The 55,797-nt window shown below is 64.1% G+C and carries 47 protein-coding genes, 2 tRNA genes and 1 pseudogene (1 of these 50 only partly in view); 20 read left to right on the forward strand and 30 right to left on the reverse strand.

The annotated features are described in order from the left end of the window. The 5 genes in view from AC1DYS_RS30700 to AC1DYS_RS30720 are tightly spaced (at most 26 nt apart) and all read right to left on the reverse strand, a layout consistent with a single transcriptional unit that may run on beyond the window. Nucleotides 1–395: the 5' portion of a VOC family protein gene (locus AC1DYS_RS30700; RefSeq protein ID WP_477905655.1), read on the reverse strand. The gene continues 157 nt to the left of window position 1, outside the view; 395 of the gene's 552 nt are visible here — the first part of the coding sequence; it begins with the start codon at nt 393–395; its stop codon lies off the left edge, out of view. Nucleotides 396–398: 3 nt separating this feature from the next. After that, nucleotides 399–1,376, reverse strand: coding sequence for a Bug family tripartite tricarboxylate transporter substrate binding protein (locus AC1DYS_RS30705; protein WP_477905657.1), 978 nt, complete (start codon nt 1,374–1,376; stop codon nt 399–401). 24 nt (nt 1,377–1,400) lie between these two features. After that, the gene (locus AC1DYS_RS30710) at nt 1,401–2,264 is read right to left on the reverse strand and encodes a fumarylacetoacetate hydrolase family protein (protein WP_477905659.1); all 864 of its coding nucleotides are present in this window, start codon (nt 2,262–2,264) and stop codon (nt 1,401–1,403) included. Between the two features lie 26 nt (nt 2,265–2,290). Next, complete coding sequence (locus tag AC1DYS_RS30715; protein ID WP_477905661.1) at nt 2,291–3,478, reverse strand: CaiB/BaiF CoA transferase family protein; 1,188 nt, start codon at nt 3,476–3,478, stop codon at nt 2,291–2,293. An 11-nt stretch (nt 3,479–3,489) separates the two neighbouring features. After that, complete coding sequence (locus AC1DYS_RS30720; RefSeq protein WP_477905663.1) at nt 3,490–4,671, reverse strand: acyl-CoA dehydrogenase; 1,182 nt, start codon at nt 4,669–4,671, stop codon at nt 3,490–3,492. A 154-nt stretch (nt 4,672–4,825) separates the two neighbouring features. On the opposite strand from AC1DYS_RS30720, the gene AC1DYS_RS30725 reads away from it, so the two are divergent. Then, nucleotides 4,826–5,728 carry a LysR substrate-binding domain-containing protein gene (locus tag AC1DYS_RS30725; protein WP_477905733.1) on the forward strand — a complete coding sequence of 301 codons (903 nt, stop codon included), beginning with the start codon at nt 4,826–4,828 and terminating at the stop codon, nt 5,726–5,728. 182 nt (nt 5,729–5,910) lie between these two features. On the opposite strand, the pseudogene AC1DYS_RS30730 reads toward AC1DYS_RS30725, so the two are convergent. The 4 genes and pseudogenes from AC1DYS_RS30730 to hrpA all read right to left on the reverse strand — a co-directional run. Further along, nucleotides 5,911–6,107, reverse strand: a pseudogene (locus tag AC1DYS_RS30730) (Arm DNA-binding domain-containing protein); the annotation flags it as partial. Between the two features lie 95 nt (nt 6,108–6,202). Next, nucleotides 6,203–6,279, reverse strand: a tRNA-Arg gene (locus tag AC1DYS_RS30735). A 23-nt stretch (nt 6,280–6,302) separates the two neighbouring features. After that, a tRNA-Pro gene (locus AC1DYS_RS30740) sits at nt 6,303–6,379 on the reverse strand. Nucleotides 6,380–6,426: 47 nt separating this feature from the next. Then, nucleotides 6,427–10,293, reverse strand: a complete 3,867-nt coding sequence (hrpA, locus tag AC1DYS_RS30745; RefSeq protein WP_477905665.1) for an ATP-dependent RNA helicase HrpA — start codon at nt 10,291–10,293, stop codon at nt 6,427–6,429. 86 nt (nt 10,294–10,379) lie between these two features. Between hrpA and argA the strand changes: the two genes are divergently transcribed. The 16 genes from argA to AC1DYS_RS30825 all read left to right on the forward strand — a co-directional run bounded on the left by argA (nt 10,380) and on the right by AC1DYS_RS30825 (nt 32,719). Further along, on the forward strand, nt 10,380–11,720 hold the full coding sequence (gene argA / locus AC1DYS_RS30750) for an amino-acid N-acetyltransferase (protein WP_477905667.1): 1,341 nt from the start codon (nt 10,380–10,382) through the stop codon (nt 11,718–11,720). A gap of 43 nt (nt 11,721–11,763) precedes the next feature. After that, nucleotides 11,764–12,036 (forward strand): oxidative damage protection protein, encoded by a 273-nt coding sequence (locus tag AC1DYS_RS30755; protein ID WP_477905669.1) that lies wholly within the window; start codon nt 11,764–11,766, stop codon nt 12,034–12,036. A 179-nt stretch (nt 12,037–12,215) separates the two neighbouring features. Continuing rightward, nucleotides 12,216–12,524, forward strand: a complete 309-nt coding sequence (locus AC1DYS_RS30760; protein ID WP_047496194.1) for an H-NS histone family protein — start codon at nt 12,216–12,218, stop codon at nt 12,522–12,524. Between the two features lie 67 nt (nt 12,525–12,591). Beyond that, nucleotides 12,592–14,430, forward strand: a complete 1,839-nt coding sequence (gene dnaG / locus AC1DYS_RS30765; RefSeq protein WP_477905672.1) for a DNA primase — start codon at nt 12,592–12,594, stop codon at nt 14,428–14,430. Between the two features lie 345 nt (nt 14,431–14,775). Beyond that, nucleotides 14,776–16,974, forward strand: coding sequence for an RNA polymerase sigma factor RpoD (gene rpoD / locus AC1DYS_RS30770; RefSeq protein WP_477905673.1), 2,199 nt, complete (start codon nt 14,776–14,778; stop codon nt 16,972–16,974). A 176-nt stretch (nt 16,975–17,150) separates the two neighbouring features. Next, nucleotides 17,151–18,101 carry an FHA domain-containing protein gene (locus AC1DYS_RS30775; RefSeq protein WP_477905674.1) on the forward strand — a complete coding sequence of 317 codons (951 nt, stop codon included), beginning with the start codon at nt 17,151–17,153 and terminating at the stop codon, nt 18,099–18,101. 140 nt (nt 18,102–18,241) lie between these two features. Further along, nucleotides 18,242–21,853 carry a PAS domain S-box protein gene (locus tag AC1DYS_RS30780; protein ID WP_477905675.1) on the forward strand — a complete coding sequence of 1,204 codons (3,612 nt, stop codon included), beginning with the start codon at nt 18,242–18,244 and terminating at the stop codon, nt 21,851–21,853. Between the two features lie 84 nt (nt 21,854–21,937). After that, nucleotides 21,938–22,999 carry a ferrochelatase gene (gene hemH, locus AC1DYS_RS30785; RefSeq protein ID WP_477905677.1) on the forward strand — a complete coding sequence of 354 codons (1,062 nt, stop codon included), beginning with the start codon at nt 21,938–21,940 and terminating at the stop codon, nt 22,997–22,999. Further along, the gene (locus AC1DYS_RS30790) at nt 22,996–23,412 is read left to right on the forward strand and encodes an RNA-binding S4 domain-containing protein (RefSeq protein ID WP_477905679.1); all 417 of its coding nucleotides are present in this window, start codon (nt 22,996–22,998) and stop codon (nt 23,410–23,412) included. The genes hemH and AC1DYS_RS30790 overlap by 4 nt, the downstream gene beginning before the upstream one ends. Nucleotides 23,413–23,482: 70 nt before the next feature. After that, a complete protein-coding gene (gene grpE / locus AC1DYS_RS30795; protein ID WP_477905681.1) occupies nt 23,483–24,016 on the forward strand; it encodes a nucleotide exchange factor GrpE in 534 nt (177 codons plus the stop codon). Between the two features lie 90 nt (nt 24,017–24,106). Next, a complete protein-coding gene (gene dnaK, locus AC1DYS_RS30800) occupies nt 24,107–26,059 on the forward strand; it encodes a molecular chaperone DnaK (protein ID WP_477905683.1) in 1,953 nt (650 codons plus the stop codon). A 94-nt stretch (nt 26,060–26,153) separates the two neighbouring features. Beyond that, nucleotides 26,154–27,308, forward strand: coding sequence for a molecular chaperone DnaJ (dnaJ, locus tag AC1DYS_RS30805; RefSeq protein WP_477905685.1), 1,155 nt, complete (start codon nt 26,154–26,156; stop codon nt 27,306–27,308). Nucleotides 27,309–27,435: 127 nt separating this feature from the next. Continuing rightward, nucleotides 27,436–28,956: a tetratricopeptide repeat protein gene (locus tag AC1DYS_RS30810; protein ID WP_477905687.1), complete on the forward strand. Its 1,521-nt coding sequence runs from the start codon at nt 27,436–27,438 to the stop codon at nt 28,954–28,956. A gap of 58 nt (nt 28,957–29,014) precedes the next feature. Then, nucleotides 29,015–29,695: a response regulator transcription factor gene (locus AC1DYS_RS30815; protein WP_047496221.1), complete on the forward strand. Its 681-nt coding sequence runs from the start codon at nt 29,015–29,017 to the stop codon at nt 29,693–29,695. Next, complete coding sequence (locus AC1DYS_RS30820; RefSeq protein WP_477905689.1) at nt 29,692–31,011, forward strand: sensor histidine kinase; 1,320 nt, start codon at nt 29,692–29,694, stop codon at nt 31,009–31,011. The genes AC1DYS_RS30815 and AC1DYS_RS30820 overlap by 4 nt, the downstream gene beginning before the upstream one ends. Before the next feature lie 28 nt (nt 31,012–31,039). Next, nucleotides 31,040–32,719 carry a phosphoethanolamine transferase gene (locus AC1DYS_RS30825; protein ID WP_477905691.1) on the forward strand — a complete coding sequence of 560 codons (1,680 nt, stop codon included), beginning with the start codon at nt 31,040–31,042 and terminating at the stop codon, nt 32,717–32,719. 6 nt (nt 32,720–32,725) lie between these two features. Here the strand turns inward: AC1DYS_RS30825 and AC1DYS_RS30830 are convergent, their stop codons facing one another. Further along, complete coding sequence (locus tag AC1DYS_RS30830) at nt 32,726–33,835, reverse strand: PA0069 family radical SAM protein (RefSeq protein WP_477905693.1); 1,110 nt, start codon at nt 33,833–33,835, stop codon at nt 32,726–32,728. 119 nt (nt 33,836–33,954) lie between these two features. Here AC1DYS_RS30830 and AC1DYS_RS30835 point away from each other — a divergent pair, with 119 nt between their 5' ends. Next, entirely contained in the window at nt 33,955–35,040 is a 1,086-nt protein-coding gene (locus AC1DYS_RS30835) for a M4 family metallopeptidase (protein WP_477905695.1), read from the forward strand. A gap of 8 nt (nt 35,041–35,048) precedes the next feature. Then, entirely contained in the window at nt 35,049–35,354 is a 306-nt protein-coding gene (locus AC1DYS_RS30840) for a protealysin inhibitor emfourin (protein WP_477905697.1), read from the forward strand. 13 nt (nt 35,355–35,367) lie between these two features. Here AC1DYS_RS30840 and dnaB read toward each other — a convergent pair whose 3' ends face one another. The 8 genes from dnaB to ppsA form a co-directional block, all read right to left on the reverse strand. After that, nucleotides 35,368–36,795, reverse strand: coding sequence for a replicative DNA helicase (gene dnaB, locus AC1DYS_RS30845; RefSeq protein WP_047496235.1), 1,428 nt, complete (start codon nt 36,793–36,795; stop codon nt 35,368–35,370). A 165-nt stretch (nt 36,796–36,960) separates the two neighbouring features. Further along, nucleotides 36,961–37,413 (reverse strand): 50S ribosomal protein L9, encoded by a 453-nt coding sequence (gene rplI / locus AC1DYS_RS30850; RefSeq protein ID WP_477905699.1) that lies wholly within the window; start codon nt 37,411–37,413, stop codon nt 36,961–36,963. Nucleotides 37,414–37,424: 11 nt separating this feature from the next. Next, nucleotides 37,425–37,715 (reverse strand): 30S ribosomal protein S18, encoded by a 291-nt coding sequence (gene rpsR / locus AC1DYS_RS30855; RefSeq protein ID WP_047496240.1) that lies wholly within the window; start codon nt 37,713–37,715, stop codon nt 37,425–37,427. A gap of 63 nt (nt 37,716–37,778) precedes the next feature. After that, entirely contained in the window at nt 37,779–38,060 is a 282-nt protein-coding gene (gene priB, locus AC1DYS_RS30860; protein WP_047496243.1) for a primosomal replication protein N, read from the reverse strand. Between the two features lie 40 nt (nt 38,061–38,100). Then, nucleotides 38,101–38,469, reverse strand: a complete 369-nt coding sequence (gene rpsF, locus AC1DYS_RS30865; RefSeq protein WP_047496246.1) for a 30S ribosomal protein S6 — start codon at nt 38,467–38,469, stop codon at nt 38,101–38,103. Between the two features lie 170 nt (nt 38,470–38,639). After that, nucleotides 38,640–40,712: a sodium:solute symporter family protein gene (locus AC1DYS_RS30870; protein ID WP_477905703.1), complete on the reverse strand. Its 2,073-nt coding sequence runs from the start codon at nt 40,710–40,712 to the stop codon at nt 38,640–38,642. Beyond that, nucleotides 40,709–40,978 carry a DUF4212 domain-containing protein gene (locus AC1DYS_RS30875; protein WP_477905704.1) on the reverse strand — a complete coding sequence of 90 codons (270 nt, stop codon included), beginning with the start codon at nt 40,976–40,978 and terminating at the stop codon, nt 40,709–40,711. The genes AC1DYS_RS30870 and AC1DYS_RS30875 overlap by 4 nt, the downstream gene beginning before the upstream one ends. A 64-nt stretch (nt 40,979–41,042) precedes the next feature. After that, nucleotides 41,043–43,439 (reverse strand): phosphoenolpyruvate synthase, encoded by a 2,397-nt coding sequence (ppsA, locus tag AC1DYS_RS30880; protein ID WP_477905706.1) that lies wholly within the window; start codon nt 43,437–43,439, stop codon nt 41,043–41,045. Nucleotides 43,440–43,641: 202 nt separating this feature from the next. Between ppsA and ppsR the strand changes: the two genes are divergently transcribed. After that, on the forward strand, nt 43,642–44,460 hold the full coding sequence (gene ppsR, locus AC1DYS_RS30885) for a posphoenolpyruvate synthetase regulatory kinase/phosphorylase PpsR (RefSeq protein WP_477905709.1): 819 nt from the start codon (nt 43,642–43,644) through the stop codon (nt 44,458–44,460). A gap of 35 nt (nt 44,461–44,495) precedes the next feature. On the opposite strand, the gene AC1DYS_RS30890 is transcribed toward ppsR, so the two are convergent. The 12 genes from AC1DYS_RS30890 to AC1DYS_RS30945 form a co-directional block, all read right to left on the reverse strand. Next, complete coding sequence (locus AC1DYS_RS30890) at nt 44,496–45,272, reverse strand: TrmH family RNA methyltransferase (protein WP_477905711.1); 777 nt, start codon at nt 45,270–45,272, stop codon at nt 44,496–44,498. A 1-nt stretch (nt 45,273) separates the two neighbouring features. Further along, on the reverse strand, nt 45,274–45,900 hold the full coding sequence (gene rnhB, locus AC1DYS_RS30895; RefSeq protein ID WP_047496264.1) for a ribonuclease HII: 627 nt from the start codon (nt 45,898–45,900) through the stop codon (nt 45,274–45,276). Continuing rightward, entirely contained in the window at nt 45,872–47,020 is a 1,149-nt protein-coding gene (lpxB, locus tag AC1DYS_RS30900) for a lipid-A-disaccharide synthase (RefSeq protein WP_477905714.1), read from the reverse strand. The genes rnhB and lpxB overlap by 29 nt, the downstream gene beginning before the upstream one ends. A gap of 6 nt (nt 47,021–47,026) precedes the next feature. Beyond that, nucleotides 47,027–47,809, reverse strand: coding sequence for an acyl-ACP--UDP-N-acetylglucosamine O-acyltransferase (gene lpxA, locus AC1DYS_RS30905; RefSeq protein ID WP_477905717.1), 783 nt, complete (start codon nt 47,807–47,809; stop codon nt 47,027–47,029). Nucleotides 47,810–47,827: 18 nt separating this feature from the next. Beyond that, the gene (gene fabZ, locus AC1DYS_RS30910) at nt 47,828–48,268 is read right to left on the reverse strand and encodes a 3-hydroxyacyl-ACP dehydratase FabZ (protein ID WP_047496270.1); all 441 of its coding nucleotides are present in this window, start codon (nt 48,266–48,268) and stop codon (nt 47,828–47,830) included. After that, nucleotides 48,268–49,296, reverse strand: a complete 1,029-nt coding sequence (gene lpxD, locus AC1DYS_RS30915) for a UDP-3-O-(3-hydroxymyristoyl)glucosamine N-acyltransferase (protein ID WP_477905719.1) — start codon at nt 49,294–49,296, stop codon at nt 48,268–48,270. The genes fabZ and lpxD overlap by 1 nt, the downstream gene beginning before the upstream one ends. 4 nt (nt 49,297–49,300) lie before the next feature. Then, nucleotides 49,301–49,816: an OmpH/Skp family outer membrane protein gene (locus AC1DYS_RS30920; RefSeq protein WP_477905721.1), complete on the reverse strand. Its 516-nt coding sequence runs from the start codon at nt 49,814–49,816 to the stop codon at nt 49,301–49,303. After that, on the reverse strand, nt 49,816–52,134 hold the full coding sequence (gene bamA, locus AC1DYS_RS30925; protein ID WP_477905723.1) for an outer membrane protein assembly factor BamA: 2,319 nt from the start codon (nt 52,132–52,134) through the stop codon (nt 49,816–49,818). The genes AC1DYS_RS30920 and bamA overlap by 1 nt, the downstream gene beginning before the upstream one ends. Nucleotides 52,135–52,141: 7 nt before the next feature. Continuing rightward, nucleotides 52,142–53,518 carry an RIP metalloprotease RseP gene (rseP, locus tag AC1DYS_RS30930; RefSeq protein WP_477905725.1) on the reverse strand — a complete coding sequence of 459 codons (1,377 nt, stop codon included), beginning with the start codon at nt 53,516–53,518 and terminating at the stop codon, nt 52,142–52,144. Then, complete coding sequence (gene ispC, locus AC1DYS_RS30935; RefSeq protein WP_477905727.1) at nt 53,515–54,702, reverse strand: 1-deoxy-D-xylulose-5-phosphate reductoisomerase; 1,188 nt, start codon at nt 54,700–54,702, stop codon at nt 53,515–53,517. The genes rseP and ispC overlap by 4 nt, the downstream gene beginning before the upstream one ends. Before the next feature lie 22 nt (nt 54,703–54,724). After that, on the reverse strand, nt 54,725–55,564 hold the full coding sequence (locus tag AC1DYS_RS30940; protein WP_477905729.1) for a phosphatidate cytidylyltransferase: 840 nt from the start codon (nt 55,562–55,564) through the stop codon (nt 54,725–54,727). Between the two features lie 2 nt (nt 55,565–55,566). Further along, the coding region (locus AC1DYS_RS30945; RefSeq protein WP_477905731.1) for an undecaprenyl diphosphate synthase family protein at nt 55,567–55,797 on the reverse strand (231 nt) is incomplete at its 5' end.

Below are 55,797 nucleotides of genomic sequence, written 5' to 3' on the forward strand. Positions count from 1 at the left end.
TACGGCGTGTCCAGATAGACCTCGACGCGATTGACCTCGGGGTCGAAGTAATACACCGACCACGCGTTGCCATGGTTCATCGGGCGGACCTCGGTCGCGCCCTTCTGCTGGGCCAACTCACGGTTCAGGCGCAACTCGGCCAGGTCGGGCACCAAGAACGACAGCTGCATCACCGTGCTGACAGGCGATGCCTCGGAGCGCCCTGCGGACAGCACCAGCTGGTGGTGCTGGTCTTCAGTGGCGCTCATGAACACGAGCCGGTTGCCGAAGTTCTTACCGATGCCCTCGTCGGTGATCGTGAGGCGGAACACCGACGTGTAGAAGTCGACCATGCGGTCGAGGTCGAAGACGTAGATGCCGAAGTGGGCCGGCGTGGGGCGGGTGACGGTCGTCATGGGCTACTCCTTCTGAATGCCGGCATCTTTCACGAGACGTGTCCAGCGCTGCACGTCGGACTCGATCGCGAGCCTCAGCTCGTCGGCCGTGCTGGCGCGCGCCTCGCCGCCGGTGGCTTCCTCGAGCTTGGCACGCACCGCGCCGTCGCCAAGCACTGCGCGAATCTGCGCGTTCAGGCGCTCGACCACCGGCTGTGGGGTGCCTGCCGGCGCGAGCAGCGCGGTCCAGGAGCGCACCTCGAACTTCGGCACGCCCTGCTCGGCCACGGTCGCAGCCGCCGGCAGCCCGGGCCAGCGCGTGCTGCCCGAGGTCGCAAGTGCGCGCAGCTTGCCGGCCTTGATGTGCTGGACCACTGCGGTGGGCGCGGCGACGACGAAGTCGACCTCGCCACCCAGCAGTGCGGTGATGGACGCGCTCTCGCCGCGGTAAGGCACGTGCGTCATCGAAAGGCCAGCGCTGTGCGCGAGCAGCGCGCCGGTCATGTGCTGGCCCGTGCCCATGCCGGCGGTGCCGTAGTTGATTGCGCCCGGCTTGGCGCGTGCGGCGGACAGCAGGTCGCCCAGGGTCTGGTATTTGCTGCCCGCACCGGCGACGATCAGGAATGGAAACGACGTGATTGCCGACACGGGCTGGAACGACTTGACCGCGTCGTAGGGCAGCCTGTCTTGCAGCGCGGCACCGATCGCGTGGCCACCGGTGGCCAGCAGCAAGGTGTACCCGTCGGGCGGAGACTTGGCGACGGCATCGCCAGCCAGCGTGCCACCGGCACCGGGCTTCGACTCGACGATGACCGGCTGACCGAGCTTGCCGCTCAGCTCGGTGCCCAGCACGCGCGCAATGGTGTCGGCATTGCCGCCTGGCGCGAAGCCGTGCAGCAGCCGGATCGGCTTGTCGGGATAGGGTTGTGCCTGCGCTGCGGTGAGCGCGAGCCCGCCACACGCCATCAGCATCATGGCGGCTTGTCGAATGATCTTGTTCATTTTTTGTCTCCTCCGTGCGCGGGCTCAGTCGGCCTGCACGATGGTGTTGCGCAGCACGCCGATGCCTTCGATCTCGACTTCGACCACATCGCCTGGCACCATGAAGCGTGGTGGCTTGCGCGTCCAGCCGACGCCGCCCGGCGTGCCGGTGACGATCACGTCGCCCGGCACCAGCGTGAAGATCGTCGATGCGTACTCGATCTGCTGGGCGACCGAGAAGATCATGTCGGCCGTCGTCGTCGACTGCATCGTCTCGCCGTTGAGCCGCGTCTTCAGCGCCAAACCGCGCTCGGGCGAGATCTCGTCGGCAGTCACCATCCAGGGACCGAAGGGGCCGGTGGATTCGAAGTTCTTGCCGGCGGCGATCGCCTTGGCATGGAACTGCCATTCGCGGATGCTGGCGTCGTTGTAGATCGAGTAGCCGGCGATGTACTCGTGCGCGCGATCACGCGCAATGTTGCGGCCCGGCTTGCCGATGATGACCGCCAACTCGCCTTCCCAGTCCAGCGAGTCCGACACGTGCGGGCGCACGATCGGCTGCTCGTGTCCAATCTGCGAGCGCCAGACGCGCAGGAAGATCGGCGGGTGGTCGGACAGCTCGCGCTGCAGGCCGCCGGCGACGACCTCCTTGTGGTGGTCGTGGTAGTTGCGAATCGCGCAGACGATCTTCTCCGGCTGCAGGATCACCGGCAGGTAGCGAATTGCGGTGAGCGGAATGTCGGCCTTGACCCCCGCCACGTCGCGCGCGGCGCGCGCCAGCCCGCCACTGGCGATGTAGGACTGCAGCGTCGGGTACTGCGGGTAGGCGCGGCCGAGGTCGGCAATGCGGTCGTCGATGACGGCGCCCCAGCTCGTGTGGCCGTTGTGTTCGAAGGAGAGGAACTTCATCGTCGTGGCTCCAGTGAGAAGAGAAGTTAGGCGGATTCGTCCGCAAGGCGATCTAACACCTCGCGCGTGTCCGCGCCCAGCGCGGGCGGTGCGTGGCGATATTGCACGGGTGTCTTCGACAGCCGCAGCGGGCTGGCGACCGACGGAACACTGCCCGCCAACGGATGTGGCAGGTCCACGCGCAATTCGCGCGCGCGCACCTGCGGATCGGCAAACACGCCCGCCAGGTCGTTGATGGGACCGCAGGGAACGTTGGCCTGTTCGAGCAGCGCGATCCAGTCGTCGGTGGTTCGCTGCACGGTCAGCTGGCGCAGCAGCGGGACCAGCGTGCGGCGGTACTCGACGCGCGCGGCGTTGCTCGCGAAGCGCGGGTCCTCGGCCCACTCGGGGTGCCCCGCGGCGCGGCACAACGATGCGAACTGGCTGTCGTTGCCCACGGCGAGAATCATGTCGCCGTCGGCGGTCGGAAAGGCCTCGTACGGCACGATGCTCGGATGGGAGTTACCCAGGCGCTGCGGCGAATGGCCGGTGACCAGGTAGTTGAGCGCCTGGTTCGCGAGGCACGACACCTGCACGTCCAGCAGCGCCAGGTCGATGTGCTGTCCCTGCCCTGAGCGCTCGCGCCAGGCCAATGCCGCGAGGATGCCGGCCACGGCATGCAGGCCGGTCAGCACGTCGGTGAGCGCAACGCCGACCTTCAGCGGCCCGCCACCTTCGGCGCCATCCGGGCGGCCAGTCACGCTCATCAGCCCGCCCAGGCCCTGGATCATGAAGTCGTAGCCGGGGCGCTGTGCATACGGGCCGGTCTGGCCGAAGCCGGTGACGGAGCAGTAGATGAGCCGCGGGTTGAGTGCGGCGAGGCTCTCGTAGTCGAGGCCGAACTTGCGCAGCCCACCGACCTTGAAGTTCTCGATCAGCACGTCGCTCTTCTCTGCGAGCAAGCGGATCTGCGCCTGGCCCTCGGGGGTGCCGATGTCCAGAGCCACCGACTTCTTGTTCCGGTTTGCGCACAAGAAGTAGGCCGACTCCACCGGCTTGCCGTCGGCACCGGTGGCATAGGGCGGCCCCCAGCCGCGCGTGTCATCCCCGCGCTCGGGGTGCTCAATCTTGATCACCTCGGCACCGAGGTCGCCGAGCATCTGGCTCGCCCACGGCCCGGCCAGCACGCGAGAGAGATCCAGCACACGCAGATGAGAGAGAGCGCCTTCTTGCACGGGCTTTCCTTTCAGAATGCGGCGATGCCGGTGATCGCGCGACCAAGAATCAGCGCGTGGATGTCGTGCGTGCCCTCGTAGGTGTTGACCACCTCGAGGTTGACCAGGTGGCGCGCGATACCGAACTCGTCGCTGATGCCATTGCCGCCCAGCATGTCGCGTGCGGTGCGTGCGATATCGAGCGCCTTGCCACACGAGTTGCGCTTCATGATCGACGTGATCTCCACCGCGGCGATGCCCTCGTCTTTCATCTGGCCCAGACGCAAGCAACCCTGCAGGCCGAGCGTGATCTCGGTCTGCATGTCGGCCAGCTTCTTCTGCACCAGCTGGTTCGCAGCGAGAGGCCGGCCGAACTGCTTGCGGTCGAGCACGTACTGGCGCGCACGGTGCCAGCAGTCTTCGGCCGCACCGAACGCTCCCCAGGCAATGCCGTAGCGCGCCGAGTCCAGGCAGGTGAACGGGCCCTTCAGACCGCGCACGTCGGGGAAGGCGTTCTCCTCGGGGCAGAAGACCTCATCCATCACGATCTCGCCGGTGATGCTGGCACGCAGGCCGACCTTGCCGTGGATGGCCGGAGCAGACAAACCTCGCCAGCCCTTCTCGAGCACGAAGCCGCGGATGGCGCCTTCGTCGTCCTTGGCCCAGACGACGAACACGTCAGCAATCGGGCTGTTGGTGATCCACATCTTCGCGCCGGTGATCGAGTAGCCGCCGGCGACCTTGCGCGCTTTCGTGAGCATGCCGCCGGGGTCCGAGCCGTGGTTCGGTTCGGTCAGGCCGAAGCAGCCGATCCACTCGCCTTTGGCAAGCCGGGGCAGGTACTTCTGCTTTTGCGATTCGGTGCCGAAGGCGTGGATCGGAACCATGACCAGCGATGACTGCACGCTCATCATCGACCGGTAACCCGAGTCGATGCGCTCGACCTCGCGCGCGACCAGCCCGTAGCAAACGTAGTCGAGGCCACTGCCGCCATACGCCTCAGGGATCGTCGGCCCCAGCATCCCGAGTTCGCCCATCTCGCGAAAGATCGCGGGATCGGTCTTCTCGTGGCGGAACGCTTCGAGCACGCGCGGCGCAAGCCTCTCCTGGCAGTACGCACGGGCCGCTTCGCGCACTGCGCGCTGATCGTCGCTGATCTGCTGCTCCAGCAGCAACGGGTCAGCCCAGTTGAAAGCGTGTGGCCGCGTTTTCACGTCTTGTGTTCCTCAGTCACGCCGCCTTACCCATGCGCAGATTGCACATTCAAGCAGCGACGCCTGTGGCAACTCTAGGGTGGCTCACCTGAGCAATCAAACGATTTGTTGTCAACAGCTTGTGCGTGAAACGCATATCTTGGACACTGCCGCGATGCGCCGCAAGATCCCCCAGACCGCCTCGCTGATTGCCTTCGAGGCGGCGGCAAGGCATGGCAGCTTCACAGAGGCGGCAAGTGAGCTCGTGCTGACGCAAAGCGCCGTGTCACGGCAGGTCGCCGGCCTGGAGAGTTATCTCGGTGTGAAGCTCTTTCGCCGCACCAAGCGCGGCATGCTGCTCACCGAGGCAGGGGCCGACTATCACCGCCAGATCGCGCGCCAGCTCGACGACGTGGAGCGCGCCACGCTGGATCTGGTGGCCCGCCAAGGCCGCGGCGGCACGCTGGAACTGGCGGTCGTGCCCACGCTCGGAACGCGCTGGCTGCTGCCGCGCCTGCCAGACTTCAATCGCAGGCAGCCGGGCGCGACGGTGAACCTTGCCAGTCGCACGCGGCCCTTTGCCTTCGCCGACACCGACCTGCACGCCGCCATCTATGCAGGCGACGGCAACTGGCCCGGCGCGGTCACCACGTTCCTGATGCCGGAAAGCATGGTGCCGGTGTGCAGCCCGGCGCTCATCGCGCCCCGAAAGCGGCTCACGCCGAAAGACTTGGCCCGCTTGCCGCTGCTGCAGCAGAGCACGCGCCCCTACGCCTGGCGCCAATGGTTCGAGTCAGCCGGGTACCTGCCGGGCAACGAGCTGGTGGGCCCGCGCTACGAACTGTTCTTCATGTCGCTGGAGGCCGCGCGCGCGGGGCTGGGCGTGGCGCTCGTGCCCCGCTACGACCTGGGCGACGACCTCGAAGCCGGGCGGCTCGTCATCGCCGTCGACCATGCCTGCGCAACCGACCGCGCCTACTACTTCGCCAGCCCAGAGCCGAAGAGCGACGAAACGCTCGTTGCTGCCTTCCGCGACTGGCTCTTGGAGCAGACGGCGCCGTTGCGAAGCCGCCCATGAAAGGGCCCGTGAGGGGCCTCTTCAAATATCAGCTGGAGGAGTCGGAGTCTTCCACATGTCTGTCAGCGGCTGGCCTTCGTAAGCGGTGATGGCACGCATCGAGGCACTCGCGCCGGAGGGTTCGAGCACCGCCGCTATGTGCTTCAGGATGATGGGCTTGAGTGCGCCATGCAGATCCGGCCCTCGGTGTAGTGCCCCAGCGCCAAGCGCTTTTCCTTGCTACCGAAGCGGTACTTCCAGAACCAGCGGCGCGACCCGTTCGGCGTTACTTCAAGGTACAGCCCGCCACTGTCGGCGAGCCGCACACGCGCCTTTCGGCGGGACACGCCGAATTGCTCCTGTTCCCCCGCCGTTGCCCCCATTGAGGGTGCGATGTCACGAGACCGTTTGAACCGGCGTAGGCCTTGAAACCCGCATGTTTGCTGGCTTTCTGGCACTTCGTTAGATCGTTTGGGAGCTTCTGGAACGGTCAGATGGCCTGCCCGGAGGGACTCGAACCCCCGACCCCCAGCTTAGAAGGCTGGTGCTCTATCCAGTTGAGCTACGGGCAGTGAGGGGAGGCACCAAAGATGGATGGTCGGGGTGGCGGGATTCGAACTCGCGACCTACTGGTCCCAAACCAGTTGCGCTACCAGGCTGCGCTACACCCCGAACAAGCGCGCATTGTACTCAGCAACTGGGCTCTTTTCTCTTGGGCATCACGCATTCAGTTGCTGCCAGCTCTTTTCGAGACGTTTGACACTCACCGGCTGAGGTGTGCGCAGCTCCTGGGCGAAGAGACTTATGCGCAGTTCTTCGATCAACCAGCGGAATTCGTCCAGGCGTGCATCGTGCACGCCACGGCGGTCGGCCACGAGCCGCAGGTAGCGCTGCTCGATCGGCCTCAACTCGCTCATGCGTGCAGCGTCTCTTGCAGGGTCGGCGCGCAGCTTGTCGAGGCGCATCGTGATGCCCTTCAGGTAGCGCGGCAGATGCGCCAGCTGAGCCCAGGGCGTGCCCAGCACGAAGCGCTTGGGGCAGAGGCGGCCGAGCTGCGCCGCGACGTCGTCGGCCACGTCTTTGGGTGCCCGCGCATCCTTCAGCTTGCGAGAGGCGGCCGCGTATTCGGTCAGTACCAGCATTGCACTGCGGGCCACTTCGTTGGCAATGAGCGTCAGGCGCCCTCGCCCTTCTTCGATGCGACGGCGAAAGGCAAGCGCATCGGTGGGCAAGGGGTCGGCGAGAAACGCGCGATCGAGCGCCAGGTCGATGATCTGTTCACGCAATTCGTCGGCGCTGCCGAGCGGCGCGAACAGCATCGACATCTTCTGCAGATCGGGGATGTTTTTCTCGAGGTACTTCAATGCATCTCGAATCTGCAGCGCCACCAGCCGGCGCAGGCCAGCGCGGTGCTTGCTGGCTGCGATGTCGGGCTCGTCGAAAACCTCGATCAGCACATGATTGCCGCGGTCGATCAATGCCGGGAAGCCCACCAGCGTCTGGCTGCCACGGCGCACCTCCATGAGTTCGGGCAGTTCACCGAAGAGCCAGTCGGTGTACTCCACCTCGGCCGGCGCAGCCGCAGGAGCGGTCTGCGGGGAGGATGCTTTCGTGGCCTTCGTCGGCACAACAGCCACAGGCGCCTCGGCAGGCACCGACGGCAAACCCGGTCGCAGCGCAGCCAACGCCTGGAACGCAGACCGCGCCTGCCCGCCCAACTCAGCCTTCAAGCTGGCGAGGTTGCGGCCAGTGCCAAGCTGCCGTCCGTGCTCGTCGACCACGCGGAAGTTCATGAACAGGTGGGGCGGCAATTGCTCCAGCTTGAAGTCGTTGCGTTTCACGTCGAGCTGCGTCTTGTCGCGCACGCTCTTCAGTAGCGCATCGACCAGCGAGCCGGAGCCGAACGCACTGCGCTCATTCACGTCGGCGATGAAGGCATCGGCGTAATCAGGCAGCGGCACCAGACGCGAGCGGGGGCGCTGGTGCAGGCTTTTCGCGAGGGCCAGCACCTTGTCCTTGAGCATGCCCGGCACCAGCCATTCGCAACGTTCGTCGTTCACCTGGTTGAGGGCGAAGAGCGGCACGGTGACTGTCACACCGTCCTTCGGGTCACCCGGCTCGTGCAGGTAGCTCGCCACGCAGTCAACGCCACCGAGACGCAGCGTCTTCGGGAACGCGGCCGTAGTGATGCCGGCGGCCTCGTGGCGCATCAGCTCTTCGCGTGTGAGCTGCAGCAGCTTGGGTTGCCGCTTCACTTCCTCGCGGAACCAGCGCTCCAGCGTGTAGCCGCTGCAGACATCGGCCGGGAGCTGCTGATCGTAGAAGGCGTGGATCAGTTCGTCGTCCACCAGCACGTCTTGTCGGCGCGACTTGTGCTCCAGCTCCTCGACCTGCGCGATGAGCTTTCGGTTCGCGGCGAGGAACGGCAAACGCCGCGCCACGTCGTCCGGCAACTCGCCCTCGACCAGCCCCTCGCGGATGAAGATTTCGCGCGCCGCCACCGGGTCGACGTTGCCGAAATTCACCCGCCGGTTGCTGTAGATCACGATGCCGTAGAGCGTGGCGCGCTCCAGCGCGATGACCTCGGCGGCCTTCTTCTCCCAATGCGGTTCCAGCAGCTGGGTCTTGATCAGGTGGCCGGCAATCGTCGGCAGCCATTGCGGCTCGATGTGGGCGATGCCGCGGCCGAAGAGACGCGTCGTCTCGACCAGCTCGGCCGCCACAATCCAACGCCCGGGCTTCTTGCTCAGGTTGGCACCGGGGTGCTTGTAGAAGCGGATGCCGCGTGCGCCGAGGTACCAGTCTTCATCGTCGCTCTTGAGCCCGATGTTGCCCAGCAGGCCTGCCAGCATCGACAGGTGCAGCTGGTCGTAGGTGGCGGGTGAACCGTTCAGGCGCCAGCCGTGTTCGGCGACGACGGTATGCAGCTGCGAATGGATGTCGCGCCACTCGCGCACCCGCCGCGGCGATATGAAGTTCTCGCGCAGCAGCTGCTCCTGCTTGCGGTGGGAGAGCTTGTGTTCGCCTTGACCACCCTTTGCGTCTTCCAGCCACGTCCACAACTTGAGCGTGCCGATGAACTCCGACTTCTCGTCGTCGAACTTCTTGTGCGCGTTGTCGGCCGCCTGCTGGTGCTCCATCGGGCGATCCCGTGCGTCCTGCACGCTCAAGGCCGAAGCAATCACCAGGACTTCAGCCAGCGCTTGGCGATTGCGTGCCTCGAGGATCATGCGGCCCACGCGCGGGTCCAACGGCAGCTTGGCCAGCTCGCGGCCAATCGGCGTCAGCTCGTTCTGTTCGTCGACGGCGCCCAGTTCGTTGAGCAACTGATAGCCGTCGGCGATGGCCCGGCGCGGCGGGGGTTCGAGAAACGGGAAGTCTTCGACCAGCCCAAGGCCCAGGGACTTCATCCGCAGGATCACGCCCGCCAAGGATGAGCGCAGGATTTCCGGGTCGGTGAATTTCGTGCGCTCCGAGAAGTCTTTCTCGTCGTAGAGGCGGATGCAGATGCCGTTGCTGACCCGCCCGCACCGGCCGGCGCGCTGATTGGCTGCGGCCTGGCTCACCGGCTCGATCTGCAACTGCTCGACCTTGCTGCGGTAGCTGTAGCGCTTGACGCGTGCCGTGCCGGCGTCGACCACGTACTGGATGCCAGGCACGGTGAGCGAGGTCTCCGCCACGTTGGTCGCGAGCACCACACGGCGCGCGCTGTGCGGCTCGAAGACCATGTCCTGCTCTTGCTGGCTCAGGCGGGCAAACAGCGGCACGATCTCCACGCCGGGTGGGTGGTGTCGGCGCAGGTGGTCGGCAGCCTCACGAATCTCGCGCTCGCCAGGCAGGAAGACCAGCACGTCGCCTGCACCTTCGCGCCACAGCTCGTCGACCGCATCGCCGATGGCATCGTTGAGGCCGTATTCGCGGCTTTCCTCGAACGGCCGGTAGCGCTGCTCGACTGGAAACAGGCGGCCCGACACCTGGATCACCGGCGCCGGCCCGTGGCGCGACGCAAAGTGCTGCGCGAAGCGGTCGGCGTCGATGGTGGCCGAGGTCACGATGACCTTCAGGTCGGGCCGACGCGGCAGGATCTGCCGCAGGTAACCCAGCAGAAAGTCGATGTTCAGGCTGCGCTCGTGGGCCTCGTCGATGATGATCGTGTCGTAGGCCTTCAGCAGCGGATCGTTCTGCGTCTCGGCCAGCAGGATGCCGTCGGTCATCAGCTTGACGCTGGCGCCGGCCGAGAGCCGGTCCTGGAACCGCACCTTGAAGCCGACGTGCTCGCCCAGCGGCGTGTTCAGCTCCTGCGCGATGCGCTTGGCCACGCTGGACGCCGCAATGCGGCGTGGCTGGGTGTGGCCGATCAATCCGCGTCCGCCCGCACCCCTGCCGCGGCCAAGCGAGAGCGCAATCTTCGGCAGCTGCGTGGTCTTGCCCGAGCCGGTTTCTCCGCAGACGATCACCACCTGGTGCTCCTGGATCGCGCGCGAAATTTCGTCGCGCCGGCCCGAGACGGGCAGCGATTCCGGAAAGGTGATCGGCGGGATCGGGTTGGCCACCGGGGGCGCACTGCGGCGCGGGGGAGATGTCATCAAGCCTGTCCTGGGCCTTGTCACAGGCCTTCGTGCAAAAATCGTTGATTATTTCAAAGCGCTGAACCACAGCCCCACGCGCCGCCATGAGCCTTGTTTTCCCGCATACCTTCGTCCCGTGGTTTCGGTCCGTGGCGCCGTACATCCACGCACACCGAGGCAAGACCTTCGTGGTGGCGATCGCCGGTGAACTCGTGGCTGCCGGCAAACTGGCCACCTTCGCCCAGGACCTGGCGATCTTGCATGCGATGGGGATCAAGCTCGTGCTGGTACACGGGTTCCGTCCGCAGGTCGAAGAGCAACTGAAGCTCAAGAACCATGGGTCGCGCTTCAGCCATGGCATGCGCATCACCGACACCGTGGCGCTCGACTGCGCGCAAGAAGCGGCCGGCCAGATGCGATATGAGATCGAAGCCGCGTTTTCACAAGGCCTACCTAACACGCCAATGGCGCACGCGCAGATTCGCGTGGTGTCAGGCAACTTCATCACCGCGCGGCCGGTTGGCATTCTGGATGGTGTGGACTTCCAGCACACCGGCCTGGTGCGGAAGATCGACGCGACAGGCATCCGCCGCGCCGTCGATTTTGGCGCTTTGGTGATGCTCTCCCCGTTCGGCTTCTCACCCACCGGCGAGGCCTTCAACCTCAGCATGGAAGACGTGGCCGCGAGCGCCGCCGACGCCTTGCAGGCCGACAAGCTGATCTACGTCACCGAGGTCAAAGGCATCCCGCTCAACCCCGCCGACCCGGAGAGCGAGATCGACACCGAGCTGGCGCTGGCCGATGCCAAGAAGCTGCTCGCCAACCTGCCCAATCCGGTGCAACCCACCGACACGGCGTTCTACCTGCAGCATGCCGTCAAGGCTTGCGAAGCCGGTGTGGAGCGGGTGCACATCGTGCCGTTCTCGGTGGACGGCTCAGTGTTGATGGAATCGTTCACGCACGATGGCGTGGGCACGATGATCGTCGACGAAAAGCTCGAAAGCTTGCGCGAAGCGACAGCGGACGACATCGGCGGGATCTTGCAGCTGATCGAGCCCTTCGAGAGCAACGGCACGCTGGTCAAGCGCGACCGTACCGAGATCGAGCGCGACGTCGACCACTACACCGTGATCGAACACGACGGCGTGATCTTCGGTTGCGCGGCGCTATACCCCTACCCCGAGGCACGCACAGCCGAGATGTCGGCGCTGACCGTGTCGCCCAATGTGCAAGGCCAAGGCGACGGCGAGCGGATTCTGAAGCGGGTCGAGCAGCGCGCGAAGGCGAGCGGGCTCGACAGCATCTTCGTGCTGACCACGCAAACCATGCACTGGTTTCTGAAGCGTGGTTTCGCCCAAGTCGACCCCGACTGGCTGCCCGAAGCGCGCAAACGCAAATACAACTGGGACCGGCGTTCCCAGGTGCTGGTGAAAAAACTCGCCTGACGCACCGAAGTCTCACGCCATTTTCATTTCCAAGGAGTACCCCATGGCACGCACCGTTCAATGTGTTCATCTAAAGAAAGAAGGCGAAGGCCTGGATTTCGCCCCATACCCCGGCGAACTGGGCAAGCGCATCTACAACGAAGTCAGCAAGGAAGCCTGGCAACTGTGGATGAAGCACCAAACCATGCTGGTCAATGAAAACCGCCTGAATCTCGCCGACCAGCGAGCGCGTCAATATCTGGCCCGTCAAATGGAGCGATTCTTCTTCGGCGAAGGTGCCGAGCAGCCAGCGGGATATGTGCCACCGTCAGCGTGAATATTTGGGGATTTGCCTGAGCGGGCGTGTGCAGTAACTTGAGCAGTCAGGAGTCCGGCAATTACCGTATGGCGACTGAGTTCGCTTCATTTAGGCGGCGGCATATTAGAAATGCCGTGATATAGAATATGTCGCACTTGCAGCGGCAAGCTTCATATTCATAGCCTAAGGAGAGACACATGTCATCGCTTCAAGACTTGCTGGCAAAACGAGCTGCACTCGAGCAGGAAATCGAAGCCACCCAGAAGCGCGAACGGCAAGATGCCATTAGCAAGGTCAAATCGCTGATGTCCGAATATGGGCTGACGGTCGCCGACCTTTCCAGCAAAACCACCGTAGGCAAGGCTGGGGCCGCCAAAGGCAGCAAGGTTGCCCCGAAATACCGCAATGCCGCGACGGGCGAAACTTGGAGCGGCCGTGGCCTGCAACCCAAATGGCTGAAAGCCGCTCTCGCTTCCGGCAAGAAGATCGACGATTTCGCAATCTGATCGCTGCCGACCGTTGAACGCCGCCTCAGGGCGGCGTTTTGCATGGTGCCTTCGTTAGACTCGTTAAGTGATCCCGCCCGCCTTCGTCCAAGACCTGCTTTCCCGCGCCGACATCGTCGAGATCGTCGGCCGCCATGTGCAACTGAAGAAGGCCGGCATCAATCACAAGGGGCTGTGCCCCTTTCATGGCGAAAAGTCGCCCAGCTTCACCGTCAGCGCCACCCGGCAGACCTACCACTGCTTCGGCTGCGGTGTGCATGGCAACGCCATCGGCTTCCTGATGGAGCATTCGGGAATGGGCTTTCTCGACGCCGTGCACGATCTCGCCCAGCAGGTCGGCATGACCGTCCCGGAAGACGACCGGTCTCCGCAGGAACGAGAGCGTGCCGCCGAGCTCAAGGAGCGGCAAGCCACGCTGAGCGACGTGCTCGCGAAGGCTGCCGATCACTACCGCAAGCAGCTCAAGAGCAATCCCCGCGCCGTTGACTACCTGAAGGGCCGCGGCCTTACCGGCGAGATTGCCGCAGCCTTTGGCCTGGGCTATTCCCCCGACGGCTGGCGCGGGCTGGCGAGCGTCTTTCCACAGTACGACGACCCGCTGCTTGAGGAGAGCGGGCTGGTCATCGCGACAGGCGACAACGAGGCCGACCGCAAGCGCTACGACCGCTTCCGCGATCGCATCATGTTCCCCATCCGCTCGGTACAGGGTGACGTGATCGGGTTTGGCGGCCGCGTGCTCGACAAAGGCGAGCCGAAGTACCTGAACTCGCCCGAAACCCCGGTGTTCATCAAGGGTCGCGAGCTCTACGGTCTGCACGAAGCCCGCACGGCGATGCGCCAGCGCGGCTACGGGCTGGTGGTCGAGGGGTATATGGACGTGGTGGCGTTAGCTCAATCGGGCTTTCCGAACGCCGTGGCCACGCTGGGAACGGCTTGTACCGCCGAGCACGTTCAGAAGCTGTTCCGCTTCACCGATTCGGTGGTGTTCAGCTTCGATGGCGACGCCGCCGGGCGGCGGGCTGCAGGGCGGGCGTTGGAAGCCTCGCTGCCGCACGCGACGGACACGCGCACCATCCGGTTCCTGTTCCTGCCAACGGAACATGACCCCGACTCCTACGTGCGAGAACTTGGCACCGAAGCGTTCGAACGGGCTGTCTCGCAGGCGGTACCTCTATCGCGCCAGCTGGTTGAAGCTGCCCGCGACGGCATGGACCTGGACAGCGCGGAAGGCCGTGCCAAGCTGCTTGCCAATGCCAAGCCTCTCTGGGGAGCGCTGCCCGAGGGCGCTTTCAAACTGCAGTTGCTGAGCGAATTGGCTCAGTTGGGGGGCTTGAGTACACCCGACCTGGCCCGGCTTTGGCAAACCAACGCCGCACCGAAGCGCAGCGCAGAAGCCGAATCAGCGCCCCCTCGCACAAAGCCAGATTTCGTCCGCACCCCGCGACCCAACCGCATGAGCAACCGCGCCGCGCCGGCCAGCCCGGCCGACACCGCCCTGCGCATGCTCCTGCTGCACAGCGACTGGTGGCAGCAGCTTGATGCCGATGACCATGAACTGCTGGCCGCCCTGCCCTCCGTGCATGGCCCGCTTTGCGCGTGGCTGGAGCGCTACCTGAACGAGCACGGCGCATCTCCGTGGGCAGTGCTGGAGCAGGCCCTGCAGGAAACCGAATGGGCTGAGGCTTCGTTGCGGCTGGTGCCGCAGAGCGTGCTGGCCGACGAAATGCAATTTGCCGATCTGCGCCGCGTCGTCGACGGCATGTGGGTCAAGTCGTTGCAGGCTCAACAGGAGCTGCTCATCCAGCAGGCCGCCACAGATCCGCAGGCTCTGACCAGATGGCGCGAACTGGAGACTCGCCGCAAACGCTTGCTGCTGACACAAACTCAGCAACCTTCTTTGACGTAGTGCCCGGCTTCGACGATAATTGAGGGTTTGTTACGCGGCAAGAGTGACAGCAGCACCTCCGGGCCCCGGCCACCCTCTGACCCAGGGTCCCCACACAAGGCCACCCATATCCCGCAAGGGCTGCACTAATTCGATGGTCACGACAGCTTGTCCGCCGATGTGTCAGAGCAATGGCCAAACCTGTGCCGGCAAGCTGCCGCATTGGTTGGCTTCGCTTTTTGCCGGTTTCATGATGCACCTTGAACAATCGTTCCGCGTCTGTAAATACAGAGGCGGGTCGCTGTTTTCCGTGCGCTCGAACCCTCAGCACAGAGCCGTGACGCCCACCACCATTCGAGGATTTGCATGACCGCGAAGAAGAGCGCCCCCGCCAAGGCAGCACCAGCCGCTGCGCCAGCCAAGACCCACAAGGCCGAGGTCGAAGACAAGAAGAAGCCCGCCAAGGCTGCCGCAGTGAAGCCTGTCGTCGAGGCCAAGGGCAAGCCCGGCCGCAAGCCGAAGGCCGGCGCCGCGGCCAAGAAGGAAGAAGTGCCTGAAGAGGACTTCTCCGACATCGAGGCTGACCTGCAAGGCGAAGAGCCCGAGGCCGAAGCCGAGGGCGGCGAAGAGAAGGTTGCAAAGGTCAAGCCCCTGCGCATGAAGGTGTCGCGCGCGAAAGAGCGCGCGCTGATGCGTGAGTTCGGCCTTGACGAGACCGCGCTCACCGAAGAAGAGGTCGCCAAGCGCCGCCAGGAGCTGAAGACGCTCATCAAGATGGGCAAGACGCGCGGCTTCCTGACGCACCAGGAAATCAACGACCACTTGCCCGAAAAGCTGGTCGACGCGGAAATCCTCGAAGCCATCGTGTCAATGCTCAACGACATGGGCATCGCCGTGTACGAGCAGGCGCCCGACGCCGCCACGCTGCTGATCGCCGGCGGTGGCACCACGACGGCGACCGAAGAAGAAGCCGAAGAAGCCGCGGAAGCTGCGCTGTCGACGGTCGACTCCGAATTCGGCCGCACGACTGACCCGGTGCGCATGTACATGCGCGAAATGGGCACGGTCGAACTGCTCACCCGCGAAGGCGAAATCGAGATCGCCAAGCGCATCGAAGGCGGCTTGCAGGCCATGATGCTGGCCATCAGCGCCTCGCCGACAACCATCGCCGAGATCCTGGTCTACGCCGACCGCATCGCCGCGGGCGAGATGCAGATTTCCGAAGCCGTCGATGGTTTTGTCTCCGAAGACGAAGCCGACGACTACGTGGCCGAAGAAGACGTCGACTTCTTCGACGAGGAAGACGATGACGACGGCCAAGGCGGCAGCAAGGCGTTGACCAAGAAGCTCGAAGAGCTGAAGGCCGCCGCGCTCACCAAGTTCGAGAACCTGCGCACCAACTTCGACAAGATGCGCAAGTCGTTTGAGAAGGATGGCTACCAGTCCGTCTCGTACAACAAGTCGCAGCAGGCCATCAGCGCCGAGCTGATGACAATCCGCTTCACCGTCAAGACGATCGAGAAGCTGTGCGGCATCCTGCGTTCGCAGGTGGACGATGTGCGCCGCTACGAGCGCGAGCTGCGCAAGATCCTCGTCGACAAGTGCGGCATGCCGCAGGAGTACTTCATCAAGCACTTCCCGCCCAACCTGCTCAACCTGAAGTGGGCTGAGAAGGAAGCGGCTTCGGGCAAGCCGTACAGCGCCGTGCTGGCTCGCAATCTGCCGGCAATTCAAGAGCTGCAGAAGAAGCTGACCGACCAGCAGGCCCGCGCTGTCGTGCCGCTTGAAGACCTGAAGCAGATCAACAAGCGCATGAACGAAGGCGAGAAGTCTTCGCGCGACGCCAAGAAGGAAATGATCGAGGCCAACCTGCGCCTCGTGATCTCCATCGCCAAGAAGTACACCAACCGCGGCCTGCAGTTCCTCGACCTGATCCAGGAAGGCAACATCGGCCTGATGAAGGCGGTGGACAAGTTCGAATACCGCCGCGGCTACAAGTTCTCGACCTACGCCACGTGGTGGATCCGTCAGGCCATCACCCGCTCGATCGCCGACCAGGCGCGCACGATCCGCATCCCGGTGCACATGATCGAGACGATCAACAAGATGAATCGCTTGTCGCGTCAGCACTTGCAGGAGTTCGGCTTCGAACCCGATGCGCCGACGCTGGCCGAGAAGATGGAGATCCCCGAGGACAAGATCCGCAAGATCATGAAGATCGCGAAGGAGCCGATCTCGATGGAGACCCCCATCGGCGACGACGACGATTCGCACCTGGGCGACTTCATCGAGGACACCAACAACACGGCGCCTATCGAGGCAGCGATGCAGGCCGGCCTGCGAGATGTCGTCAAAGACATTCTGGACAGCCTGACCCCGCGCGAAGCCAAGGTGCTGCGCATGCGCTTCGGCATCGAGATGAGTACGGACCACACGCTCGAAGAAGTCGGCAAGCAGTTCGACGTGACCCGCGAGCGCATCCGCCAGATCGAGGCCAAGGCCATCCGCAAGCTCAAGCACCCGAGCCGGTCGGACAAGTTGCGGACGTATCTGGACAACCTGTAAGGTTTGGCCGGATGAGTGACTCGCGTTAGCGAGTGAGCGCGAAGAGCTCACTCAACTTGCGGCGCAGCCACAAGCCGCGCACGTACCTCGACAACCTCTGATCCTCAAAAAAACCCTCGAGCCCCGGTCTAATTCACCGGGGCTTTTTTCATGTTTGTTGCCATAAACTTCACGACATGACGCAGATTCTTCAGCGAACCGTACTGTTTGCCGACTTGCGCGGCAGCACCTCGCTGTACGAAACCCTCGGCAACACCGAGGCCACCACGGTGGTCACGCGCAGCGTTGCCCTGATCGCGCAGATCGTGTCGACGACGGGCGGCGTGGTCGTCAAGACCCTGGGCGACGGCCTGATGGCGGTGTTCGCCGACTCAGCTGCCGCCGTCGTTGCAGCCGACGAGATGCACGATTCCCTCGACCGCATCGTGCCGCCCAATGCCGATCACCCCTCGGCAAGCGGCTTCACACCGGTGCTCAAGCTGCAGGTTGGGCTCGCGCACGGCGAGGTGATCGAGATGTCGGGCGACTGCTTCGGCGATGCCGTCAATGTGGCTGCACGCCTGCTGGACCACGCCGGAGACAACGAAACCCTCGCCACCGCCAGCGTCGTGAAGGGCCTGGCCGATGACCTGCGCGCTCGATTCCGCAGCCTCGACAAGGTGCAGCTGCGCGGCCGTGTCGAGCCGGTCCATGTGCATCTGCTCGAAGGTCGCCGTTTTGGCGACACGGCCGCCACCGCCTATGGCGATTTGCTGCCCAACCTTGAGCCCGAAGGCATCCGCCTGATCTGGCTCGACATGAACCGCGTCTACGCCGGCCCGAGCCTGCCGGTGGTGCTGGGGCGCAGCCCACAGGTCACCTACTGCATCGACGACTCGCGGGTGTCTCGCTCGCACGCCCGAATCGACTGGCACGGCGGCGCATTCCAGCTCACCGACCTCAGCTACAACGGCACCTACGTTCGTTTTTCGAACGACTCTGAAATCGTCGCACTGCGCCGAGGCACCTGCACCCTGCACGGGTCGGGCTTGATCGGCCTCGGCGCCTCGCTCATGGACCCCACCGCCCCGAGCGTGCGCTTCGAAATCCTGAAGTTTTCGGACACTCAGCCGCAAGATCAGTTCTGAACGCGACGCCGTGCAGCATTGATGTGTGCAGCTTGTCGCTGTTCGCAGCTCCAGCGGATTGCTCGCGAGCCTTTCTCCGCTACAGTCGTTCGCATGCTGCGGGTCGCCGATCTGGTCATTGAATTCATCCCTTGATGGGCATGAAGCCGGATCCCCGCCAGCTTCCCATGACGCCTTCGCCCGACGCCGCTGGCCCCACGTCCACGCTGCGCGAGTTGCGCAAGCTCGGCACCACTCCGGAGGCTCAATTCGATGCGCTGGCGCGACTGCTGGCCGCGCAGTTCGACTGCCCTATGGCCTGGCTCGGCTTTCTCAACGACGAAACCGGCCTGTGGCTCAAGGCGGAAGCCGGCTTGAACCGACGTGATCTGCCCATGGCAGGCAGCGCGTTGCTGAGCGCCCTGATGGATGTCGACAAGGTGGTCGTTGGCGATTCTTTGGAAGACCCGCGGTGGGCTCTCGACATTGCCGCCCCTCGTTTGAACATCCGCGCATTCGCTGCAGCCCGCATCGTGGTCGAAGGCCACGTGGTGGGCCTGGCATGCGCCATGGACCTCGTGCCCCGCATCTTCGATGACGGCCAACTCGCTGCCTTGCATGACGTCGCCTTGCTGGCTGCTTCCCTGCTCGAGGCGCGCCTGAAAGAAGAGCGCTGGCGCCTGCAGGAAGCACGCGTGCGCACCGCCAGCCTGTCCAGCACCGACTGGCTGTGGGAGAGCGACGCCTCTGGCCGCGTGACCTGGGTCTCATCGGGTGTCGGAGCCCACACCGGCCAGCGACCGGATGAGGTCGTCGGCCACACCTTGTCTGAACTCAATCGGCCCAGCGAAGGTGACACCACCGATTCGTGGCGGCGCTACCGGGAGTCGCGCGAAACGCTCTCGCCATTTCGGGAAATCATTGCCGACCGCCAGACTCCGAACGGCCTCATCACCGTCAGCCTCAGCGGCGTCCCGGTCTTCGACAGCGCGGGCAACTTTCGCGGATACCGCGGCAGCACCAGCAACATCACCCAGCGTGTGCAGGCGCAACGCGAGGCGCGCAAGGCCGAGCGGCTGCTCAGTGACTCGCTCGATAGTCTCACCGTGGGCGTGATGATCACCAACGCGGCCGGCCAGGTGGTGCTCGCCAATTCGATCTGGCGCGACAGCATCGGCCACTTCATGGGCAGCGGCGCGACCTGGCGGCAGATCGTCGAGCAGATGACGGAGCGAGGCGAGTACCCCGACGCGCAGGATCGCGAAACCTTCGTTCGGTGGCGCATGGGCCTCGCGTCGCCCCGCGGCGAACAGCATGAGCTGCGCTGGAAAGACCGCTGGGTCATCATCAGCGACCGCCAGCTGGCCGACGGCAGCGTGGTCCACCTCTCGATCGACATCACTGACCGAAAGCGCGCCGAGCTCGATCTGGCCGATCAGCAGACACAGCTGCGTGATTCGCAGTCGCGCCTCAGAGCCGTGCTTGAGGCCGTGCCCGACCTCTGGTTCGTGCTCGACACCGAAGGTCGATACCTCGAATGCAGCTCCGCCACCCACCCGATGCTGCTGCACCCGTGGGACACCGTGCGCGGCCAGCTGTTCGCCGCCGGTGTGCCCCAGCCGCTGGCCGATCGCGTCAATGCGGCCATCGCGTTCGCTCTCGCGAGCGGCGAAGTGCAACGCCTCGACTACGAACTCGTGATGCCGGACGGCACCGCACGCGTCTTCGAAGCCCGCGTCTCTCCCATGCCGAACGAGCGCGTGCTCTACGTCACGCGCGACCTTACCGAGCAGAGCCGCGCCGCCAACAAGCTGCGCTTGAGCGAGGAGCTGTACCGCTCGGTCGCCTTGGCCATCAGCGACGGGCTGGTGGTCGTCACGCCAACGCTGAAGATCATTGCCGTCAACCCGGCAGGCTGCGCCATCCTCGGCGTCACTCAGGCCGAAGCCATGAGCCAGGGCGAGATCTGGCCCTTCCAGCTGCTGGGCGCCGACCAAAGCATGCTGCCACCGGAACGCAACCCCGTGCGGCGCGTGGTCGGCAGCGAGCAGCCGCTGATGAACCAGATCCACGCCTTGCGGCGTCCGGATGGTGAGCTGCGCTGGATAGCCCTCAACGCCCACCCGCTGCAACTGCACCCCGAAGGCGGCACGCTCTCCGTGGTGCTGACCTTCCGCGACATCACGCAGCAACGCGCAGCCGAGCAGGCGCTTGCCCTGGCCGAGGAACGCTGGAAGTTCGCGCTCGAAGGCCCGGGCGATGGCGTCTGGGACTGGGACGTGCGCAGCAACAAGTTCTTCTATTCGGCGCGCTGGAAAGAGATGTGCGGCTACGCCGATGACGAGATCGGCGACAGCGCGGACGAGTGGCGCTCGCGCGTGCATGCGGACGACCTGCCGCACGCGCTGGCCGAGATGCGGCGCCACCTGCGCGGTGCCATTCCGCTGTACGACGTGGAGTATCGCGTGCGCCACCGCCTCGGCCACGAACTGTGGGTGCGCGACCGCGGCAAGGCGGTGAGCTTCGACAGCGAGGGCCGGCCGCTTCGCGTTGTTGGAACGCAGTCCGACATCACGCGCAGCAAGCAGTCGGAGCAGATGCTGCGCGACAAGCAGGCCGCCGAGCTGGCCAGCCATGCGAAGAGCGAGTTCCTCTCGCGCATGAGCCACGAGATGCGCACGCCGCTGAATGCGGTGATCGGTTTCTCCCAGCTGCTGGGCCTGAGCCATGCCACGCCGGATTCGAAGACCGTGCGCGAGTACGCCGGGCACGTGCTGGATGCCGGCGAACACCTGCTCGCGCTCATCAACGACGTGCTCGATCTGCAGAAGATCGAAGAAGGCGCCCTGTCACTGAGCTTGAGCGCGGTGGACCTGCACGACGCCATCGTCCGCACCGTCGAGCTGCTCAGCCCGCTGGCACAGGCCGGACAGGTGGACATCGACAACCAGATCGCGCCCGGCACCTGGGTGCAGGCCGACATGCAGCGCCTGCGCCAGGTGCTGCTCAACGTGGCATCCAATGCCATCAAATACAACCACCCTGGCGGCAGCATTCGCTGGCGCCTCGAAGGTGCAGCGATCGGCCGTCTCACGCTGTGCATTGAAGACAACGGCTCGGGCATGAGCCGCGAGCAGATGAGCCGGCTCTTCGAACCCTTCGATCGGCTGGGCCGCGAGACCTCGACTATCGAGGGAACGGGCCTGGGCCTCATCATCGCCCGCAGCCTCGCACAGGCCATTGGTGGCCGGCTGAGYGTGGCCAGCGAGGCCGGCCGCGGCACTTGCGTGCGATTGGACCTGCAATGCGCCGAGCCACCGGCGGATACGGCTCCTGCGCCGGAAGCCGTCGATGCAGCCCCTGCCATCGCCGGCCTTCGCATGCTGTATGTCGAAGACAACCGCATCAACGCCATCCTGTTCGAAGAGGCGATGCGGCTGCACAGCAGCCAGATCGACCTGCGCGTGGCCGAGGATGGCGACCAGGCGCTGACCCTCGCCCAGGACTGGCAACCCGAGGTGCTGGTGCTCGACGCCCACCTGCCCGGTATCTCGGGGTTCGAGGTCCTTCGCCTGCTGCGCACCCTGCCCGGGCTCGACACCGTGCCGGCCTACATGTGCTCGGCAGACGCCATGCCCGACGACGTGCAGCGTGCCTACGAAGCGGGCTTCATCGGCTACTGGACCAAGCCGATTAACGTCAGCGCCGTGCTGGCCGACATCGAACAGTGCGTTCAACGGGCACGCACCGCGCCGGCTACCGATTTCGGCTGAACCGCAGTGCCCTCGGGGCAACGATAATCGCGCCCTGCCCCATCGCCCGGCCCAACCCCAGCTCCAGCCAGCGTCCCATCATCCATGTCGTTTGTCCGCGAACCCGCGCCCGCCACCGGGTCGGCGCCACGCACCGCCGTCCTGCTGTGCAACCTCGGTACGCCTGACGCACCGACGACGGCAGCCGTGCGGCGCTACCTGTCGGAGTTTCTGCACGACCCGCGGGTGATCGAGATCCCGCGACTGATCTGGTGCCCCATCCTGCATGGCGTGATTCTTCGGACCCGGCCCGCGCAATCCGCCAAGCGCTATGCCAGTGTCTGGACACCTGAGGGCTCGCCGCTCACCGTGTGGAGCGACAAGCAGGCGAAGCTGCTGGCCGGCTACCTGGGCCAGCGCGGTCACCGCGTCATGGTGCGTTTTGCAATGCGCTATGGCTCGCCATCGATCGCGTCAGTGATGGACGAGCTCAAGGCCGGCGGCGCCGAACGCATCCTGGTGCTGCCGATGTACCCACAGTACTGCGCAGCCACTACGGGCAGCGTCTCAGACGCCGTCTACAAATGGGCTAGGCGCATTCGGAGCCTGCCCGAGTTGCGCTTCGTCAACCGATACCACGACGACCCGCGCTACATCGACGCGCTCGCCAAGCGGCTGATGGACCACTGGGCGAGCCATGGCCGCGGCGAAAAGCTGGTGATGAGCTTTCATGGCATGCCCAAACGCACGCAGACGCTGGGCGATCCGTATCACGACCAATGCATGGAGACGGCCCGACGCGTGGCGGCCCGTGCTGACGTGAAGCCCGAGAACCTGGTCGTCACCTTCCAGAGCCGCCTGGGCCGCGCCGAATGGCTGCAGCCTTACACCGAGCCCACGCTGGTCAAGCTGGCAAAACAGGGCATCAGGAAAGTCGACGTGATGTGCCCAGGCTTCGTCGCCGACAACCTCGAGACGCTGGAAGAAATCGCCCAGGAGGCACGCGACGCCTTTCTCAAGGCCGGTGGCACCGAATTCAACTACGTACCGTGCCTGAATGACCAGCATGAATGGATGGCGGCATTGACCCAGCTGGCCTTGCAGCACATGCAGGGTTGGGATACGGGCAAAGACGCGGGAACGCCCCAAGTGGTGGCAGCGGCATGAAAACGGGGACCGTGGAATCCGTGCGCCTCGACAAGTGGCTGTGGGCCGCCCGCTTCTTCAAGACGCGCAGCCTGGCCACGCAAGAAATCGACAAAGGCCGCGTCCAGGTCAACGGCCAAGTCGCCAAACCTGCGCGGGAACTGCACCCTGGCGACCTTGTCGAACTTAGACAAGGCCCGGTGACACGGGCCATTCACGTCCGCGGCCTCAGCAACATGCGCGGCCCTGCTCCTGTGGCCCAGGCTCTTTATGAAGAGACGCCAGAGAGCGTGGCACGGCGCGAAGAGGTCGCGCGCCAGCGACGCGACACGCCGGAGCCATCTTTGGCCATTGAACAAGGTCGCCCGACCAAGCGCAATCGCCGCCAGCTGGCCGACTGGAACCGCTGGAGCGCGTCGACCGATCCTGACTGATCGGCTCAAAAACGCTCTTGAAATCCACCGCGGTGCACCAACATGCCCGCCTTCGACAGGTATTCGACCCATGCAGAACACAGAAGACACCTCTCAAAACCAAGCACCCGGCGAGCAACCCGAGTTCTTTCCCGAAACCCCTGTGCAAGCAGCACCGACCGACCAGCCGTCGGCCGAAGACCGTCTGGCCGAGATGTCGGACGCCTACCTGCGCGCCAAGGCCGAGACCGAGAACATCCGTCGCCGCGCCGAAGAAGAAGTCGTGAAGGCACGCAAGTTCGCGGTGGAAAATTTTGCCGACAGCCTGCTGCCGGTGAAGGACAGCCTCGAAGCCGCCATCGCCATCCAGGCTGCGACTCCTGAGCAGCTCCTCGAAGGCGTGCACGCCACGCTGCGCCAGTTGGCTGCTGCGCTCGAGCGCAACAAGGTTCTCGAGATCAACCCGCCGGCGGGCACCAAGTTCGACCCGCATCAGCACCAGGCCATCAGCATGGTCCCGGCCGAGCAGGAGGCCAACACGGTCGTTGCCGTGCTGCAAAAGGGCTACCTGATCGCCGACCGCGTGCTGCGCCCGGCCCTGATCACCGTAGCCGCTCCCAAGTAAGACCGCATCCACAAGCTGCCGGCCCTTGAAAAGCACGCAGTTATCCACAACTCGAACACATCAGTTTTTACAGTCTGCAGGAGAACATACATGGCAAAGATCATCGGCATTGACCTCGGGACCACCAACTCGTGCGTTTCCATCATGGAAGGCAACACCACCAAGGTGATCGAGAACAGCGAGGGCGCCCGCACCACGCCGTCCATCGTGGCCTACCAGGAAGACGGCGAGATCCTCGTCGGCGCCTCGGCCAAGCGGCAAGCCGTCACCAACCCGAAGAACACGCTGTACGCGGTGAAGCGCCTCATCGGCCGCAAGTTCACTGAGAAGGAAGTGCAGAAGGACATCGACCTGATGCCCTACAAGATCGTGGCTGCCGACAACGGCGACGCGTGGGTCGAAGTGCGCGGCCAGAAGCTTGCTGCGCAGCAGGTCAGTGCAGAAATCCTGCGCAAGATGAAGAAGACCGCCGAAGACTATCTCGGCGAAGCCGTCACCGAGGCCGTGATCACGGTGCCGGCGTACTTCAACGACGCGCAGCGCCAAGCCACCAAGGACGCCGGCCGCATTGCCGGCCTCGACGTCAAGCGCATCATCAACGAGCCCACCGCGGCCGCGCTGGCCTTCGGCCTCGACAAAAACGAAAAGGGTGACCGCAAGATCGCTGTGTATGACCTCGGCGGTGGCACGTTCGACATCTCGATCATCGAGATCGCCGATGTCGACGGCGAGAAGCAGTTCGAAGTGCTGTCGACCAACGGCGACACCTTCCTGGGCGGTGAAGACTTCGACCAGCGCATCATCGACTACATCATCACCGAGTTCAAAAAGGAACAAGGCGTCGATCTGTCGAAGGACGTGCTCGCGCTGCAACGCCTGAAGGAAGCTGCTGAAAAGGCCAAGATCGAACTGTCGAACAGCGCCCAGACCGACATCAACCTGCCGTACGTGACGGCCGATGCGTCGGGCCCGAAGCACCTGAACATCAAGCTCACCCGCGCCAAGCTTGAAGCACTGGTCGAAGAGCTGATCGAACGCACCATTGCGCCTTGCCGCACCGCCATCAAGGACGCAGGCGTGCAGACCAGCCAGATCGACGACGTGATCCTCGTCGGCGGCATGACCCGCATGCCCAAGGTGCAGGACAAGGTCAAGGAGTTCTTCGGCAAGGAGCCGCGCAAGGACGTGAACCCTGACGAAGCCGTGGCCGTGGGCGCTGCAATCCAGGGCCAGGTGCTGGCAGGCGACCGCAAGGACGTGCTGCTGCTCGACGTGACTCCGTTGAGCCTGGGCATCGAGACCATGGGCGGCGTGATGACCAAGATGATCGCCAAGAACACGACCATCCCGACCAAGTTCGCACAGGTGTTCTCGACCGCCGAAGACAGCCAGCCGGCCGTGACCATCAAGGTCTACCAGGGCGAGCGCGAAATGGCCGCCGGCAACAAGAGCCTGGGCGAGTTCAACCTCGAAGGCATCCCGCCGGCACCGCGCGGCACACCGCAGATTGAAGTGAGCTTCGACATCGACGCCAACGGCATCTTGCACGTGGGTGCCAAGGACAAGGGCACCGGCAAGGAAAACAAGATCACCATCAAGGCGAACTCCGGCCTGAGCGAGGCCGAGATCCAGCAGATGGTGAAGGACGCCGAGCTGAACGCCGCCGAGGACAAGAAGAAGCTCGAGCTGGTGCAGGCCCGCAACCAGGCCGACGCGCTGGTTCACAGCGTGAAGAAATCCCTGGGCGAGCATGGCGACAAGCTCGACACTGCCGAGAAGGAAAAGATCGAAACCGCCCTGAAGGAAGCCGAGGAATCGCTGAAGAGCGAAGACAAGGCCGCCATCGAGGCCAAGACCGAGGCGCTGATGACGGCCAGCCAGAAGCTGGGCGAGAAGGTCTATGCCGAAGCGCAGGCGGCCCAGGCAGCGGGTGCCGGTGCTGGCGCCACGCAGGCCGAAGCTCCGCAGGGTGCAACGGCAGGCAAGCCGGCCGATGACAACGTCGTCGACGCCGAGTTCACGGAAGTCAAAGACAAGAAGTAAGCGCAGCAAGGGCGCCATTGCACCCTCCCCCGTGGGCTGACCAGCACACGGGGGATTTCGCGTTCAAAGCAGTAGCAAAAGCGACATACACAGCATGGCAAAGCGTGACTATTACGATGTGCTCGGCGTAGCCAAGAACGCCTCCGAGGACGACATCAAGAAGGCCTACCGCAAGCTGGCCATGAAGCACCACCCCGACCGCAACCAGGGTGACGGTGCCAAGAAATCGGAAGAGCAGTTCAAGGAGGCCAAGGAGGCCTACGAGATGCTCTCCGACCCTCAGAAGCGTGCGGCCTACGACCAGTACGGCCATGCCGGCGTCGACCCGAATGCCGGCGGCTTCCGCCCCGGTGGCCCGGGCGCTGAAGGCTTCGGCGGCTTTGCAGAAGCCTTCGGCGATATCTTCGGTGACATCTTCGGCGGCCAGGGCGGTGGCGGCGGGCGGCGGCCGGGTGGCCAGCAGGTCTACCGCGGTAGCGACCTCAGCTACGCGATGGAGATCACCCTCGAAGAGGCGGCCAACGGCAAGGAAACGCAGATCCGCATCCCCAGCTGGGAAGAATGCGTCACCTGCCACGGCAGCGGTGCCAAGCCCGGCTCCAGCGCCAAGACCTGCCCGAGCTGCAATGGCGCCGGCACGGTAAGCATGCGCCAGGGCTTCTTCAGCATCCAGCAGACCTGCCCGCACTGCCACGGCACGGGCAAGATCATTCCCGAGCCCTGCGTCACCTGCCACGGGCAAGGCAAGGTCAAGAAGAACAAGACGCTGGAAGTGAAGATCCCCGCCGGCATCAACGAAGGCATGCGCATCCGCTCGGCAGGCAATGGCGAGCCGGGTACCAACGGCGGCCCCGCCGGCGACCTGTACATCGAGATCCGCATCAAGCAGCACGAAATCTTCGAGCGCGACGGCGACGACCTGCATTGCACCGTGCCGGTCGGCATGACGACTGCCGCCCTCGGCAGCACGATCGAAGTGCCCACGCTGGGAGGCAAGGCCGAGATCGAGTTGCCTGAAGGCACGCAGCACGGCAAGACCTTCCGGCTGCGCGGCAAGGGCATCAAGGGTGTGCGTTCCAGCTATCCCGGCGACCTGTACTGCCACGTGAGCGTCGAGACGCCGGTCAAGCTGACGGAGCACCAGCGCAAGCTGCTGCGCGAGCTGGACGACTCGCTTTCCAAGTCGGCCGACCGCCACTCGCCCAACACCAAGGGCTGGACCAACCGGGTCAAGGACCTGTTCAAGTAGGTCCTTTCTAACGGGCCCGCGGAGTGGCGCGACGTCGCGCAGCATCCTGTCCTCGCAGTTGCGCGAGTTCGGCGTAGGAACGGTCGTCCAGTGCGGGCGCGTTCACGACGCACGCAAGCAGCTCGAGGTGCGCCCGTTCGACGTGGTGCTGTGCGAGCACCGCTTCGACGCCGAAGACAGCAACTACACCGCGCAGAATCTTCTCGACGACCTGCGCCGCAGCCAGCTGCTCCCCTTCTCCACGGTGTTCATCATCGTGACCGGCGAGGCGTCTTACACCATGGTGGCCGACGCGGCCGAATCCGCCCTCGACAGCTACCTGCTGAAGCCCCATACCGCCACCGCACTCGGTGAGCGACTCACGCAAGCGCGCCGTCGCAAAAAGGTGCTCGGCGACATCTTCACTGCCATCGAGCAGCAAGACCACGACCAGGCCACGCGGCTGTGCCTCGCGCGATTCGCGAGCCGCGGGGCCTATTGGCTCTACGCCGCTCGCATCGGCTCCGAGTTGCTGCTGCGCCAGGGCCGGCACGACGAAGCCCGCAAACTGTGTGAGGCCGTGCTCGCCACCGGCGCCCTGCCCTGGGCACGCCTGGGCATTGCGCGGGCCCAGATCGAAGGCAATCAGCCGGCCACCGCCATGCGCACGCTGGAAAGCCTGATCTCAGACCACCCCACCCATGTCGATGCCTACGACGTGATGGGGCGTGTGCAGGTCGACCAGGGCAACCTAGGCGAAGCGCTCGAGACCTACCGCAAAGCCAGCGCCCTCACGCCAGGTTCGATCACACGCCTGCAGAAGCACGGCATGCTCGCGTTCTACATGGGCGATCGCGACGAATCGGCCAAGATGCTGGAGCGCGCAGCTGCCATCGGCATCAGCTCGAAGATGTTCGACTTTCAGTCGCTGGTGCTGCTGGCGTTCGCCCGCTTCCACCAGCGCGACAGCAAGGGTCTGCAGCGCTGCCTGGACAACCTGCAGCACGCGCTGGAGCGCGCGCCGCAAAGCCGGCGCCTGCAGCGCTTCGTCTCGGTCGTCACCGTGTTCAGCCTGATGCTGCGCAAGCAGGTGGCCGCCGTGGTGAGCGAGGTGCGCCAGCTCTTCGGTAACCTGCAAGAGCCCAGTCTGGACGTCGAATCCGCATGCAACCTGCTGGCGCTGCTGGCCCAGCTCACCGCCAGCGAATTGCAGCTGGACGGTGGCAATGCCTGGGTCGACACGCTGGGTATGCGCTTTGCAAGTTCCAAGGGCCTGACCGAACTGCTGGCCGGCGCCGCCGTCTCGCATCCACCTTTTGCCGACCGTGTGCGCGAGGCTCACGCCCGCATTGCAGAGATGGCGGAGCAGGCCATCACACACACCGTGCAGGGCAACCACCGTGCAGCGGTGCAAACGCTGATCGCCCATGCAGAACGCACGCTGAACACCAAGCTGATCGAGATGGCCCGCATGACTCTGCAGCGGCACGGCAGCAAGATCGACGACGCACCGGCGCTCTCTGCACAAGCCGAGGCACTGCGCGAGCGCTATGCCTCCGGCGTGGGCGCGGTGACACTCGGCCAGGCGGGCGGGCGACAGCCCGGTGCGCTCAACTTGCGCGATGCCCGTCCCGACGATGCCGCGCCCCCCGAAGCGGCCGCGGCCTGAGACCCCACAGGCCGCAATTCAGCTTCACTTCAGCGCTTGCGCAGCGACAATCACGCCCATGCACATCACACTGATCGAAGACGACGTCGATCTCGGCCAGGCCGTGGCCGATCACCTCGTGGCCCAGGGACATGCCGTGGAATGGCTCAAGACCGCCTCGCATGCGCGCACCGCGATCGCCCGCCTCAGCGAGCAGCGCGACACCGACATGGCCTTGCTCGACCTCGGCCTGCCCGATGGCGACGGCATGGACTTGCTCGCCCAGGTGCGGCGCCAGTCCACGCCATTCCCGGTGCTGGTGCTGAGCGCGCGCGACCAGATTCGCGACCGCATCAACGGTCTCGCCTCGGGCGCCGACGACTACCTCGTGAAGCCCTTCGACCTCGAAGAACTGAGTGCCCGTGTCGACGCCGTGGCACGGCGCTATGCACTGAAGCCGACACCGCTGCTGCTGCTCGCTGGCGGTGCCCAGGTCGACTTCCACGTGCAGGTGGTGCGCCGAGACGAACTCACGCTGTCGCTCACCGCCATGGAGTGGGCATTGCTGCGCTGCTTGGCCGTGCACCCCGGGCAGACGTGGAGCAAGGATGCGTTGACGCGCCGCCTCTACTCGCAAGGCGAAAGCAGCGACAGCAACACGCTTGAAGTGCTGATCAGTCGCCTGCGCAAGAAGCTCGGGCCTGAGGCCATCAGCACCACACGGCAACTCGGGTACCGGCTGGAGCGCCTGCCCGGATGACACCGCGCCGCTGGAGCCTGGCGCGGCTGCTGCGGCTGCGTCTGCTCGTGGCGGTGGGCTTGCTGTGGACGGCGGCGGCCATCGTTGCCACCATCGCCGTGCGCCATGAGCTGAACGACGTGCTCGACAGCGCCCTGCTCTCACTCGCCGAACAGATCCCGATCGAAGCCGCGGCCTGGGCCGTCGACACCACCCCATCCCTGCCCATGGTGCCTCACGAAGAAGTGATGCACGTGCTGGTGCGAGACGCGAAGGGCACCGTGCTGCGCCAGACCGGGTCCACACGCGACATGCCCTGGCCGGTGAATGCCGCACCGGGGCTGTCCACGATGGGCGGCTGGCGCGTGGCGACGCGCCGGGGCATCGACAGCCAGGTGACCGTGCAGGTTGGCGAGCCCTTGAATGAACGCCGTCAATCGCTGACCGAAAGCACGGCAGCGCTGGTGCTGCCGCTGCTCGCCTTGCTGCCGCTCGCCGCACTGCTGATCGACCTCCTGCTGCGCCGCTCGTTCAACAGCGTGAAGCAGGCCAGCGACCAATGGCGGGCTCGACCCGCGGGTGACATCTCGCCTCTGCAGGCGAACGACCTGCCGTCGGAGTTCGACCCGATGATGGCGTCGATCAACGTGCTGGTTGATCGCCTGCAAGGCGTGGTGCGTGCCGAGCGCGCGTTTGCAGCGAGCAGCGCACACGAGCTGCGCACGCCGCTGGCTGCAGCCCGTGCGCAGGCGCAGCGGCTCGTGGCCGAACTGCCCGAGGGCGACGCGCAAGAGCGCGCACTGGCGCTGGTGCGCTCGCTCGATCGGCTGAGCAACACGGCGACCAAGCTGCTGCAGCTTTCGCGTGTGGAGTCCGGCATCGGCCTCGCCCGCGAGCCTGTCGATCTGTGCCAACTTGCGACGCTGGTGCTCGATGAGTTTCGCCACCATGCCCACGCCATGGATCGGCTGGCCGTGGACTTGCCCGAGCAGCCGGTGATCGTGCAGGGCGATGTCGACGCACTGGGTATCGCCATCCGCAACCTGATCGAAAACGCGCTGAAGCACGCGCCGCAGGCGCAAGTGGAGCTGCGCGTTGAAGCGCCCGGCCGCGTCGTCGTCAGCGACGATGGTCCAGGCGTCCCCACCCACACGCTGCCGACACTGTCGCAGCCGTATTCGCGCGGCTCCGCGCGCACGGAAGGCACCGGCCTGGGCTTGTCCATCGTGGCGCGCATCGCCCAGCAGCAGCATGCGTCGCTGGTACTGGAGTCGCCTTTGCCCGGCGAGACCTTCGGCTTCCGTGCCACACTGACCATTGCGCCCTCTGGCGCGTAGCCCTTTGTCTCGCTGCTTCATTTCGCTGATGCGTTTTTTCCGTCGATCCAACGTCACCGCCACGCCCGCATCAGCCCCCGAGGGCTGGAACCCGTTGACCCTTGCATGGCTTGCCAGCCTCTGGTTGGCAAGCCTCGCCAACTGGCCGCTTTGGTTCGCGCTGGGCGACCTGCCCGAGATGGCTTCGCTGCGCGGCCGTGTGTTCATGCTGGCCTTCTGCGGCATGGTGACGGGCTTGACCGCCCTCGTGCTGACGCTTGCGGCTTGGCGCTGGAGCATCAAGCCGGTGGTGGCGCTATTCCTGGTCGCGGCGGCCGCCGGTGCGCATTTCATGGGCACCTACAACGTGGTGATCGATTCCACGATGATCGTCAACGTGCTGCAGACCGACGCGCGCGAGACGCGCGACCTGCTCAGCCTGCGCTTGTTCATCGGGTTCATCGTGCTGGGCGTCGTGCCGTTGGTGTGGCTGGCGCGCGTGCGGGTACAGCGCCTGTCCTTGTGGCGGCAACTCAAGCGCAACCTGCTGGGCCTGCTCGCAGCCATCGTGCTGATGGGTGCCCTGCTGATTATCTTCTTCGCGGACATGTCGGGCACGATGCGCAACTACAAGCAGGTGCGCTATCTCATCAACCCGCTCAACTCCTTTTATGCGCTTGCGATGGTGGCTGTCGACGCGCAGGCCAAGCCCAGCGGGCCGCCGCTTGTGGTGGGTGCGGATGCCAAGCTCGCGCCACGCCCGCCCGGAACCAAGCCGCCGTTGCTGCTGCTCGTGGTAGGCGAGACGGCTCGTGCTGACCATTTCTCGCTGAACGGCTACGCCCGCACGACCAACCCGGAACTCGCAACGCTGGGCGTGCAGAGCTTTCGCGAGGTGAGTTCATGCGGCACCAGCACGGCCACATCGTTGCCGTGCATGTTTTCTGTGTTCGGCAAGTCGGTCTTCGAGTCTGAAAGCCACCCACACGAAAACCTCCTCGATGTGCTGCAGCGCGCGGGCCTTGCCGTGCTGTGGGTCGACAACCAGGCCGGCTGCAAAGGGCAATGCGAGCGCGTGCCCAATGCCGAAGCCAGTACGCCGGCGCCCGGCAGTGCCGCCCTGCCCGCGTCCTTGTGCCAGGACGGTGAATGCCTCGACGAAGCCCTGCTGCTGGGCCTGGACGCACGCATCGCGGCCCTGCCCGCGGACCGGCGCGAGCGCGGCATCGTGATCGTGCTTCACCAGATGGGCAGCCACGGACCGGCGTATTGGAAGCGCTCGCCGTCTGATCGCAAACCTTTCCAGCCGGAATGCCAGACCAACGTGCTGCAGCAGTGCGATCGGCAGGCCTTGATCAACGGCTACGACAACTCGATCGCCTACACCGACCACGTTCTGGCCGGCGCGATCGGCTGGCTGCAGAAACGCACGTCCACCAACGAGCCGGCGATGTTCTACATGTCGGACCACGGCGAGTCGCTGGGCGAAAACAACCTCTACCTGCACGGCTTGCCCTACGCATTTGCGCCGCGCGAGCAGAAACACGTGCCAATGGTGATGTGGCTCCCGCCCGCAGCGACGGCGTCGAAGCCCGATTGTTTGACGACTCAGCTGAACACCCGTTTCAGCCACGACAACCTTTCTCACACCGTGCTGGGCCTAATGGGCGTGCAGACCGAGGTCTATCGCCCGGCGCTCGACGTCAGCGCCCCCTGCCGGGCGCCTTGAGGCGACTCAGAACAGCTCGCCCTGGCCGTTGCTCGGAGGAAGGCGCGGCTTCTGGAACAAGCTAAGGTCGAGCTCGATGCGCGTCTTGTTCAGCTCGAAGCGCGCACAGGCCTTGTCGAAGCGCTGGCGCAGCAGCTCTGCCCAGACGCCCTCGCCTCTCATGCGGCTGCCGAAAGTGGCGTCGTAGTCCTTCCCGCCGCGCATCTCACGCACGCGTGCCATCACGCGCCCGGCCCGGTCGGGGAAGTGCTGCTCCAGCCACTGCTGGAACAGCGGATTCACCTCCCACGGCAGCCGCAACACCACGCTGAAAGCCGCTCGCGCACCTGCCGCCGCAGCGGCTTCGAGAATGCGTTCGATCTCGGGTTCGTTGATAAAGGGGATCACTGGCGACACGCTCACACCCACCGGCACTCCGGCCTTGGCCAGCGTCTCGATGGTGCGAAGACGTCGGTGCGGCGCCGCGGCTCTCGGTTCCAGGATTCGTGCGAGGTTGGCGTCGAGCGAGGTGACCGACACGTACACCGCCACCAGGTGATCGGCGGCCATCGGCCCGATGAGATCGAGGTCACGCTCGATGCCCGCTGACTTGGTAACCAGCGAAAACGGATGCCGACATTCGGCCAGCAACTCGATGATCGAGCGGGTGATGCCGAGCTTGCGTTCGATGGGTTGGTAGGCGTCAGTCGCCGAGCCAATGTTGAGGAAGGAAGCTTCGTAGCTGCGACTGGCAAATGCCTCGCGCAGCCGCTCGGCCGCGTTCACCTTGGCGATGATGCGGGTCTCGAAATCGAGGCCGGGTGACATGTTGAGATAGCTGTGCGTCGGGCGCGCAAAACAGTAGATGCACCCATGCTCGCAGCCGCGGTACGGGTTGATCGACAGGTCGAAAGAGATGTCGGGTGAATCGTTGCTCGACAGGATCGACTTGACCCGTTCTTCGATGATCTGTGTGGCGACCGGCACATGCTCTTCGCTCGCAGCCTGGTCGAGCGTGCCCCAGCCATCGTCGAAGGTTTCGCTCGGCTGCCGCGTGTAGCGGTGCTCGATCGCCCAGGCCGTTCCGCGCCCCTTGAGTTGCGTGACGTCGATGGGAACAGAGGGCTTGCGATTCATACTGTTTATTTATACAGCATTCATCTGCAGTCCTCAAGAAGCCTTTGTCGCAGGAGTTCTATCTCCCGGGATCAAAGCACTTCGATAAACTGCACCGCAACCTTTGACGAGGAGACCCGATGGCTCAAGACTTGTTCTCTCAGGCTGACACACGTCGTGCGACCTTCACTCGCTTTTGTTCGCATTGCTGCTTCATCGTGCCGCCCGAGGTGCTGAGAAGGTACTCGCGTGACCCGAGCCTCGATGCTTCGACCCGCAAGGCACTGCAAGACACCTACCTCGAGACTGAGCGCCAGCGGGGCTTAAGAGAAGCTCATCGCATCGCCATCCTGCGCGACGTGGAGCGATTCGCGGCGCAGAAAGCCACAACGCTTCCAGCGCAGCACCTGTTCGATTGCCAGAACCGGAAAGTCTTGCCCGGCAGCCCGGTGTCGTCGATGACCGGCGGATTCACGACGGTGTTCGATACGACGCAGAAGGTGGCCGAGTTCTACAAGACCGTGCTCGGCCGAAACTCGATCGACAACAAGGGCATCGACCTCGTCTCCAGCCTGCATTACAGCCAGAACTACGACAACGCGTTCTGGAATGGCCAGCAGATGGTGTACGGCGATGGCGATGGCGAACTCTTCACCGAGATGTACCTCTCGCCCGACGTCATCGGCCACGAGCTGACGCACGGCGTGACGCAGAACGAGAGTGCGTTGCGCTACGAAGGCGAATCGGGCGCGCTCAACGAAAGCATCAGCGACGTCTTCGGCGCGGTGTTCAATCAATGGCTGAACCAGTGGCCGGTCACCGAACCGCAGGCCTGGCTCGTGGGCGCGGGCATCATCGCGCCGCCGACGAAAGCCAAGGGCTTCACCTGCCTTCGCGACATGCTGCACCCGTCGGCGGAGCACTGCCTCTCGCAACAGCCCGAGCTTTACAGCGAGATGGACCCCACGGCAGACGTGCATGACAACAGCGGCATACCCAACAAGGCCTTTGCGCTGTTTGCAAGCGCCGCCGATGGGCAGGCCTGGGGTCAGGCCCTCCAGGTCTGGTACGCCTCGTGCACGAACCGGCGGTTGCGTACCGACGCCACCTTCAGCGAGTTCGCCAGCCTCACCGTGGCCAGTGCCCAAACGGTTGGAGGCGCGTCGCTCGCGGCGAAATGTCGCAATGCCTGGCAGCAAGTCGGTGTGCCCTTGAGCGAGGCGTAGCGGTTGCCATGGTCGCTCGGGGTGCAAATGACGTGGTGAAGGTGCGGATCGAGCGCAGGGGCGGCTTGGCTGGGCTGCATCTCAGCGTCGAACACGGTTGCGAGTCGCTGGAGCCCCAACAGCGCGAGGCCATCGCGTTCCTGTCGACTGCTGCTTCAAATCCGTCGGCTCCAACGGGAGCGGATCGTTTTCAGTACCGCGTCCACCTCGCATATGCCGATGGCAGTGAACGAACGATCGACGTCTCTGAGGCGGCTATGCCGGAAGCGCTCGTGTCGTTGACCAAGCCAGCCTCTCCGCAGAGACGCACCTGACCACTGAGCACGGTCAGTACATGTCGCCGCCGCCTGAACTGCCAGGCGCCATGTTCTCGAACTTCGTCAACGGCTTCAGAAACGCGAGCTTCACCGTGCCGGTGGGGCCGTTACGCTGCTTGCCGATGATGATCTCTGCCACACCCGGCTCCTTGCAGGCTTCCTTGGTGTAGTAGTCATCGCGGTAGATGAACATGATGACGTCCGCGTCCTGCTCGATGGCGCCCGACTCGCGCAAGTCGCTCATCATCGGGCGCTTGTCGGTGCGGGTTTCGACGCTTCGGTTTAGCTGCGACAACGCGATCACCGGGCACTTCAGCTCTTTGGCCAGCGACTTGAGGCCCCGCGAGATTTCACCGATCACGGTGGCGCGGTTTTCTTCGCTGCCGCCGCCGCTGCCGCTCATCAGCTGCAGGTAGTCGACCACGATCAGGCCCAGCTGACCGCATTGTCGGGCCTGGCGGCGTGCACGCGCACGCAGTTCAGTGGGCGAGAGGGCCGAGCCTTCATCGATGAACACGGCCGCCTTGCCGAGTTTCTCAACAGCCTCTGACAAGCGGCCCCACTCGTCGTCGCGCAGCTTGCCGGTGCGCAGGTTGCTCTGGTCGATGCGTCCGAGCGAACCGACCATCCGCAATGCCAATTGGGCTGCGCCCATTTCCATCGAGAACACCACGACGGGCAGGCCTTCATTGACGGAGACGTGTTCGGCGATGTTGAGCGCGAACGCCGTCTTGCCCATGGACGGCCGTGCCGCCAGCACGATCAGGTCGCCCGCCTGCAGGCCGGCGGTCATCTTGTCCATGTCGTAGAAGCCGGTGCGCACGCCGGTCACTTCTTCCGCGCCGTTCTCGTGCAACTCGTTGACGCGGTCGATCAGCTGCACCACGAGTGTGTCCATGCTGATGAAACCCTGGCGCGAGCGGGAACCCTCCTCGCCGATCTTGAAGATTTTGCTCTCGGCTTCGTCCAGGATTTGCGGCACTGGCCGGCCTTGCGGATTGAAGGCCGCCGTGGCGATCTCGTCGCTGGCCGCCACCAGTTTGCGCAGCACGGCCCGCTCGCGCACGATCTCGGCATACCGACGCAGATTCGCCGCGCTGGGCACGCTCTGCGCCAGAGCGTTCAGGTAGACGAGCCCGCCGCAGTCTTCGGCCTTGCCAAGGCTTTGCAGTTGCTCGAACACCGTGATCACGTCAGCAGGTTTCGAGGCATTCATCAATGCACCGATGGCCGCATAGATCAGCCGATGCTCGTGACGATAGAAGTCGCTGTCAGTCAGCAGGTCACCAGCCCGGTCCCAGGCACTGTTGTCGATCAACAGGCCACCAATCACACTCTGCTCCGCCTCGACGGAATGCGGTGGGATGCGCAGGCGCGCTACTTCGTCGTCGCGTGGATCGGGACCGGAGTGGTTCGGGAGATTGAAAACAGAGGACATCGCTTGATACTAGGGCGGGACGAGTCGGTCGGCTAGCCCCGTGGGACCGTCCCTTGTGGGTAAGCCTGTGCACATCCGGTGATGAAGCTGCGAAGAACAGCGAATAACTCGAGACCAATGAAAAAGGGCCGGCAAAGCCGACCCTTTTTTTGATGACAAGGAGACTCAGTCGGTCTCGCCGACCACCACGACCTTGACCTCGACCACCACGTCGGTGTGCGCTGCCACGGTCACAGTGTGCTCGCCAACAGTCTTCAACGGACCGTTGGGCATGCGCACTTGCGACTTGGCTACCTTGAAGTCGATGCGGGTCAGCGCATCGGCGATGTCGCCGTTGGTCACCGAGCCGAACAGACGACCATCGACACCCGCCTTTTGCGTGATGTGAACGGTGCGGCCGCTCATCTTCTCGCCCAGGGCTTGTGCTGTGGCCAGCTTTTCAGCGGCGGCCTTTTCGAGCTCTACGCGCTTGGCTTCGAATTCCTTGATGGCCGACTCGGTGGCACGACGTGCCGTGCGAGTGGGAATCAGGAAGTTGCGTGCGTAGCCGTCCTTGACCTTGACGACGTCGCCCAGGTTGCCGAGGTTGGCCACTTTTTCCAGCAGGATCACTTGCATGTCGTTGCTCCTCAGACCTTGTGCTGGTCGCTGTACGGCAGCATCGCCAGGAAACGGGCGCGCTTGATACAGGTGGTCAGCTGACGCTGGAAGAAGGCACGCGTACCCGTCAGGCGAGCCGGCGTGATCTTGCCGTTTTCACCGATGAAGTCGCGCAGCGTGTCGATGTCCTTGTAGTCGATTTCTTCGACGCCGGTCACCGTGAAGCGGCAGAAGCGCTTGCGGCGGAACAGCAGGGACTGTTGGTTGCGTTTGGGCTTGCGGTCCTTCGAGAACCGACCTTTACCACGTGGCGGGGGCATATATCACCTCACTTGAATATCTATCCGGAACAAACATTGAGCGGAGAACACCGGGTTCTGGGCTCACTCGAATTCGGTCACATGCAGGACGGTGCCGCGGCCATTGCGCTGGTTGGTCAGAAAGCCGGCAAATGTGCCTGCTGCTCCGATCTCCAGCCCGACCAGGCGGTGTGTGAGTTCACCGATCACCACCCCTCGCATCTCCATGAAGACTTTGCGGGGCTGGCCGGCTTCGGTGACTTGCGATTCATGCTTGAGGCTGAAATCGCAGGCCGGAAGGCCGGCAGGTGTGTATCTCACTGCGCCCCGCTCTATGAGTTGAGCCGACAGAACCAACCGGTTCATGCCAACTCAACAGCGCAGAGCGCGTTGGGCACCATCAATCTCAGGCCGAGGCCTCCTGCTGCTGCGGTGCCTTGCGGCTGTCTTCCTTTTCCACCGACTTCATCATGACGGAGGGGCCGGTTTCGGCCTTGCTCTTCACGACGGTCAGGTGGCGCAGCACGGCATCGTTGAAACGGAAACCCGTTTCCAGCTCGGCCAGCACTTCCTTGCTGGCTTCGATGTTGATGCACAGGTAGTGGGCCTTGGCGAGCTTCTGGATCAGGTAAGCCATCTGGCGACGGCCCCAATCTTCGACCCGGTGCACCTTGCCGCCGCCGGCGGTGACGATGCCCTTGTAGCGCTCCAGCATGGCCGGAACTTGTTCGCTCTGATCCGGATGGATGAGCAGAATGATTTCGTAATGACGCATTGAGACTCCTTCTGGTTTCCGTTGACCCGCCGGACATCGGCAGGTTTTCGGGTAAGCCACCCCGTAGGCGTCTGTGTGACGGGTCAGAATGACCCATCAACCGGGTGTGGCAAGGTAAGCCCGCGATTCTACTCTGGAAAGCGCCCTTCCGGCCAGCCAGCAATCGCCCATCAGCCTGGGAAGCGGATATGGTCAACGAAGGCGTCGCTGCGCGCGTTGCCCGGGCGGGTCATCAGACTCACGGCAATGATGACGACACAGCCCAGCAGCACACCGAACACCCCGGCCGAGATCGGCTGGATGGCGAACCAGAGGTCGACAGGGGCCGAAATGCCAAATACGCCGCGCATCCAGGGTTCGTTTCGCACCATGTAGCTGAGCGTCATCAAGAGGCCGCTCGCCATGCCCGCCGTGGCGCCCCAGGCCGTAGCGCGCTTCCAGAACACACCCAGCACCAGCGCAGGGAACAGCGCCGAAGCCGCGATGGAGAACGCCGCCGAGACCAGGAACACGATGTCGGCGGGCTTCTGTGCCGCCACGGCCGCCGCCGCCAGCGCCACACCCAGCAGCAGCATCTTGGAGATGGTGACGCGCCGCCCGTTAGATGCATTGGGGTCGACGAGCCTGTAGTACACGTCGTGCGATAGCGCGTTAGAAATGGTCAGCAACAGCCCGTCTGCAGTCGACAGTGCGGCTGCCAGTGCGCCGGCCGCCACCATGCCCGACACGACATACGGCAACCCACCGATCTCCGGCGTGGCGAGGACGACGATGTCGGTGCCGATGCGAATCTCACCCAGCTGCAGCACACCGTCGTGGTTGATGTCGGTGACGGACAGCAGCGCCGGGTCGACCTTGGACCAGTTGGCAATCCACGCCGGCAGACTGTCGAACGGCGTGCCCACCAGTACGTTGAACACCTCGTACTTCACCAGCACCGCCAGAGCCGGCGCGGACAGGTACAGCAGCAGGATGAAGAACAACGACCACGTCACTGACTGGCGTGCCGCCCTCACCGACGGCGTGGTGTAGCAGCGCATCAGCAGATGAGGCAAAGCGGCCGTGCCAAGGGTGAGGCAAAACACCAGCGCCAAAAAGTTCAGACGCGAGTCCTGGTAGTTGCGCTGCTCAGCTGCCGTGCCGTGCGGGTCGCCTGCAAAGGGGACGCCGTGTGGCGGCATGCCGCCCAGGGGTTGGGCTCGAGACTCGCTTCCAGCTTGCGCTTGGGTCCAGATGCGGCGGGCCGATTCTGCATCGCGCGGCAGGGCCAGCTGCACCTTTTCAGCCAACTGGATCTCGGCCAGCGGTGCATCTGCGGCGCGCAACTCGAGCACCTTCTTGCGAGCGGCCAGTTGTTCTTCAGCCAATGCCGCCGGCACGTCCTTCAACTTCGCGGCGTACTCGTCAGCGCGCGCCTTGAACAGCGCAATCACCTCGAGCTCTTTCGGATCGTTGCGCAAGACCTGCTCACGCTGGGTCACTTTCTCCAATTGCATGCCGTAGACCGCTTGCGGAAGCGGCACACCGGTCTGCTTGACGGACAGCCAGACGACGGGCACGAGAAAGGCGATGACGATGACGATGTACTGCGCCACCTGCGTCCAGGTCACCGCCCGCATCCCACCCAGAAACGAGCACACCAGGATGCCGCCCAGTCCGAGGAAGATGCCGATCTCGAAGGCCACCCCGGTGAGGTGGCTGGTGATGAGGCCGATGGCGTAGATCTGCGCAACGACGTAGGTGAACGAACACAGGATCGCCGACACCACACCCAACAGGCGCGGCCAGGTTCCGCCATAACGCGCATCCAGGAAATCGGGAATCGTGAACTGGCCAAAGCGGCGCAGATACGGAGCCAACAGCAAGGCCACGAGGCAATAGCCGCCAGTCCAGCCCATGATGAAGGCCAGCCCAGCATAACCCTGCAGATACATGGTTCCTGACAGGCTGATGAAGGATGCGGCGGACATCCAGTCTGCGCCCGTGGCCATGCCGTTGTAGACCGCCGGTACACGACGGCCGGCAACGTAGTACTCGTCGGCATCGGTCGTGCGGCTGATGACGCCGATGCCGGCGTACAGCAGCACGGTAGCGAGCAGGAAGATCACGCCGATCCAGCGACGAGACAGGCCCACCATCTCCAACCCGCCCAGCGTGGCAATGAAGACCAGCAGCCCGATGGTGTAGATGCCATACACCTTGTTGAGCTGGCGCGTGAACGCCGCCTGGTTGCGCTCGGTCACGGAGCGTCGTCTCCCACGAAGCCGGCTGCCCGATCCAACCGATGCATGTACCAGGCGTAGAAGCCGATCAGCGCCAGGTAGATCAGCAATGCTCCCTGCGCCGCCATCCAGAAACTGAAAGGCCAGCCGAAGAAGGCGAAACTCAGTTCACGCGCGAAGAAGGTCGTCACGAAAGTGACGACGAACCAGATGGTCAGGAGTGCAGCAGTGATCCGAAGGTTCTTGCGCCAGTAGGCGCTGCGCGTGTCGTTTGCTTGCCCAGCCATAAGGCTGGATTCTCAAGCGCGCGGCACCGCGCGGGCCATCCTCATCAACCCTCGGCGTTCACGTTCAACGGCGAGCCAGACGCTTCCAGGTTTCGACCACCGTGTCAGGGTTGAGCGACATCGACACGATGCCTTCGGCGGCGAGCCAGTCGGCGAAATCAGGATGGTCGCTCGGCCCCTGTCCACAAATGCCAACGTACTTGCCAACCGCACGGCAGGCTGCGATGGCGCGCGAGATCATGGCCTTCACTGCTGGATCGCGTTCGTCGAAATCGCGCGCCAGGATGTCCATGCCCGAGTCTCTGTCCAGCCCGAGCGTGAGCTGCGTCATGTCGTTGGAACCGATCGACATGCCATCGAAGTACTCGAGGAACTGCTCGGCGAGGATCGCATTGCTGGGGATCTCGCACATCATGATGATGCGCAAGCCGTCTTGCCCGCGCTTGAGCCCACGCTCGGCCATCATCTCGGTCACGCGCTTGGCTTGGCCCAGCGTGCGCACGAATGGCACCATGATCTCGACGTTGTTCAGGCCCATCTCGTTGCGCACACGCCGGAGGGCTTCGCATTCCATCGCGAACGCTTCACCGAAGGCCTCGCTGACATAGCGCGACGCACCTCGGAAACCGAGCATCGGGTTCTCTTCTTCCGGCTCGTAGCGTGAACCGCCGATGAGCTTGCGGTACTCGTTGCTCTTGAAGTCGCTCAGGCGCACGATCACCGACTTGGGCCAGAACGCTGCGGCAATCGTCGCCACGCCCTCGATCAGCTTGTCGACGTAGAACGCACGCGGCGAAGCGTGACCACGCGCCACCGATTCCACCGCCTTCTTCAGGTCAAGGTCGATGTTCGGGTAGTCGAGGATCGCCTTCGGGTGCACACCGATGTTGTTGTTGATGATGAACTCGAGCCGCGCCAGGCCGACGCCGCTGTTGGGCATCTGCGCAAACTCGAAGGCAAGTTGCGGGTTGCCGATGTTCATCATGATCTTGATGGGGCAGTACGGCAGCTCGCCGCGCTCCACCTCGGTGACCTCTGTCTCGAGCAGGCCGTCGTAGATGTAGCCCGTGTCGCCTTCAGAGCAAGCCACGGTCACCAGGGCGCCTTCTTTCAGCGTATCGGTTGCGTCGCCGCAGCCCACCACCGCGGGAATGCCCAGCTCGCGCGCGATGATCGCGGCGTGGCAGGTGCGACCGCCACGGTTGGTGACGATCGCCGCGGCGCGCTTCATCACCGGCTCCCAATTTGGGTCGGTCATGTCGGTGACGAGGATGTCGCCGGGTTGAACGATGTCCATGTCGGCCAAGCTGTGCACGATGCGCACGGGGCCGGTACCGATCTTCTGGCCGATCGCACGGCCTTCCGCCAGCACGGTGCCGGTGCCCTTGAGTTTGTAGCGTTGCTCTGCCTTGCCCTCTTGTTGGCTCTTCACCGTCTCGGGGCGGGCTTGCAGGATGTAGAGCTTGCCGTCGGCGCCGTCCTTGCCCCATTCGATGTCCATCGGGCGGCCGTAGTGCTGCTCGATGATGAGGGCGTACTGCGCAAGCTCGGTCACCTCGGCATCGATGAGCGAGTAGCGGTTGCGCAACTCCGTGGCGGTATCGGTCGTCTTGACCAGCTTGCCGCTGGCCGCTTTCTCTTCGGGCGTGGCGAACTCCATCTTGATCAGCTTGGAGCCCAGGTTGCGGCGGATCACTGCCTCCTTGCCGGCCCTCAGCGAAGGCTTGTGCACGTAGAACTCATCGGGGTTCACCGCGCCCTGCACCACCGTCTCACCCAAGCCGTAGCTCGATGTGATGAAGACCACGTCCTTGAAGCCGCTCTCGGTGTCGATGGTGAACATCACGCCGGCCGATCCGATGTCGGAGCGCACCATGCGCTGCACGCCGGCCGACAAGGCCACGTCGGTGTGGGCATAGCCCTTGTGCACGCGGTAGCTGATGGCGCGGTCGTTGTAGAGGCTCGCGAACACCTCTTTCATCTTGTGCAGCACGTCCTCGATGCCGACGACGTTGAGAAAGGTCTCTTGCTGACCTGCAAAGCTGGCGTCGGGCAAATCTTCAGCCGTGGCAGATGAGCGCACGGCAAATGACGCGCCGGGGTTCCCCGCCGTCAGCTTGGCGAACTCGCTGGTGATCGCCGCTTGCAGGTCGGCCGGGAATGGCGTGTCTTCGACCCACTTTCGAATCTCGGCACCAGCTTCGGCCAGTGCACGCACGTCTTCGGTGTTCAGCGTCGCCAGTCGGGCGTTGATCTTATCGGCCAAACCGTTGTGCGCCAGGAAGCGGCGGAAGGCATGCGCTGTCGTTGCAAAACCGCCAGGCACCCGTACGCCCGAGGCAGCCAGCTGGCTGATCATTTCGCCGAGGGAGGCGTTCTTGCCGCCTACCGACTCGACGTCGGTCATCCTCAGGTGTTCAAACGGTGCGACCAGGGCGGTCGCCAGTTGGGTTGATGACATGGGAAAGCTCCGTGATGTTGAAAAACCGGGGCTTCCCAGGCGAGTCGCGAACCCGCAAGGGGCTCAAGCGTGAGCTGCACTGTCCGCTGCGTGGTGCTTTTCGAGGAGTGAGCGGATGGCTGCATGAGTGGCTGGGGAAGCGTCGAAATGATTCTACGGGCGATTTGCCTATGATGAGCTTCCACTCCTCCCCCCGAACTCCATGCCGAACCGCATCGTCTATTTCGTCTCCGACGGCACCGGGATCACCGCCGAAACTTTCGGCAACTCCATCCTGGCGCAATTCCCCGGCAAGCCGCGCCATGTGCGGCGGCCGTTCATCGACTCTGCCGACAAGGCGCATCAGGTCGTGCGCGAAATCAACCACTCCACCGAAATCGAGGGTGTTCGGCCGGTGGTCTTCCTGACCCTGGTTGACCCCGAGATCCTGCGCATCGTCAAGGAAAGCCGCGGCATGGTGCTGGACATGTTCAACACCTTCATCGAGCCGCTCGAGGCCGAATTCGGCATCACCTCGAATCACCGCGTGGGCCGCTTCACCGATGTGTCGAAGAGCCAGGAGTACACCGACCGCATCGAGGCCATCAACTTCTCGCTCGCCCACGACGACGGCCAATCATCCAAGAACCTGGAGCAGGCCGACGTGATCCTCGTGGGCGTGAGCCGCAGCGGCAAGACGCCAACCTCGCTGTACCTGGCCATGCAGCACGGCATCAAGGCCGCCAACTACCCGCTGATCCCCGAAGACTTCGAGCGCGACGAGATCCCGCGCAGCCTCGCACCGCACAAGGCCAAATGCTTCGGCCTCACGATTGCACCGGAGCGGCTCGCCGAGATTCGCAACGAACGCCGGCCCAACAGCTCGTACTCGAAGCTGGAGAACTGCCGCCACGAGGTGGCCAAGGCCGAAGCCATGATGCGACGCGAGGGAATCTCTTGGTTGTCGTCGACCCACAAGTCAATCGAGGAGATTGCCACGACCATCTTGCGAGACATCCGCCCCGACCGTTTGATGTACTGACGGCGGCGCTTTGGAGCGACGCTCCAAGAAGCTCTTCAACCAAGCCGCTGTCGGGCCGATTCGTACAGGCACACGGCTGCCGCGGCAGCCACATTGAGCGACTCTTCACCGCCCGGCTGGGGAATGCGCAGCGCCTGTTGGCAGCGCTGAAGCAACGTGGCAGAAACCCCCCGCCCCTCGTGCCCCAACACCCAAGCCGAAGGCCAGGGCAGCGTCACTTGATGAATGGCCTGGGCAGCGTGCGAACTGGTGGCCAGCAACGGCACTTTCAGGTCCACCAACGCCGCCTCATCGACTCCCTCGACCAGGTTCAGCCCGAAGTGCGCCCCCATGCCGGCACGCAGTACCTTGGGCGACCACAGCGCTGCTGTGCCCTTGAGGGCAATGACCTGCGAAAAACCGAATGCCGCCGCGCTGCGGATGATCGCGCCCACATTGCCTGCGTCTTGCAGGCGGTCCAGCACGACCGTGGGGGCGTTGGCCTGAAGCGTGCCCTGCCCTTGCCATGGCAGCGCGAAGGCCAAGGGCGCTGGCGACTCCAGTGTGCTCAAACCAGCCATCAGGGCCTGTGGGATCACCGCCACCATCTCGGCACGGCTTGCCAGGTCGCGGAATGACGGCAGCTCCCACGCCGGCTCTGTGATCACAGCTTGGGCCGCCACGCCGCCGCGCTGCAGGAAGGCAGCGCACAGATGGTCACCTTCGATCCAGACCTCACCCAATTTGCGATAGGCGGCGGGGTCACCCGCGAGCTTGCGCAGGCGCACGAGCAAGGGGTTGTCGCGTGAGGTGATCGCCTTGACTGCCGACACCTCAGTTGACCCTGACCAAGGCCTCGCGCACCGGTGCGAACGAACGGCGATGGTGGGAGCAAGCGCCATGCGCGCGCAATGCGGCCAGGTGCTCGGGCGTCGGATAACCCTTGTGCTCGTCGAAGCCGTAGTGCGGATGCTGTTCGTGCAGCAGCAGGCACAAGCGGTCGCGATGGACTTTGGCCAAGATGGACGCGGCAGATATGGCTTGCACTTTGGCGTCACCCTGGATGATCGCCTCGGCGGCAATCCGCAGCACCGGCAGGCGGTTCCCGTCGACCAGCACCTTGCCGGGCTTGAGCCTCAGCCCCTCGACGGCACGACGCATGGCCAGCATGGTGGCCTGCAAAATGTTGAGAGTGTCGATCTCTTCGACCGAGGCTTCGGCAATCGCGCAGCACAGGGCTTTGGCACGAATCTCGTCGAAAAGGCGCTCCCGCGTGGCGGGTGACAACTTCTTGGAGTCGTCCAGCCCCTTGATCGGCTTCAGCTCGTCCAGGATCACGGCTGCAGCCACCACCGGCCCGGCCAGCGGCCCACGCCCGGCTTCGTCGACTCCGGCAATCAAGCCGATGGCGTCAAAACGCAAGCCCAACTGCTCAGGCACGGAGGATTTTCTCGATCGCATCGGTGGCGGCTTGGGCGGTGTTGCAGCGCAGTTGCTCGTGCAGATTCATGAAGCGGTGGCTCAGTGCAGTGCAGCCGTCCGGATTGTCCAGCCAGTCGAATGCTGCCTGCGCTAGTTTCTGCGGCGTAGCCTGGTCTTGCAAGAGTTCAGGCACAGCAAAATCACCCAGAAGAATGTTGGGCAAGCCCACCCAGGGCTGATAGCGCATGCGCTTCATCATTTGCCAGCTGATCCAGTGCATCGCGTAGGCGATCACCATCGGCCGTTTGAAGAGAGCCGCCTCCAGAGTCGCTGTGCCGCTGGCAATCATGGTCACATCACAGGCTGCCAAGGCTTCGTGCGATTGACCTTCGAGCAGGATCACCTGGGCTGTTGGGGCATTCTGAGCGAGCATGGGTTCGACCATGGCTCGCAAGCCGGGCACGATCGGCAAGACAAAACGCAATGCCGGGCGCTCGCGTTTCATGATCTCGGCCGCAGCGAGCAACCGGGGCGCGATGTATTCGATCTCGGATCGACGGCTACCTGGCAGCAATGCGACGACCTGTGCATCGGTTGAGAGACCCAATCGCGAGCGGCTCGCCTCCCTTGGTACCTCAAGCGGAATGGCATCGGCCAGCGGGTGTCCCACGTAGCTCGCCGCAATGCCGTGTTCTGCATAGATGGCCGGCTCGAAAGGAAAGATGCACAGCACATGATCGGCCGCCGCGCGAATCTTCTCGATGCGCTTGCCACGCCATGCCCAGATCGACGGACTGATGAAATGGATGGTCTTGATGCCTTGCGCCTTCAGCCGCGCCTCAAGCCCCAGGTTGAAATCGGGTGCATCGACGCCGATGAACACATCGGGCCGTTCACGCAGCAGCCGATCGCCCAGCCGGTTGCGAATGCCGACCAGCTCGCGGTAATGGCGTAACACCTCCACGTAGCCTCGAACGGCCAGCTTCTCGTGTGGCCACCAGGCATCGAACCCGTGGACGGCCATCTTCGGACCGCCAATGCCGAACGACTGCAACTCAGGCCAGCGGGCCTTCAGGCCGCCGAGCAGCAGCCCGGCCAGCAGGTCGCCGGAGGCTTCACCGGCCACCATCGCCAGGCGAGGGGCCTGTGCCTCGCTCATCGCGGCTCAGCGCACCAGGCCACGGGTGGACGCCGCAAGGAAGTCGAGCAGCGTCTGGATGTCTTCGTCTCCGCCCTGCCCCCGCAGCGCCTCGACCTCGGCCTTAGCCTCCTCCAGCGTCGCGCCGCTACGGAAGATGAGCTTGTGCATCTGGCGGATGAGGCGCTGGCGCTCGTCGTTGAACCCGCGCCGCTTGAGACCGGTGAGGTTGACGGCGCGCACAGCCAGAGGGTTGCCGTCGGCCGTCATGAAGGGCGCCACGTCTTGCGCAACGTGCGCCTGGAACCCGATCATCGCGTGCGTCCCCACATGCACGAACTGGTGCACGCCCGACAGCCCCCCGATCACGGCCCAGTCGCCCACGTGCACATGGCCCGCCAGCGTCACGTTGTTGGCGAGCACGGTGTGGTCTCCAACACGCACATCATGGGCGACGTGCACGTAGGCCATGATCCAGTTGTCGCTTCCGATGCGGGTGACGCCCTGTTCCTTGAACGTGCCGGTATTGAAGGTACAGAACTCGCGAATGGTGTTGCGGTCGCCGATCACAAGTTCGGTGACCTCGCCGCCATGCGACATGTCTTGCGGCATCGCACCGATGGAGCTGAACTGGTAGAAGCGGTTGTCACTGCCGATGGTGGTGCGGCCTTCGACCACGCAATGCGCGCCGATCGTCGTGCCCTCGCCGACGCGCACATGCGGGCCAATCACAGCATAGGGACCCACGCTCACCGAAGCAGCAAGTTCGGCTTGGGCGTCGACGATGGCGGTCGAGTGAATGGTGGCCATGGCGGAGGCTCCGCTGAATCAGGCAATGCGGCGCATGGTGCAGGTCAGGTTGGCTTCGACAGCCAGCTCCTCGCCCACCAGGCCACGCGCCTTGAACTTGCAGACGCCGGCTTTCATGCGGTCCAGCGTCACGTCCAACATCAATTGATCGCCCGGCTCGACAGGCCGCTTGAAACGGGCTCCGTCGATGCCGGCGAAGTAGAAGACGGTCTGGTCATCGAGCCGGATTCCCAGCGTTTCGATCGCCAGGATGGCCGCGGCCTGCGCCAGCGCCTCCAGCATCAGAACCCCCGGCATCACCGGCCGGTGCGGGAAGTGCCCATTGAAGTAAGGCTCATTGACGCTGACGTTCTTGAGCGCAAGGATGTGCTTGTTCTTCTCGAGCGACACCACACGGTCCACCAGCAGGATGGGATAGCGGTGCGGCAAGATCTTCAGGATCTGGTGGATGTCGATCATCAGCTAGTCTTCTTTTCCAGGGCCCGCAGGCGGTTTCTCAGCGAATAGAGCTGCCGCAAAGTGGCAGCGTTCTTCTCCCAGGTCGCATTGTCGTCCATGGGGAATGTGCCGCTGTAGGTCCCCGGCTTGTGCAGCGAGTGAGACACCAGCGTGCCTGCCGAGATGTTGACGCCGTCTGCGATGGTGATGTGCCCCACGATCATTGCCGCGCCGCCGATCGTGCAACGCTTGCCGATGGTCGTGCTGCCCGCCACCCCGGCACAACCGGCCATCGCCGTGTAGGCGCCGATGTGCACGTTGTGGCCTACCTGGATCTGGTTGTCGAGCTTGACGCCGTCTTCGATCACGGTGTCGTCGAGGGCACCGCGGTCGATGCAGGTGTTGGCGCCGATTTCGACGTCGTTGCCGATCCGCACGCCACCGAGTTGCTCGATCTTTTCGTAGCCCAGCGGTGTGGGAGCGAAGCCGAAGCCGTCCGCACCGACGACCACCCCGCTGTGCATGACGCAGCGCTCGCCAACATGGCAGCCACGCATCAGCGTGACACGTGGCGCCAACCGGGTGCCAGGGCCAACGGTCGACCCCTCCCCGATGAAGCCGTGAGCACCGATGACCGCGCCTTCGCCTACCGTGGCCCCGGCCTCTATGACGACCATGGGCCCGATGCTTGCGCTCGACGCGATGGTGGCACTGCCGTCCACCGCCGCACTTGGGTGCACACCCAGAGGCGCCGGCGTACGCGTTCTCGCCGCCCACCACTGCGTCAGCTTGGCAAAACACAGGTAAGGATCTGCGGCCACCAGTGTGGTGCCGCGATGAACGGCGGCATCGCGCATCGCCGGTCCGACGATCACACAACCCGCTTGCGTGGACGCAAGCTGGGATTGATAGCGCGGATTCGAGAGAAACGAAATAGTGGAAGGCGTTGCGCCGTCCAGCGGACCGATCCGGGTGATCCGCAGGCTCGGATCGCCGATCAGTTCGCCGCCGAGGTGGGCGGCGATTTCACCCAGTGTGGCCTCGGCCACCGCGTCACTTGCCGCCTTGGGCGTTGAGCGCCTTGATCACCTTGTCGGTGATGTCGATGCGCGGGCTGGCAAAGATGACTTCCTGGACGATYAGGTCGTATTTCTCCTGATCGAAGATCTGCTTGATGACTTTGTTGGCGCGGTCGACTACGGCAGCCAGCTCTTCGTTCTTGCGCTGGCTCAGGTCTTCCTGGAATTCGCGGCGCTTGCGCTGGATTTCGCGGTCCTGGTCGACCAACTCGCGCTGGCGACGCACGCGCTCCGACTCAGCCAATGTCGGCGCTTCTTTCTCGAGCTTGTCAGCAGCAGCCTTGAGCTTCACCGACAGATCGGTGAGGTCCTTGTCGCGCTTGCTGAACTCGGCTTCGATCTTCGTCTGCGCAGCGCGGGCCGGGATGGCATCGCGCAGCACCTTGTCGCTGTTGACGTAGCCGATCTTCATTTCCTGCGCTTGAGCGCTGAATGCCGCTGCGGCCAGGAAGCCCGCCAACACCATGGACTTGATAAATGAGCTATTCATTAGAACGCGGTCCCGATCTGGAATTGCAAACGCTGGATTCTATCCGTTGACACATACCGCAACGGCTTGCCGTAACTGAGCTTCAGCGGCCCCACCGGCGACACCCAGCTCAGGCCGAGACCGGCCGAGACGCGCAAGGGATCGGGCAAGTTCATGCTGTGGTCACCCCACACATTGCCGGCATCGACGTAGGCGAAGATTCGCAAGGTCCGGTCGTTGCCCGCGCCAGGCACCGGCAGGTACAACTCGCTGTTGATATTGAGACGCTTCGTACCACCCGTGTAGCCGCCAAGTGCGTCTACCGGACCGAGAGTACCTTGGTCGAACCCGCGCACGGTGCCCAGGCCGCCGCCATAGAAGTTCTTGAAGATCGGGTACGGCCGGCCCAACAAGCCGTGGCCATAGCCAACCTCGGCATTGAGGGCGAAGGTATACCTCTTCGTGATGGGCCAGTACTCTTGGTACTGCAAATTGGTCCGCGTATACCGCGTGTCGCCACCAGCGCCCAGTTCCACGTTGATACGCTGGTACCGCCCGGAGTTCGGCACCAATGCGCTGTCTCTTCCATCGCGTGTCCACCCGATCGTGACCGGAATGGAACTGCTCGACGCGCCAAAGTTGGCGATCTGAATGAAGTAGTTGTTCGGCAGGCTGTTGGTGCCGCGAATCTTCGTGCTCTCGTAGCCAATGCCGAAGAACACGGTGTCGTATTCACTGAACGGCACCCCGAAGCGCACTGATGCGCCTGGGGTCACGAGTTCGTACTCTTCGCCCTGGCTGTTGATCGGCTTTTGGGTTCGGTAATAGACGTCGAACGCACGCGAGATGCCATCGATCGTGAAGTACGGGTCCACCGCGCTCACCACGAGCGTACGCGCCGATCGGCTGGTGTTGACGTCGATGCCCAGGTAGTTGCCCGTGCCAAATACGTTGTCTTGCCGAATCGAAGCCGACAACGCGAGCTTGTCTGCGCTCGAAAAACCGGCGCCAATCGAGAGGTTGCCGGTCGGCTTCTCGACGACGGTGAACGTCAGGTCGACCTGGTCCGGTGCGCCCGGCACCTCGTTGGTTTCGACGTTCACTTCCTTGAAGTAACCAAGGCGGTCGACCCGGTCGCGTGAGAGCTTGATGCGCTGGCCGTCGTACCAGGACGATTCGAACTGGCGGAACTCGCGCCGCACCACTTCGTCACGGGTGCGGCTGTTGCCCGCCACGTTGATGCGGCGAACATAGACCCGTCGCTGGGGATCGGCCACCATCACCACGACCACCTGCCCTGTGGCGCGGTCGATCTCGGGCCGGGAGTCCACGCGTGCAAAGGCATAACCGTAAGTGCCGAAGCGATCAGTGAACGCCTTGCTGGTGACCGTCACGGCCTCTGCCCGATAGGGTTCGCCGGGCTGAATGGTCACCAGAGACTTGAACTCGTCTTCCTTGCCCAAGTACTCGCCCTCGAGCCTCACGCCCGTGACGGTATAAGGCTGCCCTTCCTTCACCGTGATGGTCAGCGTAATGTCTTGCTTGTCCGGGGAAATGGTCACTTGCGTCGACTCGACGGCGAACTCCAGGTACCCGCGATTCAGGTAGTAGGCGCGCAGCGTTTCGAGGTCGGCTGTGAGCTTGGTACGCGAGTAGCGGTCAGCCTTGGTATACCAGTTGAGCCAGCCCCCGTCGTTCAGATCGAACAAGCCCTTGAGCGTGCTCTCCGAGAAAGCCTTGTTGCCCTGGATGCGGATCTCGCTGATGTGCGACGCACCGCCTTCGGTGATCGTGAAAGTCACGTTCACGCGGTTGCGCTCTTGCGGCGTAACGGTCGTCACGACCTCGGCACCATAAAGACTGCGGGTGAGGTACTGGCGCTTGAGCTCTTGCTCGGCGCGGTCGGCCAGGGCCTTGTCGAAAGGCAAGCCTTCGCCGATGCCGAAGTCCTTCAGGGACTTGATCAGCACGTCCTTGTCGAATTCCTTCAGGCCGACGAAGTCGATGTTGGCGATGACCGAACGTTCGTCGACGATCACCACCACCACGTCGCCGTCAACCTCGACCCGCACGTCCTTGAACAGCCCGGTCGCGAACAGCGCGCGCAAGGCGGCCGCGCCCTTCTCGTCGTTGTAGGTGTCGCCGATGCGGAACGGCAGTGAGGCGAACACCGTGCCGGCATCAGAACGTTGCAGGCCCTCGACCCGGATGTCCTTCAGCACGAACGGCGTCACGGCCCATGCAGAGCCAACCTGCAAGGCGGCGGCAAGCGCGATCCAGAGAACAGTGGGGCGCAGAAAGGACGAGCGGGGAGAAGACGAAACAGGGAGAGTGCGCATGCAGTATTCAGTGCAGGCCCAGAATTCGGGCCACATCGTTGTAGAGAGCGAGGGACGTCATCATGAGCATGATGGCCACTCCACCGCGCTGCAGCCGCTCGAGCCACGCATCCGAGAGAGGCTGCCCTGTCACCGCTTCAAAAAGATAATACATCAGGTGTCCGCCATCAAGCACTGGGAGCGGCAGCAGGTTGAGCACCCCCAGACTCACGCTCACGACGGCGAGAAACCCCAAGTAATACGCCAGCCCCAAACGCACCGATTGCCCCGCGTAGTCCGCAATGGTGAGCGGGCCGCTGAGGTTCTTCAACGAGGCCTGGCCGATCAGCATGCGACCGAGCATGCGCAGCGTCAGGCTCGACACATCCCATGTGCGCGAGACGGCTTGCGACAAGCCCTCCAGCGGACCATAGGACACAGTCACCATTTCGATCGGCTTGCCAAGGCTGGCTTCGATGCGACCAATGCGCTTCTCGCCGTCCATGACCACCGCCGGTTGCACGTCGATGTCCAGCACGCGGCCTGCGCGCTGAACCTGCCAGTGCAGCGGACCGGTGTCGCTGCGGTTGACGCTGTTGCGGATCAGGTCGAAGAGCTGGTCGATGCTTCGCACCGCGGCGCCATCGATGCTGAGCACCAGATCGCCTTCCTTCAGCCCGGCCTTGGCACCCGCGCCATCGGGCTTGAGGAAACCCAATACTGGCTCGTCGCCACGGTACGGTGCGCCGAGGCCGATGCTCTGCATCAGCTTGGCGTCAACGTCCTTGGCGTCCAGGCTGTCGAGTTCCATCTCGACGACGTGCTGCCCCCGCCCTTCCCCGTCACTGACCATCAACTGGAGCCGCTGCCCGCGCAACACCGACTGAGTCACCTGCCAGCGCAAGTCGGTCAGCGAGCGAACGTCTTCCCATTGCGAACCATCGTATGAATACGCACGCACCCAGTCGCCCGAGCGCAGTCCGGCACGGTCCGCCAAGCTTGCGGCGACAGGCGCACCGAGTCGGGCCTTGGGTTCGTCGACACCGATCCAGTGTTGCGCGGCGTAAAGCAGGACGGCGAGCAGCAGATTGGCAAGGGGCCCTGCCGCAACAACGGCCGTCCGCTGCCACAAGGGCTTGCGGTTGAACGCCGAGCTCAGCTCATGGGGTTTGACGGGTCCTTCGCGCTCGTCGAGCATGCGCACGTAGCCGCCCAAAGGCAGCGCGGAGATCACGAACTCGGTGCTGTTGGGCGTCGCTTGGCGGCGCCAGATGACCTTGCCAAACCCCACGGAGAAGCGCAGCACCTTGACCCCGCACGCCACCGCCACGCGGTAGTGGCCGTACTCGTGGATCACGATCAGCACGCCAAGCGTGAGCACGAAGGCCAGGATGGTGATGATCATCGACGCAGCTCCGTCACAAGGCTTTGCGCCGTTTCCCGGGCCTGCGCGTCGAGTGCCAGCAAACCGTCCACGGAGCGGCAGGCGTCGGCTTCGGGGATGATGGCTTCCAGGATTCGTGCATTGACACTGTGAATCTGATCGAAGCGGATGGTTCCGGCAAGAAACGCGGCGACTGCCACTTCGTTGGCTGCATTCAGCACCGCCGTACTGCCTTCAGGCCCACGCAAGGTGTCCCAAGCGAGTTGTAGGCCGGGGTAGCGAACGAGGTCGGCGGGCTCGAATTGAAGGCTGCCCAGCCGAGTGAAATCAAGGGCTGAAGCACCCGACTCGATACGCTCCGGAAACGACAGGCCATAGGCAATCGGCACGCGCATATCCGGCGTACCCAACTGCGCCAGCACCGAGTTGTCTTTACACACCACCATCGAGTGGATGATGCTTTGCGGGTGGAGGACCACTCGAATTTGCTCGGGCGCAAGGTCGAACAACCAACGCGCCTCGATGACTTCGAGCGCCTTGTTCATCATCGTGGCCGAGTCGACGGAGATCTTGCGGCCCATCACCCAATTGGGATGCGCACAGGCCTCGTCTGGCGTGACGCTGCGCAGGCTCGCCGGGTCACGTTGGCGAAATGGCCCACCGGAGGCCGTCAACACGATGTGGTCGATGCGGTCGTGCCAAATGTTCCGGTCTTCAGGCAGGCACTGAAAGATAGCCGAGTGCTCGCTGTCGATTGGGAGCAGCGTGGCACCGCCCTCGCGCACCGCCTGCATGAAGAGCGCGCCGCCCACGACCAGCGCTTCCTTGTTGGCCAGCAGCAGGCGTTTGCCTGCCCGAGCGGCGGCCATGCAGGGCTCAAGGCCGGCAGCGCCAACGATGGATGCCATCACTGCATCCACCTCGGGGTGCGATGCAACAAGCGACAGCGCTTCAGCCCCTTCCCACACCTCGGTCCGCAAGCCAGCGGCACGGAGACCCTCGCGGAGCAGCTTGGCCTCCGCTGCTTGCGGCATCACGGCAAACCGCGGCTGCCATTCGATGCATTGCGTGAGCAAGGTGTCCACCCTGCTGTGCGCGCTCAGCGCGAACACTTCGTAGCGACCGCGATGGCGCGATATCACGTCAAGCGTATTTGCACCCACACTGCCGGTGGAACCGAGGATGCAGACGCGCTGCCTGGCCAAAGACAAATCTGTCATGAAGGTATCAGAACGTGCACAGCGCCATCGCTATCGGAAAGACCGGCAACAGGGCGTCTACCCGGTCGAGCACACCGCCGTGACCGGGCAACAGCCCGCTACTGTCCTTGACGCCGGAGCTGCGCTTCACCAGCGACTCCACCAGATCGCCCACCACGCTCATCGCACTGAGGAAAACGAGCGTCAGGACAAGGCCTGGAACGCCTAGCCGATTCAGCAGCACGGAGAAGAGGCTGAGGGAATCCACATCCGCCCATTGCCGATCGGCTTGAATCCAAGCCAGTGCCAGCAGTTGCACACCGACCATGCCGCTCCACACACCTTCCCAGCTCTTGCCAGGGCTGATGGCAAGAGCCAGCTTGCGGCGGCCGAAGGCTCTGCCGCCGAAGTAGGCCGCGATGTCGGCCACCCATACCAAACAGAAGATTGAGAGGATGAAATTGATGCCGGTGGCCTTGGCGCTGGACAAGGCCAGCCAGGCGGTCCATATCGCCGCCAAACCCAACACCCACCGTGCTGCGCGCGGCACGGTGTGCCATGCGCCCGGGCCCACTTTCAATGCGAGGGCGCCTCCCAGGACCCACACCCCGAACGCCAGCCACCATGCCAGGCTCGGTCCGACACGAACCCAGCCTGCCCACAAGGCGAGCCCACAGGCTGCAGCCACGGCAACGCCCATGATCACGGCCGCAGCAGGTGAAGCTGAGTTGAGCCGAACCCACTCCCACGCCGCTGCACCAGCCATCAACAGCATCAGGATCGCAAACGGCCAGGGCGTGGATACGAAAAGCGCTGGCAGCAATACGGCCAATAGCACCAGAGCCGTCGCGATACGCTGCTTCAGCATCGTCAGGCCTTGGCGTGCGCCGCAGGGTCGACAGGCTGGACCAAACCGAATCGGCGTTCGCGCCGAGCGTAGTCAGCCAAGGCAGCATCGAGCTCGGCCTCGCCGAAGTCGGGCCAGAGGCAATCGCTGAAGTACAGCTCCGAATAGGCGGCCTGCCAGAGCAGGAAGTTGCTGATGCGCACTTCACCACCGGTGCGAATGAACAGGTCTGGATCCGGCGCGAAGCTCATGGC

It is taken from the genome of Rhizobacter sp. P2_G4, from assembly GCF_056403575.1.

Coding starts and splice junctions, on each gene's coding strand:
- AC1DYS_RS30705 (WP_477905657.1), bottom strand. CDS start 1,376: ATGAACAAGATCATTCGACAAGCCGCCATGATGCTGATGGCGTGTGGC.
- AC1DYS_RS30710 (WP_477905659.1), bottom strand. CDS start 2,264: ATGAAGTTCCTCTCCTTCGAACACAACGGCCACACGAGCTGGGGCGCC.
- AC1DYS_RS30725 (WP_477905733.1), top strand. CDS start 4,826: ATGCGCCGCAAGATCCCCCAGACCGCCTCGCTGATTGCCTTCGAGGCG.
- hrpA (WP_477905665.1), bottom strand. CDS start 10,293: ATGACATCTCCCCCGCGCCGCAGTGCGCCCCCGGTGGCCAACCCGATC.
- argA (WP_477905667.1), top strand. CDS start 10,380: ATGAGCCTTGTTTTCCCGCATACCTTCGTCCCGTGGTTTCGGTCCGTG.
- AC1DYS_RS30755 (WP_477905669.1), top strand. CDS start 11,764: ATGGCACGCACCGTTCAATGTGTTCATCTAAAGAAAGAAGGCGAAGGC.
- AC1DYS_RS30760 (WP_047496194.1), top strand. CDS start 12,216: ATGTCATCGCTTCAAGACTTGCTGGCAAAACGAGCTGCACTCGAGCAG.
- rpoD (WP_477905673.1), top strand. CDS start 14,776: ATGACCGCGAAGAAGAGCGCCCCCGCCAAGGCAGCACCAGCCGCTGCG.
- AC1DYS_RS30775 (WP_477905674.1), top strand. CDS start 17,151: ATGACGCAGATTCTTCAGCGAACCGTACTGTTTGCCGACTTGCGCGGC.
- hemH (WP_477905677.1), top strand. CDS start 21,938: ATGTCGTTTGTCCGCGAACCCGCGCCCGCCACCGGGTCGGCGCCACGC.
- AC1DYS_RS30790 (WP_477905679.1), top strand. CDS start 22,996: ATGAAAACGGGGACCGTGGAATCCGTGCGCCTCGACAAGTGGCTGTGG.
- grpE (WP_477905681.1), top strand. CDS start 23,483: ATGCAGAACACAGAAGACACCTCTCAAAACCAAGCACCCGGCGAGCAA.
- dnaK (WP_477905683.1), top strand. CDS start 24,107: ATGGCAAAGATCATCGGCATTGACCTCGGGACCACCAACTCGTGCGTT.
- dnaJ (WP_477905685.1), top strand. CDS start 26,154: ATGGCAAAGCGTGACTATTACGATGTGCTCGGCGTAGCCAAGAACGCC.
- AC1DYS_RS30815 (WP_047496221.1), top strand. CDS start 29,015: ATGCACATCACACTGATCGAAGACGACGTCGATCTCGGCCAGGCCGTG.
- AC1DYS_RS30820 (WP_477905689.1), top strand. CDS start 29,692: ATGACACCGCGCCGCTGGAGCCTGGCGCGGCTGCTGCGGCTGCGTCTG.
- AC1DYS_RS30825 (WP_477905691.1), top strand. CDS start 31,040: ATGCGTTTTTTCCGTCGATCCAACGTCACCGCCACGCCCGCATCAGCC.
- AC1DYS_RS30830 (WP_477905693.1), bottom strand. CDS start 33,835: ATGAATCGCAAGCCCTCTGTTCCCATCGACGTCACGCAACTCAAGGGG.
- AC1DYS_RS30835 (WP_477905695.1), top strand. CDS start 33,955: ATGGCTCAAGACTTGTTCTCTCAGGCTGACACACGTCGTGCGACCTTC.
- AC1DYS_RS30840 (WP_477905697.1), top strand. CDS start 35,049: ATGGTCGCTCGGGGTGCAAATGACGTGGTGAAGGTGCGGATCGAGCGC.
- dnaB (WP_047496235.1), bottom strand. CDS start 36,795: ATGTCCTCTGTTTTCAATCTCCCGAACCACTCCGGTCCCGATCCACGC.
- rplI (WP_477905699.1), bottom strand. CDS start 37,413: ATGCAAGTGATCCTGCTGGAAAAAGTGGCCAACCTCGGCAACCTGGGC.
- rpsR (WP_047496240.1), bottom strand. CDS start 37,715: ATGCCCCCGCCACGTGGTAAAGGTCGGTTCTCGAAGGACCGCAAGCCC.
- priB (WP_047496243.1), bottom strand. CDS start 38,060: ATGAACCGGTTGGTTCTGTCGGCTCAACTCATAGAGCGGGGCGCAGTG.
- rpsF (WP_047496246.1), bottom strand. CDS start 38,469: ATGCGTCATTACGAAATCATTCTGCTCATCCATCCGGATCAGAGCGAA.
- AC1DYS_RS30875 (WP_477905704.1), bottom strand. CDS start 40,978: ATGGCTGGGCAAGCAAACGACACGCGCAGCGCCTACTGGCGCAAGAAC.
- ppsA (WP_477905706.1), bottom strand. CDS start 43,439: ATGTCATCAACCCAACTGGCGACCGCCCTGGTCGCACCGTTTGAACAC.
- ppsR (WP_477905709.1), top strand. CDS start 43,642: ATGCCGAACCGCATCGTCTATTTCGTCTCCGACGGCACCGGGATCACC.
- rnhB (WP_047496264.1), bottom strand. CDS start 45,900: ATGCGATCGAGAAAATCCTCCGTGCCTGAGCAGTTGGGCTTGCGTTTT.
- lpxB (WP_477905714.1), bottom strand. CDS start 47,020: ATGAGCGAGGCACAGGCCCCTCGCCTGGCGATGGTGGCCGGTGAAGCC.
- lpxA (WP_477905717.1), bottom strand. CDS start 47,809: ATGGCCACCATTCACTCGACCGCCATCGTCGACGCCCAAGCCGAACTT.
- fabZ (WP_047496270.1), bottom strand. CDS start 48,268: ATGATCGACATCCACCAGATCCTGAAGATCTTGCCGCACCGCTATCCC.
- bamA (WP_477905723.1), bottom strand. CDS start 52,134: ATGCGCACTCTCCCTGTTTCGTCTTCTCCCCGCTCGTCCTTTCTGCGC.
- rseP (WP_477905725.1), bottom strand. CDS start 53,518: ATGATCATCACCATCCTGGCCTTCGTGCTCACGCTTGGCGTGCTGATC.
- AC1DYS_RS30940 (WP_477905729.1), bottom strand. CDS start 55,564: ATGCTGAAGCAGCGTATCGCGACGGCTCTGGTGCTATTGGCCGTATTG.